Origin of the sequence: Streptomyces sp. NPDC001678 (assembly GCF_042892945.1) — a bacterium.
Taxonomy (GTDB): Bacteria; Actinomycetota; Actinomycetes; order Streptomycetales; family Streptomycetaceae; genus Streptomyces.
Window position 1 is genome coordinate 1 of record NZ_JBIAUP010000021.1, and the last position, 56,107, is coordinate 56,107.

51 protein-coding genes and 3 pseudogenes (1 of these 54 cut by a window edge) are annotated in these 56,107 nt (G+C 70.9%); 22 read left to right on the top strand and 32 right to left on the bottom strand.

From position 1 onward, the window contains the following. Both ACFYZR_RS30150 and ACFYZR_RS30155 read left to right on the top strand, forming a co-directional pair. Positions 1 to 85 (top strand): annotated as a pseudogene (locus ACFYZR_RS30150) (IS5/IS1182 family transposase); the annotation flags it as partial. Positions 86 to 224: 139 nt separating this feature from the next. Continuing rightward, the gene (locus ACFYZR_RS30155) at positions 225 to 413 is read left to right on the top strand and encodes a hypothetical protein (protein ID WP_391916069.1); all 189 of its coding nucleotides are present in this window, start codon (positions 225 to 227) and stop codon (positions 411 to 413) included. A 59-nt stretch (positions 414 to 472) separates the two neighbouring features. Here ACFYZR_RS30155 and ACFYZR_RS30160 read toward each other — a convergent pair whose 3' ends face one another. From ACFYZR_RS30160 to ACFYZR_RS30175, 4 genes are all read right to left on the bottom strand, one after another. Further along, positions 473 to 883 carry an ATP-binding protein gene (locus ACFYZR_RS30160; RefSeq protein ID WP_391916071.1) on the bottom strand — a complete coding sequence of 137 codons (411 nt, stop codon included), beginning with the start codon at positions 881 to 883 and terminating at the stop codon, positions 473 to 475. Between the two features lie 131 nt (positions 884 to 1,014). Further along, positions 1,015 to 1,923 (bottom strand): carbohydrate kinase family protein, encoded by a 909-nt coding sequence (locus ACFYZR_RS30165; protein WP_391916073.1) that lies wholly within the window; start codon positions 1,921 to 1,923, stop codon positions 1,015 to 1,017. Next, a complete protein-coding gene (locus tag ACFYZR_RS30170) occupies positions 1,920 to 2,846 on the bottom strand; it encodes a pseudouridine-5'-phosphate glycosidase (RefSeq protein ID WP_391916075.1) in 927 nt (308 codons plus the stop codon). The genes ACFYZR_RS30165 and ACFYZR_RS30170 overlap by 4 nt, the downstream gene beginning before the upstream one ends. A 182-nt stretch (positions 2,847 to 3,028) precedes the next feature. Then, positions 3,029 to 3,439: a DUF1992 domain-containing protein gene (locus ACFYZR_RS30175; protein ID WP_391916078.1), complete on the bottom strand. Its 411-nt coding sequence runs from the start codon at positions 3,437 to 3,439 to the stop codon at positions 3,029 to 3,031. Between the two features lie 131 nt (positions 3,440 to 3,570). Here ACFYZR_RS30175 and ACFYZR_RS30180 point away from each other — a divergent pair, with 131 nt between their 5' ends. Beyond that, entirely contained in the window at positions 3,571 to 4,296 is a 726-nt protein-coding gene (locus tag ACFYZR_RS30180) for a tyrosine-protein phosphatase (RefSeq protein ID WP_391916081.1), read from the top strand. 79 nt (positions 4,297 to 4,375) lie between these two features. Further along, entirely contained in the window at positions 4,376 to 4,558 is a 183-nt protein-coding gene (locus ACFYZR_RS30185; protein WP_391916083.1) for a hypothetical protein, read from the top strand. A gap of 80 nt (positions 4,559 to 4,638) precedes the next feature. Here ACFYZR_RS30185 and ACFYZR_RS30190 read toward each other — a convergent pair whose 3' ends face one another. Then, on the bottom strand, positions 4,639 to 5,937 hold the full coding sequence (locus tag ACFYZR_RS30190) for a phosphatase PAP2 family protein (RefSeq protein ID WP_391916294.1): 1,299 nt from the start codon (positions 5,935 to 5,937) through the stop codon (positions 4,639 to 4,641). Between the two features lie 365 nt (positions 5,938 to 6,302). Here ACFYZR_RS30190 and ACFYZR_RS30195 point away from each other — a divergent pair, with 365 nt between their 5' ends. The 4 genes from ACFYZR_RS30195 (at position 6,303) to ACFYZR_RS30210 (ending at position 11,866) form a co-directional block, all read left to right on the top strand. Continuing rightward, entirely contained in the window at positions 6,303 to 7,625 is a 1,323-nt protein-coding gene (locus ACFYZR_RS30195; protein WP_391916297.1) for a diacylglycerol/lipid kinase family protein, read from the top strand. A gap of 160 nt (positions 7,626 to 7,785) precedes the next feature. After that, positions 7,786 to 10,521: an NACHT domain-containing protein gene (locus ACFYZR_RS30200; protein WP_391916085.1), complete on the top strand. Its 2,736-nt coding sequence runs from the start codon at positions 7,786 to 7,788 to the stop codon at positions 10,519 to 10,521. Between the two features lie 88 nt (positions 10,522 to 10,609). Continuing rightward, positions 10,610 to 11,293 (top strand): HAD-IA family hydrolase, encoded by a 684-nt coding sequence (locus ACFYZR_RS30205; protein WP_391916088.1) that lies wholly within the window; start codon positions 10,610 to 10,612, stop codon positions 11,291 to 11,293. A gap of 126 nt (positions 11,294 to 11,419) precedes the next feature. After that, entirely contained in the window at positions 11,420 to 11,866 is a 447-nt protein-coding gene (locus ACFYZR_RS30210; RefSeq protein ID WP_391916090.1) for a spore-associated protein A, read from the top strand. Between the two features lie 231 nt (positions 11,867 to 12,097). Here the strand turns inward: ACFYZR_RS30210 and ACFYZR_RS30215 are convergent, their stop codons facing one another. From ACFYZR_RS30215 to ACFYZR_RS30225, 3 genes are all read right to left on the bottom strand, one after another. Beyond that, positions 12,098 to 12,538 carry a MarR family winged helix-turn-helix transcriptional regulator gene (locus ACFYZR_RS30215; RefSeq protein ID WP_391916092.1) on the bottom strand — a complete coding sequence of 147 codons (441 nt, stop codon included), beginning with the start codon at positions 12,536 to 12,538 and terminating at the stop codon, positions 12,098 to 12,100. Beyond that, entirely contained in the window at positions 12,535 to 13,959 is a 1,425-nt protein-coding gene (locus ACFYZR_RS30220) for an MFS transporter (RefSeq protein WP_391916095.1), read from the bottom strand. The genes ACFYZR_RS30215 and ACFYZR_RS30220 overlap by 4 nt, the downstream gene beginning before the upstream one ends. Before the next feature lie 170 nt (positions 13,960 to 14,129). Then, a complete protein-coding gene (locus ACFYZR_RS30225) occupies positions 14,130 to 14,897 on the bottom strand; it encodes an SDR family NAD(P)-dependent oxidoreductase (protein ID WP_391916097.1) in 768 nt (255 codons plus the stop codon). A 212-nt stretch (positions 14,898 to 15,109) separates the two neighbouring features. Between ACFYZR_RS30225 and ACFYZR_RS30230 the strand changes: the two genes are divergently transcribed. The 3 genes from ACFYZR_RS30230 to ACFYZR_RS30240 all read left to right on the top strand — a co-directional run bounded on the left by ACFYZR_RS30230 (position 15,110) and on the right by ACFYZR_RS30240 (position 18,849). Beyond that, entirely contained in the window at positions 15,110 to 16,636 is a 1,527-nt protein-coding gene (locus ACFYZR_RS30230; protein ID WP_391916099.1) for an MFS transporter, read from the top strand. Positions 16,637 to 16,883: 247 nt separating this feature from the next. Next, positions 16,884 to 17,792, top strand: a complete 909-nt coding sequence (locus ACFYZR_RS30235) for a chitosanase (RefSeq protein WP_391916102.1) — start codon at positions 16,884 to 16,886, stop codon at positions 17,790 to 17,792. An 85-nt stretch (positions 17,793 to 17,877) separates the two neighbouring features. After that, positions 17,878 to 18,849 carry a GNAT family N-acetyltransferase gene (locus tag ACFYZR_RS30240; protein ID WP_391916105.1) on the top strand — a complete coding sequence of 324 codons (972 nt, stop codon included), beginning with the start codon at positions 17,878 to 17,880 and terminating at the stop codon, positions 18,847 to 18,849. Positions 18,850 to 18,854: 5 nt separating this feature from the next. On the opposite strand, the gene ACFYZR_RS30245 is transcribed toward ACFYZR_RS30240, so the two are convergent. The 4 genes from ACFYZR_RS30245 to ACFYZR_RS30260 all read right to left on the bottom strand — a co-directional run bounded on the left by ACFYZR_RS30245 (position 18,855) and on the right by ACFYZR_RS30260 (position 24,438). Then, positions 18,855 to 21,050: a hypothetical protein gene (locus ACFYZR_RS30245; RefSeq protein ID WP_391916106.1), complete on the bottom strand. Its 2,196-nt coding sequence runs from the start codon at positions 21,048 to 21,050 to the stop codon at positions 18,855 to 18,857. A 216-nt stretch (positions 21,051 to 21,266) separates the two neighbouring features. Then, positions 21,267 to 21,851 carry a TetR/AcrR family transcriptional regulator gene (locus ACFYZR_RS30250; RefSeq protein ID WP_391916300.1) on the bottom strand — a complete coding sequence of 195 codons (585 nt, stop codon included), beginning with the start codon at positions 21,849 to 21,851 and terminating at the stop codon, positions 21,267 to 21,269. Between the two features lie 327 nt (positions 21,852 to 22,178). Beyond that, the gene (locus ACFYZR_RS30255; protein WP_391916109.1) at positions 22,179 to 23,255 is read right to left on the bottom strand and encodes an alpha/beta hydrolase; all 1,077 of its coding nucleotides are present in this window, start codon (positions 23,253 to 23,255) and stop codon (positions 22,179 to 22,181) included. 160 nt (positions 23,256 to 23,415) lie between these two features. Next, positions 23,416 to 24,438, bottom strand: a complete 1,023-nt coding sequence (locus tag ACFYZR_RS30260) for an Lrp/AsnC family transcriptional regulator (RefSeq protein WP_391916111.1) — start codon at positions 24,436 to 24,438, stop codon at positions 23,416 to 23,418. 134 nt (positions 24,439 to 24,572) lie between these two features. Here ACFYZR_RS30260 and ACFYZR_RS30265 point away from each other — a divergent pair, with 134 nt between their 5' ends. The 3 genes from ACFYZR_RS30265 to ACFYZR_RS30275 all read left to right on the top strand — a co-directional run bounded on the left by ACFYZR_RS30265 (position 24,573) and on the right by ACFYZR_RS30275 (position 27,867). Continuing rightward, positions 24,573 to 26,153, top strand: coding sequence for an MFS transporter (locus tag ACFYZR_RS30265; RefSeq protein WP_391916114.1), 1,581 nt, complete (start codon positions 24,573 to 24,575; stop codon positions 26,151 to 26,153). A 338-nt stretch (positions 26,154 to 26,491) separates the two neighbouring features. After that, the gene (locus ACFYZR_RS30270; RefSeq protein WP_391916117.1) at positions 26,492 to 27,283 is read left to right on the top strand and encodes a serine protease; all 792 of its coding nucleotides are present in this window, start codon (positions 26,492 to 26,494) and stop codon (positions 27,281 to 27,283) included. A 131-nt stretch (positions 27,284 to 27,414) separates the two neighbouring features. Beyond that, on the top strand, positions 27,415 to 27,867 hold the full coding sequence (locus tag ACFYZR_RS30275) for an iron chaperone (RefSeq protein ID WP_391916120.1): 453 nt from the start codon (positions 27,415 to 27,417) through the stop codon (positions 27,865 to 27,867). Between the two features lie 81 nt (positions 27,868 to 27,948). On the opposite strand, the gene ACFYZR_RS30280 is transcribed toward ACFYZR_RS30275, so the two are convergent. Both ACFYZR_RS30280 and ACFYZR_RS30285 read right to left on the bottom strand, forming a co-directional pair. Further along, positions 27,949 to 29,001, bottom strand: coding sequence for an alpha/beta hydrolase (locus ACFYZR_RS30280; RefSeq protein ID WP_391916302.1), 1,053 nt, complete (start codon positions 28,999 to 29,001; stop codon positions 27,949 to 27,951). 162 nt (positions 29,002 to 29,163) lie between these two features. Continuing rightward, positions 29,164 to 30,510, bottom strand: coding sequence for a xylan 1,4-beta-xylosidase (locus ACFYZR_RS30285; RefSeq protein WP_391916123.1), 1,347 nt, complete (start codon positions 30,508 to 30,510; stop codon positions 29,164 to 29,166). A 370-nt stretch (positions 30,511 to 30,880) separates the two neighbouring features. Here ACFYZR_RS30285 and ACFYZR_RS30290 point away from each other — a divergent pair, with 370 nt between their 5' ends. Next, positions 30,881 to 31,381 carry a hypothetical protein gene (locus ACFYZR_RS30290; protein WP_391916125.1) on the top strand — a complete coding sequence of 167 codons (501 nt, stop codon included), beginning with the start codon at positions 30,881 to 30,883 and terminating at the stop codon, positions 31,379 to 31,381. Positions 31,382 to 31,447: 66 nt separating this feature from the next. Here the strand turns inward: ACFYZR_RS30290 and ACFYZR_RS30295 are convergent, their stop codons facing one another. Continuing rightward, entirely contained in the window at positions 31,448 to 32,185 is a 738-nt protein-coding gene (locus tag ACFYZR_RS30295) for an SDR family oxidoreductase (RefSeq protein ID WP_391916128.1), read from the bottom strand. A 171-nt stretch (positions 32,186 to 32,356) separates the two neighbouring features. On the opposite strand from ACFYZR_RS30295, the gene ACFYZR_RS30300 reads away from it, so the two are divergent. Then, entirely contained in the window at positions 32,357 to 32,869 is a 513-nt protein-coding gene (locus tag ACFYZR_RS30300; RefSeq protein WP_391916305.1) for a GNAT family N-acetyltransferase, read from the top strand. A 51-nt stretch (positions 32,870 to 32,920) separates the two neighbouring features. Here ACFYZR_RS30300 and ACFYZR_RS30305 read toward each other — a convergent pair whose 3' ends face one another. From ACFYZR_RS30305 to ACFYZR_RS30335, 7 genes and pseudogenes are all read right to left on the bottom strand, one after another. Beyond that, entirely contained in the window at positions 32,921 to 33,769 is an 849-nt protein-coding gene (locus ACFYZR_RS30305) for a class I SAM-dependent methyltransferase (protein ID WP_391916130.1), read from the bottom strand. Positions 33,770 to 34,483: 714 nt separating this feature from the next. After that, positions 34,484 to 34,756, bottom strand: coding sequence for a hypothetical protein (locus ACFYZR_RS30310; RefSeq protein WP_391916132.1), 273 nt, complete (start codon positions 34,754 to 34,756; stop codon positions 34,484 to 34,486). Continuing rightward, positions 34,744 to 35,561 (bottom strand): annotated as a pseudogene (locus ACFYZR_RS30315) (IS5 family transposase). Before ACFYZR_RS30315 ends, ACFYZR_RS30310 begins: the two are co-directional and overlap by 13 nt. A gap of 146 nt (positions 35,562 to 35,707) precedes the next feature. Further along, positions 35,708 to 36,211, bottom strand: a complete 504-nt coding sequence (locus tag ACFYZR_RS30320; RefSeq protein ID WP_391916135.1) for a hypothetical protein — start codon at positions 36,209 to 36,211, stop codon at positions 35,708 to 35,710. Between the two features lie 350 nt (positions 36,212 to 36,561). Beyond that, positions 36,562 to 37,386: a GNAT family N-acetyltransferase gene (locus ACFYZR_RS30325; RefSeq protein WP_391916137.1), complete on the bottom strand. Its 825-nt coding sequence runs from the start codon at positions 37,384 to 37,386 to the stop codon at positions 36,562 to 36,564. Positions 37,387 to 37,775: 389 nt separating this feature from the next. Continuing rightward, complete coding sequence (locus ACFYZR_RS30330; RefSeq protein ID WP_391916139.1) at positions 37,776 to 38,279, bottom strand: hypothetical protein; 504 nt, start codon at positions 38,277 to 38,279, stop codon at positions 37,776 to 37,778. A gap of 83 nt (positions 38,280 to 38,362) precedes the next feature. Then, positions 38,363 to 38,779 carry a hypothetical protein gene (locus ACFYZR_RS30335; protein ID WP_391916141.1) on the bottom strand — a complete coding sequence of 139 codons (417 nt, stop codon included), beginning with the start codon at positions 38,777 to 38,779 and terminating at the stop codon, positions 38,363 to 38,365. Between the two features lie 512 nt (positions 38,780 to 39,291). Here ACFYZR_RS30335 and ACFYZR_RS30340 point away from each other — a divergent pair. After that, positions 39,292 to 39,441 (top strand): hypothetical protein, encoded by a 150-nt coding sequence (locus ACFYZR_RS30340; RefSeq protein WP_391916144.1) that lies wholly within the window; start codon positions 39,292 to 39,294, stop codon positions 39,439 to 39,441. 19 nt (positions 39,442 to 39,460) lie between these two features. Here ACFYZR_RS30340 and ACFYZR_RS30345 read toward each other — a convergent pair whose 3' ends face one another. Both ACFYZR_RS30345 and ACFYZR_RS30350 read right to left on the bottom strand, forming a co-directional pair. Then, positions 39,461 to 40,183: a dienelactone hydrolase family protein gene (locus ACFYZR_RS30345; RefSeq protein ID WP_391916147.1), complete on the bottom strand. Its 723-nt coding sequence runs from the start codon at positions 40,181 to 40,183 to the stop codon at positions 39,461 to 39,463. Between the two features lie 1,028 nt (positions 40,184 to 41,211). Beyond that, complete coding sequence (locus ACFYZR_RS30350; protein WP_391916150.1) at positions 41,212 to 42,633, bottom strand: alkaline phosphatase family protein; 1,422 nt, start codon at positions 42,631 to 42,633, stop codon at positions 41,212 to 41,214. 306 nt (positions 42,634 to 42,939) lie between these two features. Here ACFYZR_RS30350 and ACFYZR_RS30355 point away from each other — a divergent pair, with 306 nt between their 5' ends. After that, positions 42,940 to 43,356 (top strand): GNAT family N-acetyltransferase, encoded by a 417-nt coding sequence (locus tag ACFYZR_RS30355; protein ID WP_391916307.1) that lies wholly within the window; start codon positions 42,940 to 42,942, stop codon positions 43,354 to 43,356. Positions 43,357 to 43,377: 21 nt separating this feature from the next. Here ACFYZR_RS30355 and ACFYZR_RS30360 read toward each other — a convergent pair. Further along, positions 43,378 to 43,557, bottom strand: a pseudogene (locus ACFYZR_RS30360) (IS5/IS1182 family transposase); the annotation flags it as partial. Between the two features lie 203 nt (positions 43,558 to 43,760). Here ACFYZR_RS30360 and ACFYZR_RS30365 point away from each other — a divergent pair. Further along, complete coding sequence (locus ACFYZR_RS30365) at positions 43,761 to 44,114, top strand: hypothetical protein (protein ID WP_391916153.1); 354 nt, start codon at positions 43,761 to 43,763, stop codon at positions 44,112 to 44,114. A 20-nt stretch (positions 44,115 to 44,134) separates the two neighbouring features. After that, positions 44,135 to 44,407: a hypothetical protein gene (locus ACFYZR_RS30370; RefSeq protein WP_391916155.1), complete on the top strand. Its 273-nt coding sequence runs from the start codon at positions 44,135 to 44,137 to the stop codon at positions 44,405 to 44,407. Between the two features lie 156 nt (positions 44,408 to 44,563). On the opposite strand, the gene ACFYZR_RS30375 is transcribed toward ACFYZR_RS30370, so the two are convergent. After that, positions 44,564 to 45,130 carry a dihydrofolate reductase family protein gene (locus tag ACFYZR_RS30375; RefSeq protein WP_391916157.1) on the bottom strand — a complete coding sequence of 189 codons (567 nt, stop codon included), beginning with the start codon at positions 45,128 to 45,130 and terminating at the stop codon, positions 44,564 to 44,566. Between the two features lie 413 nt (positions 45,131 to 45,543). On the opposite strand from ACFYZR_RS30375, the gene ACFYZR_RS30380 reads away from it, so the two are divergent. Further along, positions 45,544 to 45,933: a hypothetical protein gene (locus ACFYZR_RS30380; RefSeq protein WP_391916159.1), complete on the top strand. Its 390-nt coding sequence runs from the start codon at positions 45,544 to 45,546 to the stop codon at positions 45,931 to 45,933. Positions 45,934 to 46,137: 204 nt separating this feature from the next. Then, positions 46,138 to 47,823 carry a GAF domain-containing protein gene (locus ACFYZR_RS30385; RefSeq protein ID WP_391916309.1) on the top strand — a complete coding sequence of 562 codons (1,686 nt, stop codon included), beginning with the start codon at positions 46,138 to 46,140 and terminating at the stop codon, positions 47,821 to 47,823. Between the two features lie 173 nt (positions 47,824 to 47,996). Here ACFYZR_RS30385 and ACFYZR_RS30390 read toward each other — a convergent pair whose 3' ends face one another. The 6 genes from ACFYZR_RS30390 to adhE form a co-directional block, all read right to left on the bottom strand. Next, entirely contained in the window at positions 47,997 to 48,692 is a 696-nt protein-coding gene (locus ACFYZR_RS30390; RefSeq protein WP_391916161.1) for a response regulator, read from the bottom strand. Positions 48,693 to 48,897: 205 nt separating this feature from the next. After that, positions 48,898 to 50,430, bottom strand: a complete 1,533-nt coding sequence (locus ACFYZR_RS30395) for a YfcC family protein (protein WP_391916163.1) — start codon at positions 50,428 to 50,430, stop codon at positions 48,898 to 48,900. After that, positions 50,427 to 51,383 carry a carbamate kinase gene (gene arcC, locus ACFYZR_RS30400; RefSeq protein ID WP_391916166.1) on the bottom strand — a complete coding sequence of 319 codons (957 nt, stop codon included), beginning with the start codon at positions 51,381 to 51,383 and terminating at the stop codon, positions 50,427 to 50,429. Before arcC ends, ACFYZR_RS30395 begins: the two co-directional genes overlap by 4 nt. Positions 51,384 to 51,414: 31 nt before the next feature. Continuing rightward, positions 51,415 to 52,416 carry an ornithine carbamoyltransferase gene (gene argF / locus ACFYZR_RS30405; RefSeq protein WP_391916168.1) on the bottom strand — a complete coding sequence of 334 codons (1,002 nt, stop codon included), beginning with the start codon at positions 52,414 to 52,416 and terminating at the stop codon, positions 51,415 to 51,417. A gap of 44 nt (positions 52,417 to 52,460) precedes the next feature. Beyond that, entirely contained in the window at positions 52,461 to 53,684 is a 1,224-nt protein-coding gene (locus ACFYZR_RS30410) for an arginine deiminase (protein WP_391916171.1), read from the bottom strand. Positions 53,685 to 54,028: 344 nt separating this feature from the next. Beyond that, positions 54,029 to 56,107: the 3' portion of a bifunctional acetaldehyde-CoA/alcohol dehydrogenase gene (adhE, locus tag ACFYZR_RS30415; RefSeq protein WP_391916174.1), read on the bottom strand. The gene runs 582 nt beyond the window's last position; 2,079 of the gene's 2,661 nt are visible here — the last part of the coding sequence; its start codon lies off the right edge, out of view — the gene reads right to left on this strand; the stop codon is at positions 54,029 to 54,031.

Here is a 56,107-nt window from a genome sequence, read left to right on the forward strand (position 1 = left end):
CCGCCGGGCCCGATGCTCCACCAACCGCATCAGCCGCATCGTGCAGGCCGTCCACACCCTTTTGACCTGCGGCTATTCAGGATGAAAGAGGTTCAGTGAGCACATGCAGGGCCCCACGCCCTGACCCGTCCGGCCCGTCGCCGACATGCATGCCGCGCGGATGCGTGTGAGGCTGCTCTGGGCGAAGCCGCCCGGCGCCCGCCTCATCGAGGAGTGAGCACAGCATGGACAGCAGCAGGGAACGCGACCCCTACCGTGACACCGACGACTACGTCGAGGACATGACGGAGGAGACGCTGGGGTGGCGCGAGCAGTCCCGGCAGAGCATGCAGGCGCAGCAGCAGGAGGGGCAGCGCGAGCGGCTGGACGAGGACCTCTACGGCGACGAGGACGACCTCGACGACCTCCAGTGACGCCCAGCCGGTCCCGGGCACCCGCCCCGGCGCGGACCGGCCGTGGCGACGGGCACCTGTCAGGAGGGCAGGTGCCCCAGTCCTCCTGACGCCAGCCGCCCGAAGGGCGGACCGTCCTTGGTGGCCGCCCTGGCTGTCTCACCGACGGCCTCGCCCGCCGACCCCGCCGCGCGGCCGACGGTCTGCTGGACGGCGGACGTCGACGACTTCACGGCCGTACCGCCCGTCCGGCCGGCCGCGGGGACACCCCTGCCGACGGCGCTGCCTCCGGTGTCGCCGATCACCCTCGTCGTCTTCTGGGCGGCCTCGTCCACCGCCGAGCCCAGATTGCCGGGGTCGGCCATGGTGAAACCCTTCAGGTCGAGCCCCTTCGGCAGTGCGGCCGCGTGAGCGGTGGCCCCCGGCCCGACAGCACCCGCGCCCAGGGCCGCTGCGGCCAGGGCGGCCGTCGCAAGGACTCGTCGCATCATGACTCCTTCGATCGTCGACGGAAGAGCCTCCACGACGACAACGAGCCGGGGACGACACCGGACACGTCACGAGGGCAGGCCGCGAGCCCATTCCCTCCACCACAGTAAAGACAAGGCATCCGGTCATTCGATCACTCCGGCCGACGCGGCCTGCCGCCGATGACCGTGACGGCCTCGGCGGCGATCCGGCAGCCGTGCCGCGCGGCCTCGACCGGGCCGTGGCCCGCGAGCCGGGCCGCGAGGAAAGCCCCGGTGAAGGCGTCACCCGCACCCGTGGTGTCCACGACCGTCGCGGGCCGGGCCGGCACCCGGGCGACGACCGCGCCCGATGCCGCCACCAGCGCGCCCCGCGCACCTCGCGTCGAGACCACGAGCGGAAAGCGCCGGCTCAGCTCGGCCGCCGCGTCGGCCGGCCCGGAACGCCCCGTGAGCAGCGCCGCTTCGTGGTGACTGGGCAGGAGGACGTCCGCCCCGGCGATCGCCGCGAGGAAACGGTCCGTACCGAAACGGGCGATGAAGCCCGCCGACGCCGGGTCGACACTCACCGGTATGGAACGGGCGCGGGCCGCCTCCATCGCCAGCCGGGCCGTCGCGCGGCTGGTGTCGGCGAAGAAGAGATAGCCGGACACATGCAGGTGACCGATCCCGGCGAGCAGCCCGCCGTCCCAGTCGGCGGCGCACAGCCGCAGCGCCGCGCCGCTGTCGGTGAGGAACGTCCGCTCGCCGTCCGCGCCGACCAGGCAGACGACCGTGCCGGTGGGCGCCGCGGGATCGGCCACCAGATGCGGCCGGACACCGGCCGCGCGGAGCACGCGCCCGTGGGTGTCCACCTCGTCCGCGCCCACCCGGGCCAGGACGCGTACGTCCTCGGCCCCCGAACGGGCCGCCCAGCAGGCCGCATTGGCCCCTGCGCCGCCGGGCAGCGTGGCGATGCGGGCCGCCGTATCGGTCGCGGGCGCGAGCGGTGAGTGATGGCGGGCGACGATGTCGGTCACCACATCGCCGACGACGAGCAGCCCTCCCGCCCCGCCGCCCGTCACGCGGCGTACGCCTTGGCGATCTCCGCCGCCAGCCGGGCATTGCCCCGCACCGCGGCCACGTTGGCCTCCAAGGACGCGCCGTCGGTATGCCGGACGAGATAGTCGAGGAGGAACGGAGTGACCGCCTGCCCGGTGACGCCCTCCCGCGCGCGGGCCGCCAGCGCCCCGGCCAGCACCCTGTCGTGCAGCGCGGGGTCCAGCTGCTGCTCCACGGGAACGGGGTTCGCGACGATCAGAGCCGAGGGCGGACCACCCAGCGCGTCCTGGGCGCGCAACACCTCCGCCACCTCCGCCGCCGTCCCGGCCGACCAGTCGACCGGCACGCCGGAGCCGCTGAGGTAGAAACCGGGGAACTCCCTCGTCCGGAAACCCAGCACACCCACGCCCAGCGTCTCCAGTCGCTGCAATGTCGCGGGTACGTCCAGGACCGACTTCACCCCCGCGCAGACCACCGCGATCCGGGTCCGCGCCAGCAGCCGAAGATCGGCGGACTCGTCCTGCGTGTCCACCCATTCACGGTGGACGCCCCCCAGGCCGCCCGTCGCGAAAACGCGGATCCCGGCCCGTTCCGCGAGGAACGCCGTCCCCGACACCGTCGTCGCCCCGCTCGCCCCCGCCGCCATCGCCGGTGCCAGATCACGGCTCCCCAGCTTGCGCAGCCCGTCCTCGTCCGCCACCCGCGCCAGTCGCGCCTTGTCCAGGCCGATGTGCGGCCGCCCGTCCAGCACCGCGACGGTCGCGGGTACGGCGCCACCGGCCCGTACGAGCTCCTCCAGCTCCTCCGCCACCCGCAGGTTCCGCGGCCGGGGCAGCCCGTGCGAGATGATCGTCGATTCCAGAGCCACCACCGGCCGCCCGCCGTCCAGCGCCTCCCGCACCTCGTCCGAGACGACCAGCGGCTCCCGAGCCGATTCCTCCGCCATTGCCAGCCCCTTCCGCCCCACCCTGCACGGCACTGCGCACCGGACTCCTGGTGCAAAGACCGTTCCCAGCCTCGCGGCCCCGGAAGCCTTCCGGGGCGAACGGGAACGAACGACGGCGCTGATGCCCCGGGATCAGGAGACGGCCCGGAAGGCGGGGGAGCACGTCACGGAAGGCCGGTGCGTCACGGAAGGCCGCCGCCCCGCTTCTCGCGCCGCGCGGCCAGGACGTCGTCGACGTCGAACGGGACCAGACCGAGCGGCGGCCCGGGCGGTGGCCTGCGGAGGGACGCGGCGATCTTGTCGTTGATCTCGTGGACGATCCTCCGCGCCTCCTCCTCGGTCCGGGCCGCCACCGCGGCCTCCAGAGCGTCCTCCGCCTCCTTGCGCAGCGCCAGCGTCGGCGGCAGGAACGAGATGTTCTCGCGGCGCATCTTCTCCTTGACCCACCAGTCCTCGTCGTAGGGCCGGTCGATGCCCGCCAGCGGCCGGCCGAAGCCCGGCAGGTCCCGGAAGTCGCCGCGCTCCTCGGCCTCCCGTATCTGCCGGTCCGCCCACGACTCGAAGTCCGACACATGGGGTTTACGCTCGGTCACAGTCCGCTCCTCCCGGCCGGGGCGCACCCGCCCACGGCCCGTGTCCAGCACACCGCCTGTGTCTCAAGGCTCTCAGACAGGGCGAGGGAACCGGGCCTCGACGCCGGCCTGCCCGGCCATAGGGTGACGGCGTGAGGAGACACATCGCGTTCGACCGGCTGTACAACTTCCGGGACCTCGGCGGCTATCCGGCGGCCGGCGGACGTACGGTCCGCTGGGGCCGGCTGTTCCGCTCGGACTCGCTGGGCAAGCTGCGCGACCAGGACTGGGACCGCTTCCTCGCCCTGGGCATCCGCACCGTGATCGACCTCAGACACCCCTGGGAGGCCGAACGCAGCGGACGCGTCCCGCACCACCCCGCGCTCGCCCACCACAACCTGAGCATCGAGCACCGGCCGTACGACCAGGCCGCCTTGGGCCCCGACGTCGCCCCCGCCCGTTACCTCGCCGACAGATACGCCGAAGTGGCACACGACGGCGTCGAGGAACTCCGCCGCGCCCTGGAGATCGTCGCCGGCGACACCGCCCCGCTCGTCTTCCACTGCCACTCGGGCAAGGACCGCACCGGCCTGCTCGCCATGCTGGTCCTCGCCCTGGTCGGCGTGGGCGAGGACGACATCGTCGCCGACTTCGCCCTCACCGGGCTGGCCACTGAACGCCTGGTCGCCGAATGGCACGCGAGCTATCCGGACCTCACGCTCGCATGGCCCGGCTACGGCCGCGCACCGGCCGGGATCATGAGGCTCTTCATGGCCGAGCTGACCGCACGGTACGGGTCGGTGCGGGGTTACGCCGCGCAGCGGCTCGGTGTCGACGACGACCTGGTGGCGGCGCTTCGCGGACAGCTCCTGACGTAGAAGCCCGACGGATGCGTGCTCCACGCACCCGTGCAAACCTGAAAATGACGCGGAAGTCCGATGCGAGAGGGGATCGGCCATGATCGGACTACCGAAAAGAAGAAGCAAGGAATCCCGCGCCGCCGAACACGAGCGAAAGCAGCAGGAAAGGGCGGCGAAAGCCAGGAAGGAAGCGGACAAGGCGGCGGAGGGCGGCTACAAGCCGGCGCCCGAGCAGGACGTCCTCGGCTGGGGACACCGCGGGGAGTCGCCCCCGGATTAGGGCGTACCCGCGCGACCTGCCCGAACGAGCGTCACCGGCCGGGATCGGCCGGTGCGCTGTCTCTCATCGCCACTCGTGGCTCAAACGAGTTCGGGCTGCGGCTCCGGCAGCCGCACCGGCGCGGCCTTCGGTTCCCACAGTCTCGTGGTCCGTACATAGCCGTAGATCACCGAGGCCATCGCCAGAATGAGCAGCGGCCCGAACACCCACGGATGCTTCGCCATCTCCACCGGCAGATAGCGGTACGACACCAGGAGCGCCGTGAATACCGCCGTACCGTAAGCGACCAGCTGGATTCCCGACCGGTCCCAGCCGCGGTCGAGAGAGCGCAGGCCCGCCTCGATCGTGAGCGAGAAGACCACACCGGCGACGAGATCCGCGCCGTAGTGGTAGCCGAAGCCCAGCGTCGCGCTGAGCGTGGCGATCAGCCAGAACGTTCCCGCGTATCGCAGAACTCGCGGTCCCTTGCGGGAGTGAATGAAGATCGCGGTGGCCCACGCCGTGTGGAGGCTGGGCATGCAGTTGCGCGGGGTGATCCCGTCGTACGGCACCGGGTGCGGGGCACCGATCGGCGGCGGCGTGTGCGGCCACAGATCGGCGACCGCCCACTGCAGGCCGCCGGTTCCGGAGGTGCCCGGGCCGTAGGCGAAGATCGGCCCGACCACCGGGAAGATCATGTAGATGGCCGGCCCGAGGAGGCCGATCACCAGAAAGGTGCGCACCAGATGGTGGCTGGGGAAGCGGCGCTCGGCCGCCACGTTGCGCAGCTGGTACAGGGCGACGACGACCGCGGCCACCGCGAGCTGGGCGTAGACCAGGTCGAGAACATGGGTGCCGACCGGGCCGGTGGCCTCGAGGATCCGGCCCGCCACCCATGACGGGTTGCCCAGCGCGTGATCGGCGGTCGCCACGTACTGGTCGAGCACCGTCGGGCGGGTCTTCGACGTGATGAGCAGCCAGGTGTCACCGGTCTTGCGGCCGGCGACCAGCAGCAGGCCCAGCCCGACGCCCTTGAGCAGCAGGACGCGCTCCCGGCCGGTGCGGCGCGTGACGGCGATGACCGCGCAGCCCAGCATCACCCACAACGCGCCGTTGCCGAAGTAGTGGCCGTCGGTCATCCTGGCGCCGATCGCCCACCGCACGAGCACGAAGACGACGTCGATGCCTATCGCGGCTCCGGCGGCGATGAACCGTTGCCGCCAGGTGAGCACCACCATCATCAGCGCCAGACCGCCGTACAGCGGACCCGGCTTGGGCGCGAATATCACCTCTTTCGCCTGGTTCGTTATCGGCCCCGGTACGCCGGCGTAGCTACGGGCGACGATCTCCAGCGCTATGAGGAATCCGAGAGCCACCACACCTGCCGTGGCCCACAGGATCACCCGTGGCTGCCGCGCGGCGGACTTGATTCTGGAGTTTATGGATATCAATTGTTTTGGCCGATTTGTTAGACGTCGTTTTCAGCGGTCACTCTTCGTGCCGGACAGCGTGGCCTTCCGGTGCGGGACGGGCGACGGGGGCGCACGTCGAGTGTCCGATCATGCCATTGGAGCGGTACGGGTGGTTTCGCCGGTCACGGCCACCGCCCCCGTACGCCCCCTCCGGCGGCCCGCTGCCTCCAGTGGTGCTTGGCGTGGCGAGGGGCGCCGTCGTCCAATGGCGGCAGGGACCCCACGCCCTGGACCACATCGACAGTGATATCGACAGTGATGTCGACGACACCGGCACGCGGACGGGAGAGACGATGAACGATGCCCCGGACCCCGATGAGGCCATCAGGCGGCGCCGCTTCGCGCGCCTGGCGATCGCGGCCGCCGCCGTGGGCATCCTGTTGCTCCTGATCGTGGCGGGGCCGAGGAGCATCGTGCTGCTCGGCGTCGGGGCCGTGGCACTCGTCGCCTTCGTCATGGGCCTGTGGTGGACCGTGGCCCGGCGCGGCCCGGTACGGATCCTGGCCGCCGGGCTGGCCATCGCCGCGCCGGTCGCCGCGATCGTCCTCTACGCCGCCGCGGGACTGCTGTGGCTCGTCCTGCTCTGTCTGGCGCTGTGGGCCGGGGCGGCCTCCGCCGGCTGGACCGCGCTGGGCGCCGGCAGCCCCTCGGCCACCGCCCGGGAACACCCCGCCGCACCGCCCGCGCGCCCGTGCCTCATCATGAATCCGCGCTCGGGCGGCGGAAAGGTCGAGGGGCTCGGGCTGCGGGAGAAGGCGGAAGTCCTGGGCGCGCGCGTCGTGCTCCTCGACCCGGACCACCACCAGGACATCGCCGCTCTCGCCCGTCAGGCCGCCGCCGACGGGGCGGACCTCCTCGGGGTGGCCGGCGGCGACGGCACCCAGGCCCTCGTGGCGGATGTCGCGGCGGCACACGGATTGCCGTTCATGGTCGTCCCGGCGGGCACCCGCAACCACTTCGCCCTGGACCTCGGCCTCGACCGCGACGACCCCGTCACGTGCCTGAACGCCCTCACCGACGGCGTCGAACTGCGCGTGGACCTCGGACGCGTGGGCGGGCGCGCCTTCGTCAACAACGCCTCGTTCGGCGCCTACGCGACCATCGTGGGCAGCCGCGCCTACCGCGACGACAAGATCCGTACGATCCTGCGGCTGCTGCCGGACGCCCTGTCCCGCCACACCGGCCCGCACCTGCGCGTCCACGCCGGGGGCGACACGATCGACGCACCGCAGGCCGTGCTCGTGAGCAACAACCCCTACCGCGTCGGCGACAGCGCGGGCCTCGGACGGCGCGACCGGCTGGACGGCGGGGTCCTGGGTCTGCTGGGCATCAAGGTCGACACCGCCGCGCAGGCGGCCGACATGCTGCTCGCCCCCGACTCCCCGGGCCTGACGCTCCTCACCACCCACGAAGCGGTCATCGAGGCCGACACAGCCGAGGTGGACGTCGGCGTCGACGGGGAGGCGCTCGCCCTCCCGACGCCCGTACGCTGCGCGATCGAGCCCGGCGCGCTGCGCGTACGGGTGCCGCGCCGCCGCCCGGGCGTACCCCGGGCCAAGCCCCCGCTGGACTGGCGGCGCCTGTACGCGATGGCCACGACGACAGGGCGGCCCTGAACGCTGAACAAGCTCTTCCGCCGTATCGAGCGGTTGACCTATTCAACCCTCCATTTCAACCCTCCATCCGAACAGGAGAGTTGTAGAGTTGCCCGCATCGCCCGGCCCCCTCACCTCACAGGTCGACGCCGGGCACCGCATTGACTCGAGGTGGGCAGCCATGGCCGACGGCCAGCCGGGCGGCGACGTGAACAACATCTTCCAGGGCACCGCCGACATCGTCATCCAGTTCCGCGACAACTTCGGCGAGATCCACGTCCACGCGCCGCCGTCCGCCACACCGCCGGAGAGGTCTGCGCACGCCCTCGCCGAGGCGGTGTACCGGCAGTGGCGGGAGGAGGCCAAGGCCTGGGACGTGGGCGGGGACCGGGCCGCGATGGCGGTCCGCTGGGCTCCCCGGCGGCGACGGGCCGACCACGCCGGGAACATCGGCGGGGACGTACACGGCCGGGCCGACCAGCTCACGGACCTGCTCACCGGGTTCCTCGCGCTGCCCAAGTGCCGTCTCGCCCTCCTGGGAACGGCGGGTTCGGGCAAGACCACGCTCGCCGTCCTGCTCACCATGGAGCTGCTGAGACGGCGGCTGGCCGGCCGCGTCGGCGACGCGAGCACCGAGGGCCTGCCCGTACCGGTCCTCCTCTCGCTGACCTCCTGGGACCCGGACCGCGAGGAGTTCGGCGCGTGGTTCACCCGCCGGCTGGCCGAGGACTACCCCGGCCTGCCCCGGATCGGGGGCCGGCACCCCGCCCGCGAGCTGTGGAGCACCAGCGGGTCCGTGCTGCTGCCCGTGCTCGACGGCCTCGACGAGATTCCCGGCGCCCGCCGCTCGGCCGCGGTGGAGGCGCTCAACCGCGCCCTGTACGACAGACCGCTGATCATCACCTCCCGCACCGCGGAGTTCGACGCCCTCTCCCCGGAGACCGTGCTCGGGCACACGGCCGTCATCGAGGCGCGCCCCGTCACGGCCACCGCCACCGTCGCCTACCTGACCGGCGGCGCCGCTCCGGACGCCCTCCCGCGCTGGGAGCGGTTGTTCACGGAGGTGCGCGAGCGGCCCGACGGGCCACTGGCCGGGGCGCTGTCGACGCCCCTCATGCTCTCGCTGGCCCGCACGGTCTACGCGCGCCCCTGGTCGGAGCCCGCCGAACTGACCGACCGGGTCCGCTTCCCCTCCCGGCGATCCGTGGAGGACCATCTGCTGGACCAGTTCGTCCCGTCGGTCTTCACGGGGGAGATCCCCTCCCACGACCGCCTGGACCCCCCGCGCCGATGGTCCCCGCCCCGCGCGCGGCGCTACCTCGGCGCCCTCGCCCGCCACTTGCAGGCGCGGGAGACCACCGAACTCGCCTGGTGGCGACTGCACCGCACCCCCGCGGCCCGCCTCGCCGCCTTCCCCGCCCTCGTACTGCTCGGGGTGACGCTGTCCGCCCTGGCCACCGGCCTCGGACAGCGGGTCCGCGAGGCGTCGGGCGGCGGCCCGGGGCCGTGGGAGGCCCTGACGTCGATGCAGCTCTCGACGTCCCTGTTCGCGGGCGTGGTGACCGGCATGGCGACGCAGATGCTCGTACGCGGCTGGTACACCGATCACCGCTTCGGCGAACCGAGACGGACGGTGAGCCTGCGGCGGCCCGTGGCGGCCGCGCGCTCCGCCTGGCGGCACACGACACGGCGCCGGGCCCTGACCGCGTCCCTGCTCGCCTGCCCCATCGCGGCCGGCATCGAAGTACCGGTGCTCCACACCGCCACACCGGGGCTCTACTGGCTGGGCGCCGGCTGTGTCGTGGCGGCGTTCGCCGTCGCCGTGCTCTTCACCGCGCCGTCCGACGCCGACGAGAACGCGACCACTCCACGCGCCCTGCTGCGGGCCGAACACGCCGCCGTCACCCGGGCCCTGTTCGTCATCGGCCCGCTGTTCGGGATCGCGTCCGGCGTACTGCACTACCAGCCGGACGACGCGTCCATGGCCTGCGCGGCCGGGCTGGTCACCTGGCTCGGCGCGGCGGGAATGCTGATCCTGGTCAGCCCGTGGAGCCGCTGGGCGCTCGCCCGGACCACCCTGGCACTGACCGGCCAGGCCCCCTGGGCACTGATGCGCTTCCTCCAGGACGCCCACCGCCAGGGCGTCCTGCGCCAGGTCGCGGGGACCTATCAGTTCCGGAACGCCTGGCTCCAGGAGCGGCTCGCGATCAGCACCTCGACGGGCTTCCGCAACCGCTCCGCCTCCCTGTACGACGAGCGGCTGCTGACGGAGGACGGGATCACCGCCACGTCCGACGGCGGCTGGGCCTTCCGGCTGAACGTGCGCAAGGGCAGCTTCGCCCCCCTCAAGGCGGCCCTGCCGCCCGCGGCCCTGTTCACCCTGAGCGTCGCCCTGCGCGACGGCGCGAGCGCACCCGCCCGGCTCTGCGCCCCCGCCGCCCTGTTCCTCGGCCTCGGCGGCATCCTCTCCGGACTGTCGTGGCTCCTGCCGCGCCGCACCGTGGACCTGCGGATCTCACCCCACCGGATCTCGTGTCTCATATCCCCGAAGCGAGAGGTCCGCTTCGACTGGTCCCACGTGGCGGAGGTCACCGTCCGCAGGTCCCGCGGCAGGAACGCGGAGACCGGAACGTACGGCATCCACGTCCGCCTCCACCCCGGAGCGCCGCACGGCCTGCGCATCCCGAAGGACAGGGGGATCTGGCTCCTCGTCTGCGACATCGGACGCCGTCCCGTCCTGCCCCCGGCGGTCGAGGAAGCCCTGCGGGACTGCGCGGCGGAACGATGGGTACCGCCGGCCTTCCCGTCCGTCCCCGGCGAGGGACCCCGCAGCCCCCGCGGACGCGAGACGAACGTCGACGACGCGAAGAACGACTTCGCCCGCTGGGAGAGGGAATTCGGCCCGTCCGGCAGCTGAACCCACTGACCTGAGAGCGACCGGCTCATGCCGGCCCCCTCGGGTGCCGGCCCTCTCGGGCCGGAACGGCCCCGGTACGCTCCCGGCCATGCGATTTCCGGTTGATGCCCTTTTATTCGACAGTGACGACACGCTCGTCTCCATGCGTCCGGTGGCCCGCGGCGTATGGACGCGGTGGGCGGAGTCCTACGGCATGACCCTTGACGAGGTGATGACCCGGGTCCCGGTGCACGGCCGCCCCGCCTCCGCGATCATCGCGGACCTGCTGCCCGCCGGCCAAGTGGCCGAAGCGGTGCGGCGCCTGGAGGACGCCGAGGTGGCCGACGCCCTGACCGGCAACGTCACCCCGGTGCCCGGAGCCGCCGGACTCACCGCATCGCTGCCCGCGCACCGCTGGGCCGTGGTGACCTCCGGCGCCCGCCGCGTCGCCGAGGCGCGCCTCGGGCAGCTGGGCATGCTCCCCGAAGTGCTCGTCACCGTCGAGGACATCACCCACCACAAGCCCCACCCGGAGCCCTTCCTCCTGGCGGCCGAACGCCTGGGCGTCGCCCCCTCCCGCTGCGCGGTCGTCGAGGACTCGCCGGCCGGACTGGCCGCCGGGCGCGCGGCGGGCATGACGACCATCGCCCTGACCACCACGCACGCGGCGGAGAAGCTCGAAGCGGACGTGACCGTCGAGGACCTCACCGCCCTCCGCGCGCACGTCGCGCTCGACGGCCGGTTCGAGGTGGAGATCGCGTGCGCCGCCGTGCGGAGTGGTGGCCGGTTCTGAGTTGTGGGGGTAAAGGGGCGTGCAACCTCTTTGGGGTGTGGAGTGTCAGTATGGGCACGGAGACGGCCGTCCCGCGTACATCCACCAACCAGCACCATGCGACTTGCGACTCCTACGGAGGACACAGTGAAGCGTGCTGTACGTACCCGCGTGGCGGGAGCTGCCCTGCTCGCCGCCACGACGACCGTCACCGTGCTGGTGGCGGGCGGCGGAACGTCCGTCGCCGCACCGGCCCGCGCCGCCGCGTACAACCATGAGTGCGGCAGCGGATACGCGCAGGTCAACGAGATCCCGATCCCGGGCCGCGGGGCGGTCTACCTGGCCTACAACGCCTCCACCGGCAAGAACTGCGTGGTCACCAAGCGGAACAGCACGACCGGCTCGCCGCTGTGGGTGGGCTCCTGGATCCAGCGCAACACGGAACTGAAGTCGAAGCAGGAACAGTACGGCTTCTTCACCTCGTACTCGGGTCCCGTCCACCTGGACGCCAAGGGCAAGTGCGTCGACTGGGGCGGCGAGATCGACGGCTATGTCGTGGCCCGGTACAAGACAAACTGCGGCAATCTGGCCTAGGACCCGTCCGACGGGTCGCGTGCCCCGAAAAGCACCGTGTCCCCTTGCCGGTCCGTCGGCGGGGGACACGGTCGTTCAGGCGCCTGGCCTCGGCCCGCCTTCGACGTGGGGACCGTCCACTCCTGGCCCTCCTGCCGCAGTTCGTCGCCCAGGGCGCCACCTGGCCGGTCGCGGCGCGGACAGCGGCTGTTCCGCCGGCAGGGCGACCGAACGGGCGGGAGTCCGGCGCGGTCAGCGCTGCTGATCGGCCGACAGCTTCACCACGCGCTCGGCGATCCGCTCCAGCGCCGCCAGGTCCTCTTCCGGCAGGGCCAGCAGTGCCGCCGGCGGCATACCGATGATGGCGTCGGCGCGCTCCGCCGCGACGCGCCCTTCCGGCGTCAGGGAGACGATCTTGGAGCGCCGGTCGGCGGGGTTCTCCGAGCGTTCGACCAGACCCTGCCGTGCCAGGTCGTCCACGACGAGCGTCGTGTACGGCCGGTCCGTCAGCAGTTCTTCCGCCAGCTCCCGCAGTGTGATGGGGCGTTTGGCGATCCGGCGCAGCGCTTTGATGCGGAAGAAGCTCATGCCGAGTGCCTCGACGACTTCCTTGCGGCGCTCGTTGCCGCCGAGGACGATCTCCCGGAGGTTGTCCCAGGCCCGTCGTGCCGTTTCGTCGTGCTGCGTGCTCATGAGGTCGTCACCGAGGTCCTGGTCCGGTCGGGGTCGTCGTGGTCGAGGCCGGCCGCGGCGCGTTCGGCGGTCCGGGCGGCCCAGCGGCCGGTGGTGATCGTACCGAGGACGAGGACGGCCAGTCCGCACCCCGTGATGATCCACCAACCGGTGGCCCCCGTCCCCGTGGCGGCCGTGGCGCCGATGACGGCGACACCGAGCGACGTGCCGACCTGGCGGCTCGTGGAGGCCAGCGCGGCCGCCACCCCGGCCCGGGAGCGCGGGAGCCCGGAGACCGCGGTGTTGGTGATGGGCGCGTTCACCAGCCCGAAGCCGATCCCGAAGAGCACGTAGGCGGTGAACAGCCGTGGGTCCGACGACTCCGCGTCGAACACCGCGAAGAGCACGCCGCTGGCGGTGAGCGTCACCCCGGCCAGGACGAGCGGCAGCCGGGGCCCGCGCGCTCCCACCAGCCGTCCGGACAGCGGCGCGAAGACCAGGCACATGGCGGCCATGGGCAGCATGTGCAGACCCGCGTCCAGAGCGGACAGGCCGCGCCGTTCCTGGAGGTGCAGCATGTTGAGGAACAGGAAGCCGGACAGCGCCGCGAAGGCGCACACCGCCGTGGTGGTGGCTCCGGCCAGTGGCGCGCTGCGGAACAGGCGGGGTTCGATGAGGGGCTCGAAGCGCCGGTTCTCGTGGACGATCAGCGCGACGAGCGCTGCCGCGGCGAGGCTGAAGCAGCCGACGATCCCCGGAGAGGTCCAGCCCGCGGCGGGGCCTTCGATGAGCCCGTAGGTCAGCGAGGCCAGCAGCAGGATCATCAGCAGCTGGCCGGCCGGGTCGAAGCGGCGCGGCCGCGGGGCCCGGGACTCCGGGACGTAGCGCAGGGTCATCGCCAGCGCCGCCAGCCCGACGGGCACGTTGATCCAGAAGATCGAGCGCCAGCCGACCGACTCCACCAGGGTGCCGCCGATGATGGGCCCGGCCGCCATGCTGATGCCCACGACCCCGCCCCAGACACCGATGGCCCGGGCCCGTTCGGCGGGGCGGGTGAAGGTGTTGGTGATGATCGACATCGCGACGGGGTTGAGCATGGAGCCGCCGACGGCCTGGAGCGCCCGGAAGGCGATCAGCCAGCCGAGGCCGGGCGCGAGACTGCACAGGGCCGATCCGGCGGTGAACAGCACCAGACCGGCTGTGAAGACACGGCGCCGGCCGAACCGGTCGGCCGTCGAACCCGCGAGCATGAGCAACGAGGCCATGACGACGACATAGGCGTCGATGGTCCACTGGAGCCCCGAGACCGAGGAACCCAGATCGGTCCGCAGGGAGGGCAGGGCCACATTGAGGATCGTGTTGTCCAGGCTGACCAGCAACAGGGCCGAGCAGCAGATGCCGAGGACGAGCCAACGGCGGCTGGAGGGCAACTCCGGCGTCACGCCGACCTCCCGAAGAGATTAATTAAATAAGTCCAATCATTTGAAGAGTACAACCAATTCGGAGAGTGATCCACCGTTCGTCGACCGGGGTGGCCGCGAACGCCGTCGAGCGGCGCACCCCGGAGGGTGCGCCGCTCGACCGGCCCTGCTGACCGGGACGGGCCCAGCGGTCAGGGCTCCTGCGCCGTGGGCCGCACCATGATCTCGTTGACGGCGGCGTGCGGCGGCTGGGTCACCATGAAGACGACGGCCCGGGCGATGTCGTCGGCGCGCAGCCACGCCTCCCGCGGCATGCCGGGCGCGACCGGTTCCCAGTCGTTGCCGGCGGTCATCTCCGTGGCGGTCAGTCCGGGCTCCACCACGCCCACCCGGACGGCCCGGCCGGTCAACTCCTGGCGCAGCGCCTCGCTGAAGACGCACACCGCGTGTTTGGTCGCCGAGTAGACGCTGTTGTTCTTGCGGACGATACGGCCGGCCACGGAGCTGATGTTGACGAGGTCGGCGACCCCGCGCCGCCCGTCCGCGGCCGCGCCCACCAGGTGGGGCAAGGCCGCCCGCGCGATGTTCAGGACGGCGGTGAAGTTGAGGTCCACCATCCGCCGCCACTGCTCCGGGTCGCCCTCCTCGACCGCGCCCCGGGCCACGTAACCGGCGCTGTTGACGACCACGTCCAGCCGCCCCAGGCTCCGCACCGCGTCCTCGACGGCGTCACGGGCCCGCGCGTCCTCGCTCAGGTCGGCGGGGAGTACGGCACACGTGCCTCCCTCGCCGCGGATCGTGGCGGCCAGCCGCTCCAGCCGTTCGGCGCGCCGGGCAACGAGAGCGAGTCCCGCGCCCTGCCGGGCCAGGGCGAGAGCGATGGCCGCCCCGATGCCGCTCGACGCGCCCGTCACCAGCGCGGCGCACCCCGACAGCGGTGCGTCGGTCGTATCCCTCACCCTGCCTCCTCATATATGGCGATGGCCGATGAGTAACCGGTACCCGGTGCCCGCGCCGGGATAGCACCCGACCGCGTCTGCGCAGGTGCGCCCGCCCTCCCGCGCCCTTTCGGCCGATACAGCCGCTGGGCGAGGCATGTACGCTTGAAACCGGAAATGAGACATCGATGTCTCATTGGAAACATCAATGCCTCGAACGAGGAGAGATACCCATGACCAGCACCGCCTCAACGCCCGCCCCCGTGCGGTCGCGCTGGCTACAGCTGGCCATCCTGTGCGCGTCCGTCCTGCTCATCGCCATGGACGCCACGATTCTCAACGCGGCGCTGCCCTCCCTGGTACGGGACCTGGGCGCCGACGCGACCCAGCAGCTGTGGATCGTGGACGCCTACGCGCTGGTGCTGTCCGGACTGCTGGTGACGGCCGGCGCTCTCGGAGACCGCTGGGGACGCAAGAGACTGCTGCTGATCGGCTTCGCCCTCTTCGGACTGGCCTCCGCGCTCGCCACCGTGGTCACCGGCCCGGCCGGCCTGATCGCCGTTCGTGCCCTGCTGGGCGTCGGCGGTGCCGCGATCATGCCGTCCACGCTCTCGATGATCCGGGCCGCCTTCACCGACGCGCGCGAGCGCACGGTCGCCGTGGGCGTCTGGTCCGCCATGGCCGCGGGCGGCATGGCGGCGGGCCCCCTCGTGGGCGGCCTGCTCATGCAGCACTTCAGCTGGCAGGCCGCCTTCCTGGTCAATGTGCTGGTGGTCCTCGTCGCCCTGGTCGCGGGCGCGCTGTGGCTGACGGAGTCCACGGGCCGGGCCCACGCCGGGCTCGACGCCTTCAGCGTGGCCCTGTCGATGGCGGGCGTGGTCGCGCTCGTCTTCGGCGTCAAGCAGATCGGCAAGGCCGGACTCCTCGCCCCCAGCACCCTGGTGGCGCTGACGGCGGGCGCCGTCCTGCTCGTCCGGTTCGTACGCCGGCAGCTCCGTCTCGAACACCCCCTGCTGGACGTACGCCTCTTCGCCAACCGGACGTTCAACGCGGCCGCGATCGCCATCCTGCTGACGATGGCCACCGAGGCCATCGTGCTCTTCCTGCTCACCCAGCACTTCCAGATGGCCCAGGGACTGAGCGCCTTCGAGTCCGGGGTGCGGCTGCTGCCGATGACCCTGGCCCTGCTGGCCGCCGCCCCGGCCGCCTCCGGGCTGATCCACCGCTTCGGCGTGCGCGCCGTCACCGTGGGCGCCCTGACGCTGGTCGCGCTCGGCGCGCTGTTGCTGGGCCTGACCGTCGACGGCGGCTACGCGGCGGTGGCCGGGGCCCTGGTGCTCCTCGGCGCGGGCGGCGGAGCCATGTTCACCGCGTCCTCGGTGACCCTGATGGCGGCCGTCCCGCCGGAGCGGGCGGGCGGCGCGGCCGCCGTCGACGAGATGTCCTTCGAACTGGGCGGAGCGCTCGGCATCGCCGTCCTCGGCAGCCTCGCCGCGGCCCTCTTCCGCGGCACGGTCGCCGGCGCCGCGCCCGGCCTGCCCGCGCACACCGCCGAGCAGGCCGGGGAATCGCTGGCCGGCGCGCTGTCGGTGGCCGAGCGCCTGCCCGGGGACGGCGCGCGCCTGGCCGAGGCCGCGAAGGCGGCGTTCACCGACTCCTTCGCCACCACCAGCCTGATCTCCGCCGGCGTCATGGCCATGGTGGCCGTCCTGGCCGCCGTCCTCATCCCGCGCGCGTTCACGCCCTCGAACGACGGGTGACGTCCGGACCCGAACCACGGCTGACAGCGCGAATCCGCCTGACGGGGCCGGTACTCGTAGAGCGAACCGCTGGGACCCCGCTCGCCGGGGCCCCAGCGACGCGCCAGGGCCGGAACGCGCAGGTTCAGCCAAGCGGGTCGGAAAGACCGGGGCCCGGCCCGGACGCTTGTGGCCACTGCCACCCCACGGCTATCCAAGGACCACAACAGCCCCCTCCGGCCCTTGAACCCCGCCCCGGGAGAAGCCCATGCGTGACCGGCCAGCCCGAGGAAACCCTCAGAGCCCTCAGAGCCTTCAGAACGCTCGGACCGCTCGGACCGCTCGAAGAGATCTCCGGATCGCCTGTGCCGGCCTGGCGGTCGCCCTCACCGTCGGCGCCGCGCGCACCCCCGAGGCCGGCCTCGACTGCCCGCCCGCCAAGGAAGTGGCGATGGAACTGGTCGCCAGCGCCGAGAACTCCACCCTCGACTGGAGGAGCCAGTACCAGTACATCGAGGACATCGGCGACGGCCAGGGCTACACCGGCGGCATCATCGGCTTCTGCTCGGGCACCGGGGACATGCTCGAGGTCGTCACCCTCTACACCCGGCACAAACCCGCCAACCCCCTCGCCCCGTTCCTCCCCGCACTGCGCAAGGTCAACGGCACCTCCTCCCACGCCGGACTGGGCGACCCCTTCGTCAAGGCGTGGAAGGCGGCCGCCGCCGACGAGGCGTTCCAGGCCGCGCAGGAAGAGGAACGCGACCATGTCTACTTCGACCCCTCGGTGCGGCGGGCCAAGGAGGACGGGCTGCGCACGCTCGGACAGTTCATCTACTTCGACGCCATCGTCATGCACGGCGGTGGCGACGACCGGAACGGTTTCGGCTCCATCCGCAAGAACGCCATGGCCAAGGCCAAGCCGCCGGCCCTGGGCGGGGACGAGACGACCTACCTCAACGCCTTCCTCGACGCCCGCAAGGACGCCATCAAACGCGCCACGGTCCACGGCAACACCAGCCGCGTCGACACCGAACAGCGCGTCTTCCTCAACGAACGGAACTTCACCCTCGAACCACCGCTGCGCTGGAAGACCTACGGCGACCCGTACGAAATCCGGAACTGGCCGAGCCCCGACGCCCATCACCCGGCCCGGCCGGGTCACCGAGCGGACTGACCGTCGCCCGAGCGGAAAACGCGCAGGACATGCGGTTGGCGAAAATCCTTCGACGCACGCTTTATCCCTATATACGGTTTCGCCTATGAACGTCACCCTCAAGCCGCTCCGCGCAGCCGACGCCCGCGACCTCACGGAGCTGCGGCGAGAGGTCGAGCGCGTCGACAGCACCGGCACGCACGAGGACGAGGCGGACGTCCTGCACGAGCTCACCGACCCCAAGCTGGACCTGGCCCGCAACACCACGGGCGTCTGGCAGGAGGGCCGGCTGGTGGCGTACGCGATGGTGCACGAGCCCGAGAACGTCCGGGACATCGCCCGCTTCGGCACCGCCGCCGCCGTCCACCCGGCCCTCCGCCGCCGGGGGACCGGAGAGCGCCTCACCGGCTGGATGCTCACCCGGGCCCGGGACATCTGGGCCGAGCGCCACCAAGGCGACGGCGTGCCGGGAGAATTGCTCATCGATGGGGTGGCCACGAACGAGGGGTTCGCCGCCCTGGCCGAGCGCGCCGGATTCAAGCCCTGCCGCTACTGGTTCAGCATGGGACACGAGCTGCGCACGCGTGACCTGCCCACCCCGGGCACACCGGACGGGCTGCGCCTGGTGCCCTTCGACCGGGCCCTCGACGAGGCCACCCGCGACGCGCACAACGACGCCTTCCGCGACCACTGGAGCTTCACCGAGACGGACCGCACCGACTGGGAGACCTGGTTCACCGGCGACCGTTCCTTCCGCGCCGGGCTCTCCGCGCTCCTGCTCGACGCCGACGACCGCGTGGCCGCGTACCTCCTCGCCGACGAGTACGTCGCCGACGGAGCGGCCACCGGGCTTCGCGCCTGCGCGGTCGGCCACCTGGGCACCCGGCCGGCCCACCGGGGCCGGGGCGCGGCGCGCGCCCTGCTGGCGCACACGCTGGCTGAGGCCCGTCGCCGGGGCTACGACAGGGTGGAACTGGTCGTCGACGCCGACAACCCCACCGGAGCGCTGGGGCTCTACCAGCGGATGGGCTTCGCGACGGAACGGGAGTTCATCACATACGCCCGGCCGCTGTCCTGATCGCTCTACAGGTCGTCGCGGTGGGAGGTCAGACGGTCCCGCACCCGCGCGTGCCGGAACTGGAACACCGCACCGGCCTGGCGCAGCACGCCCCGCCGGTGGGCGTCATGAAGGAAGCGCATCAGCCGCCAGGGCAGCCGCCCCGTCAGGGCCAGCAGGGCATGGGCGAACACGAAGGCCCCCCACGGACGGCCGAGCATGACCACCAGACCGCACGCCACCCCGAAGGCGATCCCCGTGCCGAAGGCGAACCCCGGGTCGTCGGCGGGCGGGAAGACGACACCGCTCACGACCGCCCCCACCGCGCTGTAGGCGAAGCGGCCCACCCGCCCGTACGACAGATGGCCCACGGTCCACCCGGCGAGCGCGCCGGCGAGGCCGAAGACCGTGTTGAACGTCAGCCCGCCGACCGGCCCCAGGGACGGCCAGGCGGAGACCCGGGGATCCGTGAAGGCGAACACCGTCCCGAACGTGAGCCCGAAGGGGAGTGCGAAGGAGACCCCCAGAACGATCGTGGACACCCGGTCCTGTTCGAAGGCCAACCCCGGGCTCGCCACCTTCGTCGCGTCCGACGGGGCCCGCAGCCACGCGTGCAGGGCGACGGCCAGCCCGAACGGCGCGCCGAGCACGAGCTGGGCCCAGCACGGCAGCTCGAACCCGAAACCCAGCGCCATGCCCGTCACGCACCCGAGCGCGAACCTCAGGGCGAACACCCTGACCGTGCCCCGCAGCCGGATCTCCACCCGGGCCGGCGAGGGCCGCCGGGACGGCACGGCCTGGACGAGGAAACCGGCCGAGCCGAAGGCGGTGCCGAAGACCAGCCCGATCACCGGGCCGCCCGCCGCCGCCCCGATGAAGCCGAACATCAGCCCCGAGACGACCCCGAAGACCAGCCCCGCGACCCACCCGGGAACGGCGCACGCCACCTGCCACCACGCCAGGTCATGGGTGCCGTTCCGCGCCATGTGACGGGCGATGAACCCCAGCCAGCCGCGCGCGTCCTCAAGGCCGTAGCTCCCCGGAGCCCTGCCCGGGGCCCCGGGCGGCGCCGGACGCGGACGGTAGACGGCCGGGAGGAAGGCCGTGAGCAGATGCCGCTCGACGCTCTCCCGGTCGGGCAGGCGCAGCAACTCGCGCGGGTCCTTCGCCGGCGGCGCGTAGATCACCCGGGCGAGCGCCACCATGAGGGGGCTGGTCAGGGCCCGGGACAGCGGGAGGTCCGGGAAGTCCGGGCGGTCGCGGAGCTCCGCGAGCAGGGACTGCCAACGGGTGTCCTCCCACGGTCTGTCGGCGGTCAGGAAGCCCTCGGCCTGACGGACGCCGATCGGCAGCATCTCCTTCACCACCGCCCGGCTCAGCACCCGTCCCGACCGCTCGACCGCCCGCTCGTACTCGGCGACACGACAGGTGAGAACCAGCAGATCCTGTCCGCTGTCGTCCAGTTCGCCGAGGGCGGACGCGTGAAGGGCCTCCGACATCTCGTCCAGGCCGTCCAGCAGCAGGAAGACATGCCCCCCGGTGACCAGCCGCTGCGCGACACCGGCACCGTAGGCCTCCTTGTCGGCCAGGAACGGGTACTCCTCGACCAGCCGGCGAGCCAGCCAGGTCCGCAGATGCTCCACCCCCGGGACCCAGGTGTTCCCCGAGTCCCACGAGGACGCGGTCAGGAGCACCGGAACCGGATCACCCGGCTCGTACGAGCCGAGCAGCCCCAGCGTCAGGAGCATCACCCAGACCGTCTTGCCGGACCCGCGTTCTCCCAGCATCACCAAGTGCCCCTGGGGGAGCGCGCGGAACGCCCGTACCAGCTCGTCCAGATCGACGCAGCGCCCCAGCGCCTCCGAGGCGGCACGGCCCGCCGACGTGGCGCGGCCCGCCGAGGCGGTGGGCCCCGCCTGCCCGGCGGGCGTCGTGGGCGCGGCGGCCGTACGTACGGCCACCGCCCGGCGGGTGTTCGCCCACTGCAAACGGATGGGCTCCGGGCGCCGCAGCCCCTGGGCGGCCACCTCCCCCTCCCACTGCCGCCGGACCTCGTCCGCGAGCCTGGACTTGGCGGCTTCCAGCCGCTCCCGGGAGTCGTCCTTCGGCTGGCCGGCGAAGGAGATCCTCCCGATGTTCCGCGCCTGGATCACCGATCCGCGCACCCGGCCACCCGACATCGCGTTCTCGGTACGCCCGGCGTCATCCGTCTCCGCTGTCATCGCAAGCCCCTCCCCGGCCGGTCGTATCCAGCAGCATCTGGCGGGCAGTTGGCTGAAAGTCAACCATGGGCCAAGCCCCGGCGCGCCCCCGCTCGTATGAGTGAGAAGGGGGCACGGAAGCACTCCGGGGGCGCACACGGGGCAGCGGGAAAGCGCCTCACGCGGGCGCGTGCGACGCTCCGGCGCTCCGGCGCGGTGACGAGCGTTGGCGGGCGTTCACGGGCGCGTGGCGACCCCTGGAGGGAGGGCCGGCGGGAAGACGCGCGTGATGTGGTAGTCGAGGACCGCCCGTACGTCCGTCAGCGAGCGGCGCTCGTGCACGACGTCGAGGCCCAGGCCGGTGATGCCGGAGACGAGCAGGTCCGCCTCGTGCAGTGGGTCGAGGCCCGGCGCCGTCATCCCGGCCGCCCGGCCCGCCTCGACGATGTCCGCGACGAACCGCTCCAGCGGCTGGTCGGCGGTGAGGAAGACCGCGGCGAGGGCGGGATCGGTCAGACTGCGGGCGTAGTACGCCGCGAACACCCTCAGGGCGTGGGCGCGTTGCTCGTCAAGGGGCAGGAATTCGAGCAGTACGGCCCGCAGCAGCACGCGCGGATCCGTCGTGTCCTCGGGGACGCGTGCTCTGGCCAGCCGTTCGTTCTCCTCGTGCAGCAGGCGCAGCGCGTCGACGAGGAGGGCGTGCTTGCCGTCGAAGTGGTACTGGACCACGCGCAGTGAGACCCCGGCCTCGTCCGCGACACGGCGCATGCTCGCGGCGTGCAGGCCGTGCTCGGCCGCGATGCGCCACAGCGCCTCGGCGATCCGGCGCCGTTGGCGTTCCCGGGTGCCGGACGCCCGCGCCGGGGCGGGCGCGGGCGCGGGCGGGGTGCCGGGTGCGGGCAGGCGCTGCTTGCGCCGCCGGTACGCGCGGGCCTGACAGCTCCGCGAGCAGTAGACGGCGGGGCGTCCGCCCCGACGACCGGGGTCTGCTCGGGTGGGTGCCGGGCGGCTTCGTCCCGGTCCTGCTCGCGCACGCCGCCCTCGTCGGCACCGGTGTCGTGCTCGGGGGCTGGGCCTACACACAGGCGAAGGCCATCGGCCGCCGGGAGTGAGGCGCGCGTCTGGGAGAGGTGCCAGGGGGAGGGGGCTTCAGGGGGAGAGGGGCGGACCTTCCAGGTGGTCGCTGATCCACTTCATGGGGGCCGCCATGTTCGCTCCGTAGGTGGCGCCGTTGTGGCTGCCGCCGGGTATCTCCCAGAGCTTGGTGTGGACAGGGCCTCTGCCATAGGAGCGCATAAAGTTCTTGACGCTCCTCATGGTGGCGGCGTTCTCTCTCGTGCCGACCTGGAAGGAGAGGTAGACGTCCGGCCCCTTGGTGTCGATCAGCTGTTTGGCCAGCACTTCGGGGTTGTTCTCGGCCTTCTCCTTCTCGTGGCCGTTCCACAGCGGCGAGTCGGGCACGACGTCCGGGCCGTTGGCTATGACGGCCTTGAACTTGTCCGGGTGCTTCAGCACGGCCTTCAGGCCGGCGAATCCACCGGTCGAGGAGCCCATGAACGCCCAGCCGTCCCGCGACTTGAGCGTACGGAAGTTGGCGCGCATCAGGTCCGGGACGTCCTCGGTCAGCCAGGTGCCCATCTTCGGCTGCCCCGGGATGTCACTGCCGTCCCAGTAGATGCCCTTGTCGCCTGGGCCGGGGTTCAGCACCGGCATCGCCAGCAGGAACGGCCTGCTCGTACCCTCGTGGAACCATTCGGCGACGCTCTCCTGGAGGGAGAACCCGCCCGGGCGGCCCATCCAGTAGTTGCTCTCGTACCCCGGGCCGCCGGGCAGGGCGATCATCACGGGGAAGCCGCTCTTCGCGTACTTCGGGTCGTCCGTGTACTCCTTGGGCGCCCAGACCCACACCTTGCCCTTGAAACCGGACTTCCCGCCCTCCAGGGTCACGACGCCGATCTTCGACCCGTCGCCCAGGGTCTCGGCGTTGGTGAAGGCGGCCTCGGGCCCGGTGGGCAGCAGGGTCCGGGTGTCCGCCGGCTTGCCGCTCACCGCCCGGCCGACCCGGCCGTAGCTGACGGGTTCGCCCTTGTCCGTGAACGGCGGAATCTCGAAGAAGCTCATCGCCGGCCACGCGGCCACCCCCAGCACCGCGACCGATGACACCACCATGACGACGCGGCGGCGCCGGGCGCGGGCCGCGCGGGTTTCGGTGAATCGATTCGTCATCGCAGTGCTCCGGATGGGGCCGACTGATCCGGACAAGAACCGCCGCCCAACAGCTTAATGCGCCAGAGCTGTTACTTACCGTGATAAGAGGGCCGATCGGGTGACCGCGGTATCGCCTGGGCGGCGACGGAGCGTGCGCCGCCGCAGCGCCCGCCCCGCCTCATGGCGCGGTCGGAACGAACGGCCCCGCTGTCTTGATGGTGCGGTGGATGGGCGCCGTGCTGGTGCCCAGGATGCCGGGCAGGGCGGCGACGCGGCCGGTGAGGTAGCGGTAGAAGGACCCGGCGTCGTGTGTGGTGATGCTGGCGAAGATGTTCGTCGGGCCCGTCGTGGCGGCGGCGAAGGCCACTTCCGGGTGGGAGGCGAGCGCCTCTCCCGCCGCGTCGAGATGTGACGGCTCCACGCTCAGCCACAGCGAGGCCCGGAAATTCCGCTCCAGGACCCGCGGGGCGTACTCCACGTCGAAGTAGAGCACCCCGGCCGACCGCAGCTCCGCCAGCCTGCGGCGGACCGTGGTCTGCGACCAGCCGGTCGCCGAGGCGAGCTCGCCGAAGCCCGCACGGCCGTCCCGTGCCAGCGCGTCGAACAGCCGGCCGTCCGCGTCCTCCAGCGGGTAGGCCGGGGCGGGGTCGGCGAGCGGGGTCTCCGGCGCGTCCTCGGCGTCCCGCGCCTTCAGGGCGGTGACCTGCTCGCTCGTCAGCGGCCCCGTCTTGGTGATCAGGCTGCGGGCCTGGCCGAAGAAGACGTGCAGGAGGCAGTGCGCGGAGACGTCCACGACCCGGGGCGTGCCCGGCAGCTTCTCCAGCAGCGTGTCACCGTACGGGCCCCGCGACCGCACGAGGCAGAAGAGCTCCGTGCCACCTCCCGCGACATGGACCCAGGTGGTGTCCCTGCGCCGGGCCAGCGCCTCACCGATCTGGGCGGCGGCGCTCGGCGCGCAGCGGATCCGGACGAACCAGGGGACCTCGCCGAGCCGCAGCGGGTCGGTGAGCCCCAGGACGCGCAGGGTTCCGGCGGTCCGCAGCCGGGTGTAGCGGCGGGCGACGGTCTGGTCGGACACCCCGAGGACCTCGGCGATCCGGCGGAACGGCGCCCGCCCGTCGACCTGGAGCGCGTGGGCGAGCATCCGGTCCTGCGCGTCGAGTGCCGGGAGGGCAGCACCACGCTCGATGTCGAGATTCACCAAATGAGTGTACGAGCTGTCGGATTCCGCGCGAGAAGCCGCTCCGGCTGGGACGTCAGGGCTGCTTACGCCCATCCTGGGCGGACACGACCGCGTCGTACCAGCACGCGGCCGAACGAAACGGAGTTCCCTCGATGCGCAAGTGGTCGCCCTTGGTGGCGGTATGCCTGGGCGCCTTCATCCTTCTGGTGGACGTCACCATCGTCAATGTGGCGCTGCCGCAGATGGCGGAGGCCCTGGACGCCCCCTTCTCCTCCCTCCAATGGGTCGTCGACGCCTACGCGCTGTCACTGGCCGCGCTGCTCCTCGCCGCGGGCTCGATCGCCGACCTCCACGGACACCGTAAGCTCTACGTGTCCGGCCTCGCCCTCTTCGCCCTGGCCTCCCTGGCCTGTGGCCTCGCCCCGAACGCGGGTGTGCTGGTGGCCGCGCGGGCGGTGCAGGGCGCGGGCGGCGCCGCCATGTTCGCCACCTCGGCGGCCCTGCTCGGCGCCACGTACCACGGCCGTGACCGCGGCACCGCCTTCGGCATCTGGGGAGCCGTCAACGGCGCCGCGGCGGCGACGGGCCCCATCCTGGGCGGCCTGCTCACCGAGCACATCGGATGGCAAGCGATCTTCCTGGTCAACCTGCCCGTCGCCGCCGTCGCCATCCTGCTGACCCTGCGCGTCGTCCGCGCAGACCGGACCGAACAGCCCCAGGCCCGTACCGGCCGGGTGGACGTCCCCGGCGCCGTCACGTTCACCCTCGCGGCGGCGGCCGTGACCTACGGGCTGATCCGGAGCACCGAGGCGGGCTGGACATCACCGACGGTGATGATCTCGTTCACCGTGGCGGCGGCCTCCCTCATCGCCTTCGTCCTCGTGGAGACCCGCCTGGGCCGCCGCGGGGGCCAGCCCATGCTCGACCTCGCGCTGCTGCGCCGCCCGTCCTTCGCCGGGCTCATGGGCGGCGCGCTGCTGCTCCAGGGCGGTGCCTTCGGCTGCCTGGTGCTCGTCTCGCTGTGGCTGCAATCGGTCCTCGGGCTCGGCCCCGTGGAGGGCGGCCTGGCCCTGACCCCCATGGCCGTGGTCTCCTTCCTCGTCGCGGCGATCGCCGGCCGCCACATCCAGCGGCTCGCGCCCCGGCTGCCGATCGGCATCGGCCTGCTCCTGATCGCCGTGGGCATGTACCTGCTGTACGACGCCATGTCCGCCGACGCCACCGCGTCCTCCCTCGCCCTCGGGCTCGCCGTGGGCGGCGCGGGCGTCGGCCTGGCCACCCCCGTCCTGGTCTCCGCCGCCACCGGCAGCGTGCCGCCCCAGCGGATGGGCATGGCGGCCGGCGCGGTCAACACCTTCCGGCAGCTCGGCATGACCCTGGCCATCGCGGTCCTGGGCGCCGTGTTCACCCATACCGCCCAGAAGCGGCTCTCGGGCCTCGTCCCGGACGCACACGACGCCGCGTCCGCCCTGGCCGGGGGCCAGGCGCAACGCCTCGTCGCCGCCGCGCCGCACGGCAACCACGCGGAGGCGCGGGAGCTGGTCCACCGGGTCTTCGCCGACGGCATGCAGGACGTCTTCCTGTGCGCGGCGGCGGCAGCGGCCGTGGGCGGCCTCCTCGTCCTGGCCCTCGTCCGCCCCACGCCACCGCCCCCTGCCCCGGGCACGCCGGGAAGCGCGGGACCGGCCGAGGAAGCGGCCTCCGCCGAGGAGCCGGCGACCGCCGGCCGGTAGTGATTCACAGGCGCGAACAACCGCGCCCGTGATCGGGATTCGGCGGGCGGCAGCACTGACCTGGAGGAACCACTGCCGCCCGTGGCCGGAAGGCCCGGCAGGACTCGCCACCCCGAAGGGACAAGGCGTCCTCAAGGGTTCGCTGTCCGCCGACGAGGATTCACGTTCGATTCCCCTGCCGCAAGGGAAGGATCACCGGTGATGTGGGCGAAGATCGCCCGAGTCGTCGATCGACCGGGGGTGGACAATTGAACCGACTGTGGCCGGGCGCTGCGCGCGGGCGGTGGAGAAGAGTTCTCGCCCCGCTCGGGGCGGTATGGGCAATGATGTGCGGCGCGGTGCCCACCGCGTCGGCGGCCGCCGCGCCGCCCAACCCCATCATCGGGGGCTCCCCGGTGGCGGATGCCGCCACGTACCCGTGGATGGCCCAGGTCCAGTTCGTCGGACCCGACGGGCAGTTCAGAGGGGCATGTGCGGGATCCTTACTGGACCGGCAATGGGTGATCACCGCAGGGCACTGCATCGGGCAGAAGACCACCGTCCGCGTCCAACTGGGCACCACAGCCCGCAAGACCAGCACTTCGGGCAGCACCGGCGTCGTCCAGATCATCCGCCATCCCGGCTTCCGGAATTCGGACCCCATCGAGTACGACGCGGCGCTGTTGCGGCTCGAACAACCCATCACCTTCACTCGGACGATCCAGCCCATCGCCCTGCCGAGCAACCGGCTGGTGCGCTACCCCGGACGCCTGATCACCGCCGGATGGGGCCTGACGAGCGAACCGGGAAAAACCCTTCCTGAGACACTGCAACAGATCACGCAGCGGGAGAGCACCCGCTGCTACCGCGCCCCCGGTATCAACCGCGACGTTCATGTCTGCACCCTGATACGGAACCACAAGGCGACCTGCTACGGAGACTCCGGCGGCCCTCTCATGCACAAGCGCCACGGCCGACTTGAACTCGTCGGACTCACCAGCGGTAGCGTCGGCTCGCAACCGTGCGACGCGGAGGGACACGAGGACTACTTCGCCCGTGTGTCCGGCCTGGTCGACTGGATCCGGCAGGTCACCGGCCTTCCACAGCGCGAAGCGACGGTTCTTGCCGACGCGCCTCAGCCGTCGCGGTGAGCGCGTCGTCCGGCAGCCGACTCGCCGCCGGGCTGCACGGGCGGGATCGTGGCGAGTCGGGTTGTCAGTGGGCCGGAGTAAGGTCCCTCTCACGATCTCGGACACCGAGATCCTCACGGGGGAGGCCTGTCATGAGCAGCACTCAGAGCAACGCGTACGAGGGGTTCACGGCCGAGGAGCGGGCCGCGATGAAGGACCACGCCCAAGAGCTGAAGGCGGCGGCGCGCAGCCGCTCGCGCGCGGACAAGGCGGCGGAGGCGGAGCGGGACGTGCTCGCGAAGATAGCCGAGATGCAGGACTCGGACCGGATCATGGCCGAGCGCGTCCACGCCGTGATCACGGCCGAGGCCCCGGCCCTGGCGCCCAAGCTCTGGTACGGGATGCCCGCCTACGCGCTGGACGGCAAGGTCGTCTGCTTCTTCCAGAGCGCGGAAAAGTTCAAGGCCCGCTACGCGACGCTCGGGTTCAGCGACCAGGCGAAGCTGGACGACGGGCCGATGTGGGCGGCCGGGTTCGCCCTGACCGAGGTGACGGCGGAGGTGGAGGCGCGGATCGGCGCGCTCGTGAAGCAGGCGGTGAGCTGACGCGCGCACGCGCCCGGTGAACAGGCCGGGCTCGCCACCCGGAGCTCACACCGGGCCTCCGTACCCCAGGCGGGAACGTGCTCAGCAGGCGGACCCGCTGTCCGCACCGGGCCCGCCGCTCGCACCGGACCGTGTGAGAACGCGCCGAAGCCAGCGGGAACGGGCGTCGCGGGCGTCCCGGCTGAGAGCCGCCTGCGGAGCGAAGGTGTCGAAGCCGTGAAAGGCTCCGGGCCATACGTGCAGTTCGGCCTGGCCACCGGCCTGCCAGATCGCGTTGGCGTAGGCCACGCCCTCGTCCCTGAAGGTCTCGGCCGACCCGACATCGATATAGGCCGGGGGAAGGCCGGACAGATCCCTGGCCCGCGCGGGAGCCGCATAGGGCGGCAGGTCCGCGGCACCGTACCGGTCGCCCAGCAGCGCCCGCCACGCGGTCGCGTTGGAGGTCCGGTCCCAGATGTCGACGCTGGCCATCTGGTGGCTGGAGAAGGTCTCGTCGCGGTCGTCGAGCATCGGGCACAGGAGCAGCTGCCCGATCGGGGTGGGCCCGCCCCGGTCACGGGTGAGCAGGGCGAGCGCCGCGGCGAGCCCGCCGCCGGCGCTCTTCCCTCCGATGACCACGCGGTCCGCGTCGATGCCCAGCTCGGCCGCGTGCTCGGCCGCCCAGACGAATCCGGCGTAACAGTCCTCCAGCGGTCCGGGGTACCGCGCCCGCGGCGCCAGCCGGTACTCGACAGAGACGACGGCCAACTCCAGCGTGAGAGCCCATTCGCGAAGCAGCCGCGGCAGGACGGACCACGCGTTGCCGGTGATCATTCCGCCACCGTGGATGTAGTACAGCAGCGGCAGCGACCCGGTGAGTCCGGCAGGCCGTGCGCTCACGAGCGTGACGTCCGGCCCGCCCGGCGCTCCTCGCGGCACACGCAGTTCCTCGACCTCGAAGAGGCCGTCGGCCCGGAGATCCCGGACCGTCGGCCTGGGCCGGACCGCGGCATCCCGCTCCTGGCGGGCCGCGAGGTTCTCGGGCGTGAACGGCTGCCTCACACCATCGCCCAGAGCCGCGAGCGCCGCGCCCAGTTCGGGGTCGAACGGGGGCGCGCCGCAAGCCGACGGGAAGGGGCCGGGCTCGGACGGCATGCCGACGGCACTCACGACAGCCCCTCCCGCCGCGTCAGCGCGCCCGCGTACACAGGGCATATCCGTGCGAGATCCATGCGGCTTAGTCAACCAGCTCCCACCTGGAAGGCCGCGACTCACCCCGGAACGCGCCGCAGCCGGCCACCGACCGGGTTCGCCCGCTCAACCGTCCAGCCAGCGCACCTCGTACGGCGCCAGGGCCAGTTCCCGCCCGTCCACCCTGGCCGTGACCCGCTGCCGCTCGGTGTTGACGACGAGCACCACGCCCTCGTGGGCGAGGACCCGGATCCGGGCACCGGCCTCGGCCGCGACGGCGACCCGGCGGAAGGCGGTACACGGCGGGAACTCGCGGGCGAACCTGCTCAGCAGCCGTGCCATGGGCAACTCCCTGCCCCCGTCGTCCAAGTGGGTGCTCCGCCACAGACAACCAGGACAGTCGCCCTCGATCCTCTGCGGGTTCCAGTAAAGGGCGGTGGCGGCCCCGCCCATGGCGAGCTGCATCATCGCCGTGGCCTGCACGGCGGTACGGTGCTGCTCGCTCCAGCCGTCCCGGCCGCCCGCCCGGTCGTCTTCGGCCGGCGGTTCGACGTACCACTCGGCCCACCACACCGGAAGCCCGGTGACCTTCCTCAGCCAGTGGGTGACGTCGGCGAACTTCTCGGTCGCGGCGAACTCGTCGGGGAGCGTCCGGTGCCCTTCCCGGGTGTAACTGGCCCCGTCCACGACCACGAAGTCCGCCCCCGCCTTGTGCTCGTTCCAGTAGCGGATGACGTCGACGGAGCGCCGGTCGAGGCCGCCCCACGGGCCGCGCACCTCCGGTGAGCCGTCCTCGTCACCGGGCGGCTCGTGGTCGACCACCACATACGGGCCGCCGACGAGGCATTCCGGCCTCTGCCGCTTCAGCTCGGCGTGGACGAGGTTGTACAACTCGGTGTACCCCTCGTAGTCCCAGCGGCGCTTGTCCTCGTCGTAGAAACCCTTCAGCTCGTTCCACACGAGGAAGTGCCGGATGTCCGGATACCGGCGCGCCACCACGCCCGCGAGCCGTGCGAAGTCGGCGTAGTGGTCGGGGCCGGGAGCCGCCTCCAGCCGCGACCAGTCGGTACGCCCCTTCCGCCCGCCCTTCATCCAGTCGGGAGCGCCGCACAGGGTGAGGACGGGGTCCGCGCCGGTGGCCCGCATCAGCGCGACACGCTGGTCGAGGGCCTCGAAGTCGTAGCGCCCGGGCGAGGGTTCGGGGTTCTCCGCGCCCCAGCCCATGAGGTGCTGGTTCTGCGCCATGGGCTGTGCGGAGAGCAGGGCGCCGGCCCGCCGCGTGGCATCCGGTACGCCGTGGTCCGCGCTGTACTGGGTGTGGGTGAACCCCCAGCCCAGATGCGTCCCGTCCTGATCGCCCCGCGCGCCGGAGGACTGCCCCTGCTCACCCCCACGCGCGCCGAACAACCCACCGAGCCCCAGCCGCCCCAAGCCGGACAGCGCCGACTTCCACACCCCATCGTTTGGCCCCACGGCGACCAGAGTATTCGTGATCGTCCGGATTTCCCATGGGTCCGGGCCAGGACTACGGCAAGCGTACGCCGGCGGCCGATGCCGGAAACCCGCCAGCCCTCCCAGCCCTCTCCGTCCTCCCCGGCGCCCGTGACGCCACCGGCGGAGATGCCTCGTGGCGCGGCCTGGAGCGCGTATTCACCTCGCCGACGGCGAAGCGCCTCCTCACCGGGGACCTTCAGCCCCCATCCCGTGATCACGGCTCCGCACAGGCCCTGGTTCCGGGCGAGGTCGTAGGCGGCGAACAGGTGCCGGACCCCGTGCGGGCGGGGCGGGGCTGGAGGCTGAACGGCCCGAAAGGGTTCCCGAGACATCTGCGATCATGGCCTGAATGTCTTCCGATCTTCTTCGCACCACCCCGTCCATCGCCTTCAACAGGGAAAATGGCGTTCTCGACGTCTCCGGCCCCGCCATCCCCCGGGTGAGGATCGCCCGTGACTGGCGTGCCAAGCGCGCCAAGGACGTGCCGATCGGGACCCGTGCCGCGAAGGAACTCACGATCAGTGTCGATGACACCGTGGTGGTACTGCTCCCGGGCCGGCCCGGTCTCACCCGGCGTTCCCACACGGTGAGTGTCCAGTGCGAAGAGGCGACCTATGAGTTCGTCCCGCACTCGTACCGGAGGAGTCGGCTGATCAGGGACGGTCGGTGCATCGGCCGGTTCCGGACGCGGATCACCGGGCGCACGAAAGCCGAGTGGGAGCCGCAGGCGGACGTCCGACCGCTCGACGTGTCCATCGGCCACGCGCTCGCGGTCGCCTTCGGCACGGGCGCCCGCCCGGCGTGGCTGGACGCGATCGACAGCGCCGCCGACTTCATGTCCCCCCTGTGACGAACCGGCCGGGGCTGTCGGCGAACAGGCCCCAGCGACGCCGGCACGGCCAGGCACCTGACGGTGTCAGCGCAGGGCGTAACCACCGTCGGGGTAGAGCGTCGAGCCGGTCATGAAGGTGTTCGTGAACAGGAAGAGCACCGCGTCGGCGATCTCGCCCTCCGTGCCGGGCCGGTGCAGCAGGGCGTCGCGTCCGTACTGGGCGAAGCTCGCCCGGCGTACGTCGGCGGGGCGCTGCGCCCAGAGGTTGCCGTCGACCGTGCCGGGCGCGACGACGTTGACCCGGACCGGCGCGAGCTCCACCGCGAGCCCGCGTCCGAGCCCCTCGATCGCCGCGTTGCAGGCCACGTAGGCGGGTGCGGCGGCCGGGGGACGTACGCTCGCGGCGCCGGACATCAGCACGATGGAGGCATGGGCGGTGAGCTTCGCGGCCGCGTGCTTGACGGCGTGGTACTGCCCCCAGAATTTCGAGACGAAGGGGCTCTCGGCCTCGCTGTCGGTGAGCTCCCGCATGGGGCCCACCTGGTAGGAGGCCGCCGGGGTGAAGAGATGGTCGATCCGGTCGACGGAGTCGAAGAACGCGGCCAGTGATGCCTGGTCAGTGGTGTCGACCACGCCCCAGCTCGCCTGTTCCCCGAGCGACTCCGCGGCCGCCGCCAGCTTCCCGGCGCTCCGTCCACCGATCACAACGCGGGCCCCACCGGCGACGGCCCGGCGCGCGACCTCCAACCCGATGCCCGAACTCCCGCCGACGATGACGACGTCGCGGTTGGCGAGCGGGGCGGGGGAGGGGAGGGTGGTCATGCGATTCGCCTTTCGGTGGGACGCGGACTCTTCCTGTAGGAACCCCACCGGTGATCGTTTGATTCCGCACCGAAACGACCGCCCCGGCCCACCACTGTTGTTCGCTGTTGCCCGCCGACGCGAAAATCAGGAGACCCACAGCAGGCCCGCAAGGAGAATGCGTTCATGCCGATGCCTATCCGAGCGGTGCGCAGCGAAGACCTTCCTCTACTCCAGGACATCGAACGGGCCGCCGGGCGATGCTTCCGCGACATCGGCATGCCTGAGATCGCCGACGACGAGCCCCCGTCGATCGCGGAACTCGCCCGCTACCAGCACGCCGGGATGGCGTGGGTCGCTGTCGACCACGCCGATGTCCCCGTGGCCTACCTCATCGCCGAGCACATCGATGGAAATCTTCACATCGAACAGGTATCGGTGCACCCCGAGAGCTCGCGCCGACGTATCGGACGTTCTCTGCTGGACCACCTCGCACACCGAGCCGAAGCCGAGGGGATCCCGGCGCTCACCCTCACCACCTTCAAGGACGTGCCCTGGAACGCACCGTACTACGTACGCTGCGGCTTCCAGCCGCTCGCCGAGCACGCCCTCGGCCCGGGCCTGCGAAGGGTCCGCGAGCGGGAAGCCGAGCACGGGCTGGACCGGTGGCCACGCCTGGCCATGCGCCGGCCCTCCGGCACATGAGGGGAGGCCGGGCCGGATCGCCCGGAAGCTAGAGCACGGTGACCATGTGTGCTAGGAGACAGGGGCTGTGGGCCGGGTGGCGGTGACGACGTAGTAGTCGAGGATGCCTTCCTCGTATGCGCGGAGGAAGTTGCGGGGCCATGCGTCGGGCCCGGAGACGTGGGCGATCCAGCGGTCCCAGCCCTGCCACACGGCCGGCCCGATCGACACGGCACGGGTCTGCGTGAGTCCGGCACGGTGGAGGGCGTCGGTCACGTGGGTGACGGGGTGGGCGAGGTCGAGGCCGTTGGCGTAGCAGTCGAGGTGTTCGGCGAGGTACTCGGCGTGGCCGGGGATGTCGTCGGTGGTGAAGAAGCTGACGATCACGGCGTGCCCGCCGGGGCGCAGGACACGGGCTGTCTCGTGTCCGAAGGCGGCCAGGTCACTGAAGTGCTGGGCGGCTTCCACGCTGTAGAGGCAGTCGAATTCCTCGTCGCCGAACGGCATGCCCTCGGCCGCGCCCTGGACGAAGCCGAGGTGCTGTGGCCGGTCCGCCAGCACGCGGGAGTTGGCCTCCCGGGCTCGCTCGACCTGTCGTGGGTGGATGTCCATGCCGGTGACTTGCGCGAAGCCGTACTCCTGGAGCGCCAACGCGGTCCCGACCCCGGTACCGGAACCGACCTCCAACGCCCGGAGCCGCCCGGTGGTCGGCAGGGCGTCGAGGACGTGCCGGTACATGTCCTGCTGGCTGCGGACACGGTCCTCGTGGGAGAGGCCGTAGTCGAGGTCGACGGCCTGCCAGTGGCCGAAGTTGATGAACCCTCCGGCGAAAATGGGATTCGAGCCGAGGTCGGCCGCTCCATAGGCCTTCCGCACCGCGGGCGGGATCGGCCGCTGGATCGGCTGGGGCTCGCGTATCAATTCCGGTGCCTCCTCGGGGCAGGGCGTATCGCCCTTCACACATCAGACAGTCGCGGGGGAGTGGGTGGCAGTCTAATGACATGAACAGGAGGTGTCTGCCCGTCTTTCTGTCATCCTGGGCTCCGAAGTCAGCACCGAACCAGCACCGGAATTCGAGCACTACCCTCAATGCCCACCGCCCAAGGGAGAGGGCACGCCCGGCGGCACTTACCGATAGCTACGGTACGTAGTGAAGCAAGAGCCTCCACCGCCCTGGCCGGCGAGCTTTCCTTGCCACAGCAGGTCAGCCCGGTCACCGGGGTTAAGGCGTGTCCGACGGGTCGCGTGACCGAGTCGTGTTGGCGTCGTTCCGGCCAGCGTGGGGCGGGCGTGTCCGATGGCGCCGAGCCTGATGGGGGTGCCCGGTGTGTGGCGCGCGCCCTGAAGGCGCCTGTGCGCTACTGCAGGGCATATCTATGACGAGCTCTACAGGCTGACCATGGCCGGTATTCGACGGGGCCATCGTGCTCCGCACCGAGCTGAAGGAGTCTGCCATGCGTGTGTTGAAGACCAGGGGAACCGCGCCTGCCTCAACAGCCGTGGCACTGCTGCTCGCTGTGGGCTTCCCTCTGGCGGGACCGGCAACCGCCGCCCACGCCGTGGCCGTCGACGTCGCCTGCAAGGGCACAGAGCAAATAACCCCCCCGGCCTGACGCTGAAGTCTCAGACGGTGCATTACTCCGGAGAGAACCTGATCAGCCCGTGCACCTCCACGGATCCCACACTGACCGGCGTTGAGCCGCGCATGTTCACCGGCGACTTCGTCGCGTCCTGCTTCACGCCGAGAAGGTCATCACCGACGCCCAGCCGAGGATGCAGCAGTGTCTCCAGCCCGGCGGGCTGACCCGCCAGACCGGTCTCATCACTGTGACGGTCCATAAGCCGTAGCCACGGGCGCGGACGTCGCGCCATGAGAGGCAGCGCGACGTCCGCCATCAGCGCAGCCACAGCCGGATCGATGCCAGGGTCACCGCGCCGTGGTAGACGTACGCTCGCTTGTCGTACCGGGTCGCCACGGCACGGGCTCCCTTCATCGCGTTGACGGTCCACTCGGCTTCATTCCTGGCATAACATGCCCGGTCGAAGCCGGCGGGACGGTCGCCCCGGCTGCCACGGCGTCGGCGGTTGGCTCGTTGGTCCCGGCGTTCGGGGACGGTGTGCGGGATCTGCCGTCGCCGCAGGTAGCGGCGGTTTCGACGGGAGCTGTATGCCTTGTCGGCGCACAGATGGGACGGGCGGGTCCGCGGGCGGCCTCCGGCGGGACGCAGGACGCGGATGCGCTCCAGGACCGGGATCAGTTGCGGGCCGTCGCCCCACTGTCCGGGCGTGAGCACGACGGCCAGCGGCCGACCGCTTCGTCGGGACGATGCGCGGTAGGCCGACGGCGTCGCCCGGGTATCCGCACCGGTCGGTGGCGAGCTCCGGCGGCATGCTGGTGGACACGGCACACGGTGGAGTCCACGCTCACCACACTCCAGTCGATCCGGCCCTCCGCGTCGGCATCAGCCTGGACCGCACGAAAGATCCTCTCCCATGTACCGTCCGCCGACCAGCGTCGGTGGCGGTCATGAACGGTCCTCCACTTCCCGAAACGCTCGGGAAGATCCCGCCATGGAACACCGGTCCGCAGCCGGAAAAGAATGCCGTTGATAACAGCGCGGTGCTCCTTCCAACGCCCGCCCCGGCCCGCGTTCTTCGGAAGGTGTGGCTCCAGCCGAGCCCACTCCCGATCAGACAGATCACCCCGCCCCATGCAGGGCCGAACGACCCGTCATACAGACCGTCACCCGACCCGTCGGACAGACCCTGGGCCGCCTGGGCCGGTTGTGCGTGGGTCCAGCTGTCGACGATGCGCCGACCGCCGTGCTACGACGGCGCCGCGGCAACATGCTGGGAGTGTTAGCTGCAGTTCGAGTACGGGTTGTTGTTGGTGTTGCTCACGCCGCCGTAGGAGAAGTTCCACGTCGAGGTCTGGCCGGAGCACGAGTGCCCGTTGGCGGTGAAGTTCCAGTTGCCGGTGTACTCGCGGGTGTTCGTTACGTTAGTCACTGGAATGTACCCGGCGTCAAACCAATACGTTCCGTTGTTCAGCACCGGCTTGTTCGAGTTCACGGAGCTGTTCGAGCTGGACTTCACGTCGACCTGGCCGAAGCTCCAGTTGTTGACGTAGTTGGTGTTCCACAGGTTGACCTCGGTGTAGGCACCGTTGCAGTTCCACCCGAGGTAGAACTGGCCGATGGTCTGCGTGCCCACCTTGATGCTCTGGATGGCCCCGAGCACCTGGCCACCTGGGGGACAGCTCGCCGCATTGGCGGATCCGGTTCCGGCGGAGGTGAACGTGAGGCTAGCCGCAACAACGGCGAGCGCAGCCGAGGTCGTGCGTATACGGGCATGTATCCGCATGATTCCCCCTGGAAGTCATCGAGATGATCGACGCCACTCCTTGGCATGCTCATGCTCTCATCGGACTTGCGCCTGCCCCAGAGTCACTCCCGGCCATTCGAGCAGGGCGAATGGATGCTTCGGGTGAAATGGCGAGCGTGTGTGAATAGTATCGAGTGATGTCATGGGTGCATATGTTCCGATATAAGGCTAATTCAAGATTACCTCATGGCCCCTCTGATCTCGCGGCCTTGACCTGGGGGTGCCCTGGGTTGGGTGAGACGAGGCGGTGGTACCGACCGGGAACGGACTCGCCGTCTACCGGTGCTGTTTGGTCGCGCTCAGGACGATCGCGGGTCCGCTGCCCTGAGTCAGGCGCCGTCGGCGGGTTCGGCGATCAACGCAGTGGCGATGCGGCGGAAACCTGCCCGGGCGTAGATCCGGGCCACATCGTCGTCGCCTGCCGAGAGGAAGACGGTCTCCACGCCCCACCGCTTCAGGGCGTCCGTCGCCAACGCCGCCGTGATTGCGAGGGCGAGACCGCGTCGCCGTGCGGTCGGCAGGGTGCCGACGCCGGCGATCTCGCTGACGGAGCCCACGGGCTGGTGCTGTCCGGAGCACAGCACTGTGTCATCGCGCAGGGCGGCGACGAGTACCGACGTACCGTCCCTGAGGCGCGCCGTGAGACGTGCCACCGAGCCATCCTCGGTCAGGGCGCGTGCCTTTTCGGCCAGCTGGGCCGGGCCCGTCGTGCCGATGTGGGTGCCTGGTTCGGCGAAGGCGAGATGGGCGGCGGCGAGTGCGTCAGCGAGCGCAGGGTCGTCCGGACCGATGGTGCGGACCGTCACGCCCTTGGCCACGGTGGAGACGGGGGCGTCCGGGCCGAGCACCATCAACGGGTGCTCGTGCACGGTGAGCCCCGCCGCCTCGGCCGCAGCCCGGAGAGAAGGAGTCGTCTCGGCGACCCACTCAAAGCTTTCGGGCACCCCGAGTTCACGCTGGCGCGCACGGACGCGGGCCACGTCCTCGGGGCCGACCACGCCGGGTCGGCCGAGAGCCGGGCGGGCATAGTACGGCCAGCCGCCTCGGCCCTCCTGCACGAACAGGGTCAGCAGTCCGAAGTCCTCGGCCCGCGCACCGGTGCGCGGGACGGCGTCGTAGTACGCCTCCAGCCTGGCAAGCTGATCGGAGAACACGGTGGCATCCAAGCAGTTGCGGTCATGGCCCGCCACCGGATTCGCGCTGGGACGCCGCCACCGCGCTGCGCAAGCAAGCCGAACGGCGGGTCGACGTGTTCGCTGCGGCCGATCTGCGAATGCTCCGCGCCATCGTTGACCGGCGTCCCGACGAAGCGTGGCTCGGGGCCATGGCGGCCGCCGCTCTCGGCATGGTCCCCGTGACCGTCCGGGTTTCTGTCCTGATGGGTGTGGGGCTCCCGTGCGTGGTCAGTGCCAGGACTTCGATGCCGCCACCCTGCCCCGGCCGGCCTTGAAGGTCGCTGCGTCGCGGACAAGTGAGGAAGCCCGGCCGGCGCGGCGCCTGCCGACTGTGGCCAGGGTTTGCAGGCGCCGCCTCCACTCAGCGGTCACATGGTGACGTCGAGCATGTAGTTGTTGGTGATCAGGAACGTGACCAGGCCCGTCCCAGTGCCGAATGTCCCGGTGCCGGAGTCCCGCCCCTGGCCGCCGGTGCTGCGTTCGGTGGCGTTGCCGGATGCGGCGGTGGAGTCCCGGTCGAAGCGGCGGTCGATCGTGAACTGGATGACCTGTCCCGTGTCGGTCCGCTTGAGGCTGTCGGTGGTCCTCGTGGTGAAGAGGAGGTCTCCGCTGCTGGTCACCGAGCCGGAGATCGTGAGCTCGGCGGGGAAGGACGCATCCGGCGTCGCGCAGCGGAAGCCGCTGCCGCTTTTGCCGTCGACGGCGCCGTTGAGGGGATGGACGTTTACGTTGATCGAGCCGGCGCAGTTGAAGGTCGCCAGCCGCCCGCGAGCAGTGTCGGCCGCAGCGGACGGTGCTGTGGCAATCGCCGTCAGGAGCAGGGCGGTTACCGTACCGACGGCGGCCCGACTACGAGTGGACGCAGGGAACATTACGGTCCTCCTTCGGCCTACGGATCTTGCAGAACATGACAAGCGCACACGTTGCGGAGGGCTCAGAATGCCTGGGTGGTGTTTCAGGTGGCCTGGCTGGTGGGATGGGCCAGGTCGGTCGAAACCCCGCTGAGGTGGCGGTCGGCGCCGAGGGAACCGATGTAGCGGCCCCTGGTGCCGTCGGACCAGGGGATGACGAAGTAGATGTAGTTGCCGTCCACGAAGCCCTGCTCGATGGTGCCCGTCGCGCTGCTGCCGCTCTTCGAGGCGGTGCCGGTGAGGTTCCCTTGGGCGTCCTGGGTCACGGTGAGCGTGGCGATGAGCACGTTGCTCTGGTAGATGGACCAGGTCCCGCCGGCATTGAAGCCGGGCGCCTTCATGAGCCTCGCGACGGACAAGGAGGCGGACTGATGGTGGGCGGCGTCTGCCGTGGGAGCCAGAGCGATACCGCCGATGCCGGCAGTAAGGGCGAGGCAGACGGCGGCGAATCTGGGACGCATGCAAAATCCCCCCATTTTAGTGGGACTTATCTGGCATGAGCCGTGTCGCGCACGAGCATGACAGTTCCGGCAACTCCGCACCAGAGGTCACCGAATTGGGTGAAGTTTGCCTATTGGTTGACGATCGGCTGTGAGCCTCCTACCAGAGGCCGGTTGCCAGCCTCCGCAACCCGTCGGGCAGGCGCTAACGTATGCCGCGACTACTCGAGCCGGCTCCGCGCCGTACAAGGCGGGCCACCAGGGCCTACGCGACGGGCCTGTAGGCCCACCGCAAGGGTGTGGCCTGTGACTGCTTACCAGGGGATCTGGTGCCCCTCCCGTGTGAGAGTGAGGGTCAGGCGGCCCATCCAGTCACCACTCTCCGGATACTCCCAGATGCCCGCATCGGCCAATGCGCCCGGTAGTTCTTCGCGTGTGAGGGGCGTGCTGGGCTGGAAGCCGGACTGTCCGCCCGGACCCGCAGCGGCCGAGCCGGTCGAGGGAGGGGACAACTCCAGGCGTACCGGGATGGGATGGAGGACCAGTTCGGTGCTCTCGGCCTGGTCCTCAACGCCATCGTGCTCTGGACGACGAAGTACATCGACGCCGCCGACGCCCTGCGCCCGCTGTGCGACCCGGACGCCCCAGAACTGGACGAAGACGACGGCGGCGGGCAGGAGTGAGTATCAGGAGCCAATCGGATCAATCTGTGACGGGCAGGCACTCGGCGAGCAGGTCGACAACGTCCCGCCAAGCTCGCTGCGCGTGTTGCGGGTGGTAGCCGACCCCGGGGCGCACGGTGTGGTCGACCGGCGGGTGGTGGAAGGCGTGCAAGGCGCCGCCGTAGACCACGAGGCGCCAGTCGATGCCCGCGGCCTGCATCTCTGCGGTGAACGCCTCCCGTTGCGCGGGCGGCATGATCGGGTCTTCCGACCCGACCCCGGCCCACACCGGGCAGCGGATGCGCGCCGTCTCGCCCGGCCGACCCGTGATCAGTGCGTTGACTGTCCCGATCGCGCGCAGGTTGACGCCGTCTCGCCCGAGTTCCAGCGCGATTGCGCCTCCGGTGCCGTAGCCGACGGCGGCGATCCGGTCGGGGTCGGTCCGCGGTTCGGCGCGGAGCACGTCGAGCGCCGCGTGGCCGATGCCTCGCATCCGGTCGGGGTCGGCGAGCAGCGGCATACACCGGGCCAGCATCTCCTCGGGGTCGCCCAGATAGCGCCCGCCGTGAAGGTCGAAGGCCAGCGCCACGTATCCCAGCTCGGCGAGCGCCTCGGCCCGGTGGCGCTCGACGTCGCTGAGTCCCATGCCCTCTGGTCCGAGCAGCACCGCGGGCCGGCGGTCGACACCGGCCGGGAGCGCGAGGTGCCCGATCATTGTCAAACCGTCGGCCGGGTACTCGACCGCACGCGTTGCAATCGTCATGAGACTGGACTGTAGAGATCGTCGAGCCCGGCCGGAACAGGGGTTCACCTCTGGCAGAACAGCGCGGGTGAGCCTCTGAAGTGGCGAACTCCGCTCAAGCTCTCCGGGAACGGCCCTTGGAGGCCAACCCCGCGACTTCACCGCGAACCCACAGGTCCACCCCCTAACATCGGGGCATCGGACCCTCGGGTTCCGCCCAAAGCACCTTCAGTTTTCGCGAACTCGCGGGGTCAAGGGGGCCCGGTAGTACTCGCCGAAAAACAATGGAGTAGCCCCCTGACCTGGCCCGTTGTCGTGGAGCCGGTCGGCTCGTTGGGCTGAACGAATGAATCCGGTGGCGGGAAGGGCGGCAGATGGCAACGTGAGTGTTCTCCGATGCGGAGTTGGAGGCCCTGCGGTCCTTCCCGGCGATCGGCAAGGACGAGCTGGTCCGCTGGGGTTGTCGGTACATGGGCCTGGCCGTCAACGAGCTCCGGGGCGCTGGCCACGAGGTGGACGCCGAGGTCCTGGCCCACATCTCCCCGGCCCGCAGCTCGCCCGTCAACCGCTACGGCTCCATCACCGTCGACGACGAACGCGAACTCGCCCAGCTCGACGAGAAGGGGCACCGATTACTGTGCACCGTGTCACCGAAGACCCGGCGGCCGAGATCCGGTCCGGCTGCCCCGAGCGCGCCGGCCGTCGCCGGAAGTACGCCAGCAGCGTATGACGGATACGTATTCACGAACATCGCCTCCGGGAACACCTCATCCCGGCGCTCGGCCAGGAACGCGAACACGCTCCCGGCAGGAATCAACTCCCGGCACGTGACCCACACATCAGGTCCGACCGGACGACTGGGCGGCCGTCCTATCATGCCTACAACTCTGGCCCCGAACCACATGATCCAGGGTCAGAACACCCCAACACCTTCACTGGATTTCAGGGCCTGTCCGGCAGGTCGAGTGATTGCCCCAAGAATGAGTCGTTCGGATCATTATGATGGGGCGATTCCAATGGCGGTACTGTCCTGGTCGGAGCATTCTTGCTCAGTCGCCCGGGAGGAGCGCCTCGGCGACGAGGTTGCTGTAAACCCGTTCGAGGTGCGAGGTGACGGCCCGGGCTGGGTTGTCGCCCTTGGCCACGGGGGCGATGACGCCTTCCAGCGGATTGTCGTCGCGGGGTTTGTCCAGAGTCAGGACTCCTCCGATGCCGGGGGCGGCGGCGTCCCGGGCGGTGAGCGGAGCCACGCCCCATCGCTGCTGGATCGACTTGAGCACCGAGGTGTGGTCGAGCGGCACGCTGCCAGCGGGAACCCGGAAGACGGTCCCGTGATCGATGAGCGGAGAGATCAGCACCGCGGGCACCCGTACTCCGAACCGGGTGAAGTCGAAACCGGCCTCTCCTGCGGAATGATCGGGAGGCGTCGCGCCAGCGGGCGGCGGCACATGGTCGTAACAGCCGCCGTGCTCGTCATAGGTGATGACCAGCAGGGTCTTGGTCCAGCCCGGGCCGGTGCGCAGCGCGTTGTACACGTCGAGGATGAGTTGTTCGCCCGACGAGACGTCATCGTTGGGGTGCTGGCTGTTCCCGTCGTGTTTCCAGGCGGGCTCCAGGAAGGCGAAGGCGGGCAGCGAGCCGCCGGCGGCATCGTTCTTGAAGTCCATGAAACGGCCGAAGTGCTGCGGACCGGCTTGCTGGGTGTCGGGGAAGTTCGCCCTGGTCAGCGGCTGGAGGTTGTAGCCGTAGATCCTCCAGTCGATGTTCTTGTCACTGAGCCGGCCGAAGATGCTGGGCGTGTCGAACATGACCTTGTTGGCCTTCGCCTGGGCCGTGCACGCCTTGTCGCTCACCAGGCCCAGGCTGGTCCCGGCAAGGGCGAAGGCCCGGTTGGGCAAGGTCTGGGTCGGCACCGAGCAGTACCAGTGATCACAGACCGCGTATCCCTGGGCCAGCCGGGAGAGCACCGGCAACGCCTCCGGGGGGAAGCAGCCCATGATGTCGCCGGCGGTGACGTTCGGGGAGTTGCCCTGCCTGGTCGGGAATATCTCCCCGAAGTCGGTGACAAAGCCTTCGTTGGCCGCGGCAGGGGACGGTGAGGACACCTGTAGCGTGCCGAACAGCTGGTTGTTGACTCGGTGGTATTCCTCCCCGGGGACGGAACCGGGCATGAAATACGCACCGGGTTGAGTGTGGTCGATCCGGAAGACGGTGACCTTGCCGCCGTTCCCGCCCGGGTTGGACTCCGTGCCGCTCAAGCCTTCGAAGGACTGGCCGGACGGGGACCGATTGCCCTGATCGGTATAAAGGAACCCGAGCATGTTGTCGAGGGAACGATTTTCCAGCATAAGGACCACGATGTGGTCTATCCGGCTCAGAAGTGTGGTGTCGGATGTCATCTGATGCCTCCGACAGATCGCTCGGACTGGGCCCGCCGTCCCCGCCGCGGGCGGCGGGCCCCTGTTATCCACCGTAGGACAGGACCCCATACCCCGCTCGGCGGCACCGTGCACGCGGAAGTGCAGGCCGAAGTCGCATCAAGCTAAGAGGCCGCGCAAATGGGCTGGCCGCAGAGTGCATCATTCGTGTTGTCCAGTGCATTCGAACCCCCCGCGATTCCGTTACGTATTGTGATCGCACTTTAGTGCTGAGTGTTCAAGGAGTGGACTGTGATCTGGCTGTAGCGGGAGAACGTGAGGCGGTATGAAGATGGCGCGATGTTTATTGTTTCTCCCTGTATGGCCGATGATCCGGGTCTGTGCTCATTGGTCGATGCGATGACGGCAGAGCTGATTCCTGTGTATGGGCTTCCGCCTGATGTCCAGCCGGTTCCCTTGGCTCCAGAAGCCCGGTACCTACTGGCTCGGACGAACGACCAGGTGGTGGGGTGTTGTGCTGTGCAGCCGGTTGGTCCGCAGGTATGTGAGCTGAAACGGATGTTCGTGTCCCCGGCTGTCCGGGGACAGGGGGTGGCTGACATGCTGCTTGCAGAGGCCGAGCAGCTCGCCCTGAGGCTCGGGAGCCGGTCGATGCTCTTGGAGACGGGAGTCCGGCAGCCTGCTGCGATGCGCCTGTACGAGCGGGCCGGGTACCGCAGGATCGCGAACTACCCGCCGCACGACCAGGACCCGCTGTCGGTGTGCTACGAGAAGGCATTGCCCGTGCGGTCATCACGAGTTGCCGCTGGCGAGTAGGAGGCACAAGGGGTGAGGTGTTCAGCGCCGGCGTGTGGGCCGGCTGTCCCAGCGGTGGGTGGTCCAGGCTCGACGGATCAGGCTGCGAGCGGTGATGATCGTGTCGGTGAGGTCGAAGGCGTGGCGGTGGAAGGCGTTCTGTCAGGCGTGCGTGCGCTCGGCATGCCACCGCTGACTGGCCTGGATCGGCGCCTGCCTTCCCCCCACTCAGCCGCCGTCTGCCCGCCGACCGTCTGCACCCTCTGGCCGATCAGGAACAGCAGCGCACCGGACTGTGGTGCAGCGAGCACCTTGCCTGCCTGTTCCCTGACCCGCCAGCGCCGGAAGCTTTTCCGACCGACCAGGGCGCCCTCCTCCCCGACCGCATCCGGGTGATCTGCGACTGCTACCAGTTCTTTGGCGCGGTGGACAACGTCCTCGACGACATCCTCGCCGACCAGCGGGGCGATGAAGCGGTACGCGGGGTGCTGGAGCCGGCGCTGGAAACATTGCACGACGGCCGCAAGGGGCAGGGAACACAGGGGTATGTGCGTGAGATGACGGCTCTGATCGACAGGATCATGAACCCCATGAGCCCGGCCCAGCGAAAGCGGTTCCATGCCGGCGTGGCGGAGTTCGCACACGGCTGCGCCACCGAGGACATCCTGCGGACCGCATCCGGTCCCGCCAGTTTCGGCTTATGCCGCCATCTGCGCAGTCGGCGGCGCCTCCAACAACGGCGTGGTGATGTACGCCTGCGGAAATCCGTCGTTCGGTGACAGTCCGTCCGACTACAGAAATGATCGCCTATAACTGGAGCAACCTCAGAATGATGTTCGGCATGGCAAGCGTCCTATGGGCGCTGTCCTTCGCCGGAGTCGCCATCTCCAACCGCGCCACACCCATCCTTCCGCAAACATTCTCAGAAGGATGCGGCATCGCCGTCGCCGCCCTCACCCTGGCGCCGCAATTCTGCTGGCTGGCAGCCGTCAGCATTGCCCTGCTCAAAGCAGCGCGGCGCGCTGGCCTGCACCCTCGCAAGGACCCGGTACGTGAGGCCCAGGTGCCATAACCGAACCTCCCTCCGCCACAGCCACTCGGGGCGATAACCGTCACGCCATCAGAGCAGTAACGCTGCCGCCGTCCGGTCGCACCGCCGGGAGGCCGACTCCAGAGCAGGCCCGAAACTCCACCCCGGGAGATCGCGCCGCGGGGGGAAAAAAGCTGCTCAGCGCCTCGTCTCGTACCTGATCAGGACCACGCCGCCGGGAAACGTCCGCGTCTCCACCAGGTTCAGGTTCACCCAGCTGTCCAGCGCGGTGAAGAACGGCGTGCCGCCGCCCACCAGGACCGGGTGGGCGGCGATCGCGTACTCGTCGATCAGCCCGGCGCGCATGGCTGCCCCGGCGAGCGTTGCGCCGCCGATGTTCATCGGGCCGCCGTCCTCGGCCTTGAGCCGGGTGATCTCGGCGATCGCGTCGCCGGTGACCAGGCGGGTGTTCCAGTCGACCTTGTCGATCGTCGAGGAGAACACCACCTTCGGCGTGTCCCGCCAGTTCCGCGCGAACTCGATCTCCGCCGGGGTGGCGTTGGGCTGCTGGTCGCCGGTCGGCCAGTAGGAGCTCATCGTCTCCCACAGCTTGCGCCCGTACAGCGACAGGCCACTCGCCTGCTCGTGGTCGAGCCACCACTGGAACAGCTCGTCGCTGGGCGGTCCGCTCCAGCCGATGTCGTCGCCGGCCGCGGCGATGTAGCCGTCCAGAGTCAGGTTCATGCCGTAGATCAGTTTCCGCATGGCCCAGCCTTACGTCCGTGGGTGTCCGGCGTATAGACCAGCGCGGCGCGGGAACTCATCGGTGCGCGATCTGGGCTCGCCGGTAGGCCTCGTGCTCGGGGCTCAGCGTGGTGTACTCGGCCGACACGGGCAAGCCGCCTGATCCCGACCTCGCCCTCGCCCTCGCGAGGAAATGCCACGGATTTGAGACTGATCATGGGTGGCAAGGCCGTGAGACAGCAGGAACGCCGAGGTCACGCCTGTCGGTGGGCAAGCCCGGCGCGGTGGGTGAGCCGGAGTCGCTGCTTCAACGATGCCTGGAGACGATCGCCGGGGTGGCGAGCCTCCTTGCGCGTCGGCGTCCCTCCTGCCGACAGGTCACGTCTGCTGTCCGGCGAAGCATTCGGCGATGAGGGCGTGCGGGGAGGAGAGATATGCCTGCCAGCAGGTGTGTCCGTGGAGGTGGACGGGGGAGCGCCCCCGGCACGTTCGTCCTGCGGGCCTCCATCGGCCGTTTCGGCGAGGAGCCGGTGCTGGGCCGGGAGGACGGCGAGCCGGCCGCTCTCTGCCTCGCCGAGCTCGCCGGGATGACCGGCCCGCCGGGCTGGCCCGCCGACTTCCACGTCTCCCGCTGGGCGCGCGGCCTGCCCCAGTACGCCGTCGGCCACCCGGACCGGGTGCGTCGCGTCCGCGGTGCCGTGGCGGGCCTGCCCGGGTTGGAACTGTGCGGTGCGGCGTACGGGGGAGTGGGCGTCACCGCGTGCGTCGCCGGCGGGCGGGAGGCGGCCCAGCGCCTCCTCGACGCCCGGGCGACGGCCGCCTGAGAGGCGCCATCCGGCACACGGGCGCCATCCGGCACCACCGGCATCATCCGGCACCACAGGGAACGGTCCGGCCGGGATCCACGGGTTCGCGCACCCGTTCCCGGCGCGTCGGCAAGGACGGCTACCGTGAGTTCTCGCAGGGCCCCGGGGGCCCGGTGACGGATGAGGAGGGTGCCGGTGGACAAGGACGAGAGACCGTCGCACATGCCGCAGCTGCGCCTGGACGAGTTGCTGGACGAGTTGCAGGCACGGATCGACGACGCGCGTGGCACCCGGGACCGGGTGCACAGCTTGCTGGAGGCCGTCCTGTCGGTGGGGCGTGATCTGGACCTCACCCACGTGCTGAGCGGCATCGTGGAGGCCGCCGCGACGCTGGTCGACGCGCGGTACGCGGCACTGGGGGTGATCGGCCCGGACGGCCGTTCCCTGGGGCAGTTCCTGACGGTCGGGCTCTCCCAGGAGGAGATCGACGCGATCGGCCCCCTGCCCTCCGGGCACGGCATCCTCGGCGAGCTGATCCGCCACCCCGAGCCGCTGCGCCTGGCGGACCTGGCCACCCATCCCGCCTCCTACGGGTTTCCCGCCCACCACCCGCCGATGCGGACTTTCCTCGGCGTGCCGATCCGGGTGCGTGAGGAGGTCTTCGGCAATCTCTATCTGACGGACAAGCGCGGCGGCCAGGACTTCGATGCCGAGGACGAGGCGGTCCTGACCACTCTGTCCGTGGCCGCGGGGGTCGCCATCGACAACGCGCGCCTGTACGAGGCGTCCCAGCGGCAGCACCGCTGGCTCCGGGCGAGCGGGGAGATCACCAGCAGCCTGCTGTCGGGCCGGGCCCGGCTGGACGTCCTGGAACTGATCGCGGCCCGTGCCAGGGACATCACCGCGGCGGTGCTCGCGGACGTCTTCGTGGCCGTCTCCGAGGACGAGCTGCGGGTGGAGCTGGCGAGCGGTACCGGGGCCGGGGCACGCCAGGGGCTGGTGGTGCCCATGAAGGGCACGCTGCCGGGTGCCGCGTACCGCGAGGGCAAGCCGGTGACCAGTAAAAATCTCTGTGAGGACGAGCGGTTCACGGCCGGGCCCGGGCGCTTCACCGGCCTGGGGGCGGCCGTGGCGGTGCCGTTGGGCACTTCCGGGGACTCGGTCCGGGGCGTGCTGCTGCTGGCCCGTACGGCCGGGGAGCCGGCGTTCACCGAGGACGAGATCCGCCCGCTGGAGGGTTTCGCCGGGCAGGCGGCCCTCGCGCTGGAGCTCGCCGAGCGGCGGCGCGACGCCGAGCAGCTCGCCCTGTTGGAGGACCGCGACCGCATCGCCCGGGACCTGCACGACCTGGCCATCCAGCGGCTCTTCGCCACCGGGATGACCTTGCAGAGCGCCACGAGGTTCATCGACCACTCCGGGGCCGCCGAACGCGTCACCCGGGCCGTGGGCGACCTCGACGAGACCATCAAGATCATTCGCTCGACGATCTTCGGGCTGCGGGCGCGGGAGTGCGAGGCGGGCCCGACGCTGCGCGCCAGGGCCGCGCGGGCCGTCGGCGAGGCGGCCGCCACGCTGGGATTCCCGCCCCGGCTGACCATGGAGGGGCTGATCGACACGGATGTGCCCCCGCAGGTGGCCGACCACGTCATCGCCGTCCTCGGCGAGGCCTTGAGCAACACCGCCCGGCACGCCCACGCCACCCGGGTCGAGGTGGGCCTGCGGGTCGCCGGGATGCAGGTGGTGCTCACGGTGACGGACAACGGCACGGGCATTCCCGAGGGCGGGCGCCGCAGCGGGCTGGCCAACCTGGCCGAGCGGGCGCGCGGCGTCGGCGGCACCTTCGAGATCACCACACCGCCCGAGGGCGGCAGCCACCTGCTGTGGACCGCGCCGCTGGACCAGCACTAGCCACCCACCCGTACGCACGACGGACCAGGGGCGCCGGAAGGGCCCGTACGCGTGAAAGGACCTGTACGCGTGAAAGGCGCGGGGCGGCGCCCCCCCCCCCGGGGGGGCGCCCCCCCCCCCGCCCCCCCGGGGGGGGGGGCCCCCCCCCGGGGGGGGGGCCCCCCGCCGCGCCGTCACGGGTGGGGGTGCTGCTGCTCGCCGACGAGCGCCTCGGTGGCGATGACGGCGGCCTGCACGCGCCGCTCGACGCCCAGCTTGGACAGCAGCCGGGAGATGTGGTTCTTCACGGTCTTCTCCGCGAGGTAGAGCTGCTGGCCGATCTGCCGGTTGGTGAGCCCCTCGCCGATGAGCGTGAGGATCTCGCGCTCGCGGTCGGTCAGCCCGGCGAGCGGCTGCGGCTGGTGCTTCTCCGTCTTCTCGCCGCGCAGCCGGGCCATCAGCCGAGTGGTGGCGCCGGGGTCGAGCATGGACTGCCCGCCGGCCACCGTGCGCACGGCGGTCACCAGATCGGTGCCGCTGATCTGCTTGAGCACATAGCCGGCGGCTCCGGCCATGATGGCGTCCAGCAGGGCCTCCTCGTCGTCGAAGGAGGTCAGCATCAGGCAGGCGAGCTCGGGCATGCGCGAGCGCAGCTCCCGGCAGACCGACACCCCGTCCCCGTCGGGCAGCCGTACGTCGAGCACGGCCACGTCGGGGCGCAGCGCGGGCACCCGGGTCAGGGCCTGTGCGACCGTGGCCGCCTCGCCGATCACGGTGAGGTCGGGTTCGGCGTCGAGGACGTCGTGGACGCCGCGCCGTACCACCTCGTGGTCGTCGAGAAGGAAGATCCTCACGGGTGTCCTCCGCCCTTCGGCGGCGCTTTCCGGCATGGTCCTACTCTCCGTGGTGCCGTGTCCCGCAGCCGTCGCGGCCGCGGGTTCCGTTGTGCAGGATGCCCCCGGCACGGGGCCCTCGCACAGGGCCTGTCGGCCCCCACAAGTGGTGCATACGGGTCATCCTGCCACCGCACGCGTGACGCCGCGGGCCCTCCTGGGGCCCGCGGCGTCACGCGTGTTCGGACGGGTTCGCGTGTGTTCAGGCGAGCGCCGCGCCGAGGACCATGAATCCGGCGACGGTCGCCAGCAGGAGGCCCATCAGGGGTGCCGTGAACCGCAGGTAGCGGTCGTAGCGGACCTTCGACAGGGCCAGCCCGCCCATGACGACCGCGGAGGTCGGCGTGATCAGGTTCACCCAGCCCGAGGCCGACTGGTAGGCGGTGACGACCATCGCCCGGCCGACGCCCGCGAAGTCGGCGAGCGGGGCGAGGATCGGCATGGCCAGGGCCGCGTGGCCGGAGGATGAAGGCACGAAGAACGCCAGCGGGATGTTCACCAGGAACATCAGCACCGTGAAGAACCCCGAGGAGGTGCCCGAGACGACGCCGTGCAGGGCATGGAGGATGGTGTCGGTGATGCCGGCATTGTTCATGATGACGGTGACGCCACGGGCCAGCATGATGATCATCGCTGCTCCGATGAAGTCCCCGGCACCCGCGACGACGGCGTTCGCCGTTCCCTTCTCGCCGAGTCCCGCCAGGACGCCCACCACGACGGCCGCCACGATGAACAGGGCCGCCAGCTCCGGGAAGTACCAGCCCAGGGTGGGCAGGAAGGTGACGCCCAGGTCGGCCCAGGGGATCACGGCGAAGATCATGAAGATGAAGGTCGCCGCGAACAGGACCAGCACCACGCGCTGACGTACCGTCAGAGGCTCGGTCGTGCCGCCCCCGGCCCGCAGCTCGTTGTCCTCCGGCAGTGCGGGGACCAGCGAGCGGGCGGGATCCTCCAGCACCCTTCGCGCGTAGCGCACCAGGTACCAGGCGGCCAGCGAGGTCAGCACCGCCCACATCAGCAGCCGGAGCGCGATGCCGTCGCCCGTGCCGATGCCGGCGCTGTCGGAGGCCACCCCGGTGGCGAAGGGATTCACGGTGGATGCGAGGGTGCCGACCCCCGCCCCCACCATGATCACCGCGGCGCCCACCATCCGGTCGTAGCCCAGCTTCAGCACCAGCGGGATCATCAGCCCGTAGAAGCCCAGTGTCTCCTCGGCCATCCCGTAGGTGGTGCCGCCGAGGGAGAACAGCGCCATGAGCACCACGAGCAGCAGGGTCCGGTGCCGCTGGAGCCGTTCGGCCAGCCGGGCCACTCCCGAGGTCAGGGCGCCGGTGCGCAGGGTGACGGTGATGAAGGCGCCCACGGCCAGGACGAACAGGAACACTCCCGCCGCCCCGAAGAACGCGCCGTCGCCGCCCGGGGCGGTGAGCCCGGAGTGCGCGTTCGTGACCCCGTACAGGCCGTTGACGGGGGAGAGGAAGAGGTCTTTGAGCCGGCCGCCGAAACCCGTGGTCAGATGGACCGAGTGGTACGTGTCCGGGACGGGACTGCCGTCCTTGGTGTCGTAGCGGCCGGGCGGGACGACGAACGTCAGGCCCCAGACCACGACGGTGACGGCGACGAGGACGGTGAACGCGGAGGGGAAGCGCGGTGCCTTCCGGGCGGCCGGGACGGCGGCCGTCCCGTCGCCGTCCCGTGGTTCGCCGACAGTGCGGGGCGTGGTGCCGGTGCTCATGCCCGCGTCCCCGTTCCGTCGGCGGCTGCCGGCGCGAAGGGACGCCCGCCGGGTGTGATCACCGTGCCGGCGGTGCCGGCGAGGATGGCCTCCACGTCGGTGAGCGCCCCGATGGCGGCCATGCCGCCGGTGAGCTCCACGAACCGGCACACCGCCTCCACCTTCGGACCCATCGAACCCGCCGGGAACTCCTCGGCGCGCAGCCGGGCGGGCGTGGTGTGCCTGATGGGCTCGGCCTCCGGGGTGCCCCAGCCGCGGACGACCCGCGGTACATCGGTGAGCAGCAGCAGCGCGTCGGCGTCGAGCGCCTCGGCGAGCAGGGCGGCGGTCAGGTCCTTGTCGACGACCGCTTCGACGCCCGTGAGCCGCCCGGTGTCGTCGCGGACGACCGGGACTCCGCCGCCTCCCGCGCAGACGGCCACCGCGCCGGAGGCGAGCAGCAGCCGGATGAGCCGGGTCTCGACGACGCGCTGCGGATCGGGCGAGGGCACGACCCGGCGCCAGTGCTCGCCGTCCCGCCGTACGGTCCAGCCGCGCTCGGCCGCCAGGCGCCCGGCCTCCTCCTCGCCGTACACCGGCCCCACGAACTTGGTGGGGCGCTCGAAGGCCGGGTCGGCGGCGGAGACGAGGGTCTGGTTGAGCAGGGCGCAGACCTGCCTGCCCGGCAGGGCGTTCTGCAGCGACTGCAGCAGCCAGTAGCCGATCATGCCCTGGGTCTCGGCGCCCAGGACGTCGAAGGGGTACGGCGAGGTGAGGCTCCGGTCGGCGGCGCTCTGCAGCGCGAGCAGGCCGACCTGCGGCCCGTTGCCGTGGGTGATGACCAGTTCGTGGTCGTGGGCGAGCGGGGCCAGGGCGGCCACGGCCGCCCTGACGTTGGCGTGCTGCACGGCTGCGTCCGGCCGGTCTCCCCTGCGCAGCAGGGCGTTCCCGCCGAGCGCGACGACGACGCGCATGACTTCTCCCGGAAGTGGTGGGTTGGGGGCGTCAGTCGCCGAGGGTGGCGACGAGGACGGCCTTGATGGTGTGCAGCCGGTTCTCCGCCTGGTCGAAGACCACGGAGTGGGAGGACTCGAAGACCTCGTCGGTGACCTCCAGGGCCGTCATGCCGGTCCGGGCGAGGATCTCGGCGCCCACGGTGGTGTCGCCGTCGTGGAAGGCGGGCAGGCAGTGGAGGAACTTCACCCGGGGGTTGCCCGTGGCCTTCAGCACGTCCATGGTCACCTGGTACGGCCGGAGCAGGGCGATCCGCTCGTCCCAGATCTCCTTGGGCTCGCCCATGGACACCCACACGTCGGTGTAGAGGAAGTCCGCTCCCGCCACGCCCTCCTCCAGGTCCTCGGTGATGGTGATCCGGGCGCCGGTGGAATCCGCGACGCGCAGGGCCTCCTTGACCACGTCGGGGGCGTTGCGCAGGCTCCTGGGGCCCACCATGCGGACGTCCATGCCGAGCATCGCGCCCATGACGAGGAGGGAGTTGCCGACGTTGTTGCGGGCGTCGCCGAGGTAGGCGAAGGAGATGTCGTGCAGCGGCTTGTCCGTGTTCTCCCACATCGTCAGGGCGTCGGCGAGGGACTGGGTGGGGTGCCACTCGTCCGTCAGCCCGTTCCACACCGGGACCCCGGAGTGGTCGGCGAGTTCCTCGACGATGCTCTGGCCGCTGCCCCGGTACTCGATGCCGTCGTAGAAGCGGCCGAGGACACGGGCGGTGTCCTTGATGGACTCCTTGTGGCCGATCTGCGAGCTCGCCGGCTCCAGGTAGGTGACGTGGGCGCCCTGCTGGTGGGCGGCGGCCTCGAAGGCGCAGCGGGTGCGGGTGGAGGTCTTCTCGAAGACGAGGGCGATGTTCTTGCCGCGCAGCCGCTGCTGTTCGGTGCCGGAGGCGTGGGCGGCCTTCAGCCGGATGGACAGGTCGAGCAGGAAGCGGAATTCGGCGGGGCTGAAGTCGAGTTCCTTGAGGAAGCTGCGGTGCCGGAGGTTGAGGGCCATGTCGGGTGTCTCTCCTTGCTAGGGGAACGAACGGGGGAGGGCTGTCAGACGGCGTCGCGCTCGACAGGGCAGCTCATGCAGCGCGGGCCGCCGCGGCCGCGGCCGAGCTCGCTGCCCCGGATGCTGATCACCTCGACGCCGCTGCGCCGCAGGTGGGTGTTGGTGGTGACGTTGCGCTCGTAGGCGACGACGACCCCGGGCTCGACCGCCAGGACGTTGCAGCCGTCGTCCCACTGCTCCCGCTCCGCGGAGTGGACGTCCTGGGTGGCGGTCAGCACGGTGATGGCCGGCAGGCCCAGGGCGTCGGCGATGGCGTGGTGCATGTCCCCGGGGGCGTGATCGGTGATGTGCAGTTTCTCGTCGTCCGCGCCCGGCTCGATGGTGACCGACGGCAGCATGCCGAGGCCCGCGTACTGGGTGAAGGTGTCGCCGCTGACCATGGTCATGACCGTGTCGAGGTGCATGAAGCTGCGCTTCTTCGGCATCTCCAGGGCCACGACGCGGCGGGCGGAGCCGGCCGCGAACATCCGCAGGGCAAGCGCCTCGACGGCCTGCGGGGTGGTGCGCTCGCTCATCCCCACCAGGACGGCCCCGTTGCCGATGACCAGGACGTCACCGCCCTCGATGGTGGCGGGGTGGGCGGCCTGACCATCGGACCAGTGCCGGAACTCCTGCTTCTCGAAGAGCGGGTGGTGCGCGTAGACGGCCTCGAAGTGGACGGTCTCGCGGCGGCGGGCCCGCTTGCTCATCGGGTTCACGCTCACCCCGTCGTACACCCAGCAGGAGGTGTCCCGGGTGAACAGGTGGTTGGGCAGCGGGGCCAGGACGAAGTCGTCCGGTGCCATGGTGTGCAGCCGGACGCTGCGTACGGTGCCCAGGCGCTGCGTCAGCTCCCGCTTGGTCACGCCGCCGATGAGGGACCGGGCCAGCTCGGCGGGGCCCATGGCGTCGAACGCGGCCCGTATGCGGTCGGTGGCCAGGGGGCCGAAGTCCCGCTCGTCGAAGAGACGGTCGTGCACCAGGGCACGGGCGGCCGGGCGCGCCAGCGTCTCGGTGAGCAGATCGGCCAGGTAGTGGACCGTCACTCCTCGGTCGCGCAGGGCGTCGGCGAACGCGTCGTGCTCCTCCCGGGCGCGCTTGACCCACAGCACGTCGTCGAAGAGCAGCTCGTCCTTGTTCGTGGGGGTGAGGCGCTTCAATTCCAGGTCCGGGCGGTGGAGGATGACCTGACGGAGCCGGCCGGCCTCGGAATCAACGTGAAAGTTCATGACTCTCCTGGGACGGGAGCGGTGGGCGGCGGGGCCATCGGCCGGGCACGCCCGCTCTCCGGAATCCGGTGGCCTGATCTCGGCCTCCGGCTTGATGGCTCGACAGTGTCACGTCCCCACCACTGTCAACGGCTGCCACTGGTCCTCAACGGCGGCCCTCTGGTCCCGGCTTGGGGAGGGACCAGAGGGCCGCCGAGTGGCCGGGACCATCGGCCCGCGCGGCCCCTCGGCACGGGCCGGACGGCGCGCGGACACCCCGCGCCGTGATGGCGGCACGACGACGAGGGCGTTGCCCCCACCACCTCCCGGTGATGGGGGCAACGCCCGTGCCGCGCCCGTGGGCGTCAGCGATCCGCCGCCGGAGTCGTGGCACGCGTGTAGTAGGCGGTGCGCATGATGTCCTGCATGTCGTCGAGCATCGGCATCCGGGGGTTGGCGGGCGCGCACTGGTCCTCGTAGGCATTGAGCGCCTGCCGGGGAAGCGCGTCGAGGAAGGCGCCCTCGTCGATGCCCAGTGCCTGGAACGACGGCTCGATGCCCACCGCCTCGCGCAGGCGTTCCACGGCGGCGGCGTACGAGGCGACACCCTCCTCCGGGGTGCCGGCCGGCAGGCCGAGGGTCCGGGCGATCTCCTGGAAGCGCTCGGGGGCCCGGTAGCTCTCGTACTTCGGCCAGCCGGTGAGCTTGGTGGGAACGCTCCCGTTGTAACGGATGACGTGCGGCAGCAGGATCGCGTTCGTCCGGCCGTGGGCGATGTGGAAGGTCGCGCCCAGGGTGTGGGACATGGCGTGGACGATGCCCAGGAAGGCGTTGCCGAAGGCCATGCCGGCGATCGTGCTCGCGTTGTGCACCTTCTCCCGGGCCACGGGTCGCGCCGCGCGGTCCGTGACGGCCGCCTCCAGGTTCTCGAAGACCAGCTTGATCGCGTGCAGGGCCAGGCCGTCGGTGAAGTCGTTGGCGTACACCGATACGTACGCCTCCGTGGCGTGGGTGAGCGCGTCGAAGCCGCTGTCCGCCGCCAGGGCCGGGGGCAGGTCCTTGGTCAGCAACGGATCGACGATGGCCACGCTGGGGGTCAGCGCGTAATCGGCCAGCGGGTACTTGCGGCCCGTGGCGGGGTCGGAGATCACGGCGAAGGGGGTGACCTCCGCTCCGGTGCCCGAGGTGGTCGGGACGCACACCAGGCGGGCCCGCTTGCCGAGTTCGGGGAAGCGGAAGGCCCGCTTGCGGATGTCGGAGAACTTCTGCCGCATGTCGGAGAAGTCGACGTCGGGCTGCTCGTACAGCAGCCACATCACCTTGGCGGCGTCCATCGGCGAGCCGCCGCCCAGCGCGATGATGGTGTCGGGCCGGAACTCCCGCATCAGGCGGGCGCCGTGGCGCACCGAGTCGATGCTCGGCTCCGGCTCGACGCTGTCGATGATCTGGATCGTCACCGGTTCCGCGCGGTGCAGCAGTACGCGGGTGATCCGGTCGACGTAGCCGAGGCGGGTCATCGTCGCGTCGGTGACCACGGTGACGCGGTGGACGCCTGCCATCGAGGCCAGGTAGCGGATGGCCTGGGGCTCGAAGTAGATCTTCGGGGGGACCTTGAACCATTGGAGGTTGTTGCGGCGCGAGCTGACGCGCTTGATGTTGAGCAGGTTGACGGCCGAGACGTTGTCGGAGACCGAGGTGTGGCCCCAGGAGCCGCAGCCGAGCGTCAGCGAGGGCATCAGGTGGTTGTAGATGCCGCCGATGGCCCCTTGCGACGAAGGTGCGTTGACGATGACGCGCACGGTCTGCACGCGGTGCCCGAACTCCTCGGCGACGGCCCGGTCCCCGGTGTGGACGACCGCGCTGTGGCCCTGGCCGTGGAAGGCGACCATGGCGGCCGCGAGGTCGAAGCCCTCGTCCTGTGTCGCCGCCCGCAGGACGGCCAGGACGGGGCAGAGCTTCTCCCGGGTCAGCGGCTCGCCGGGCCCCACCCGCTCGGCCTCGACGAGGATGACCGAGGTCTCCGCCGGCACCGTGAACCCCGCCTGTTCCGCGATCCACGCGGCACTGCGGCCCACGACCGCGGGGTTGACCCGGGGCTCGCCGTGGCCGGCCGGGTCGGCCGGGAAGAGGAACTCCTCCAGCAGGCGCTTCTCCTCGGCGGTGGCCAGGTGCGCGTGGAGGCGGCGGAACTCCCGGATCGCCTGCTCGTAGATCTCGGTGTCCAGGACGACCGCCTGCTCCGAGGCGCAGATCATGCCGTTGTCGAACGACTTCGACAGGACCAGGTCGTTGACCGCCCGCCGGAGGTCGGCGCTGCGGTGCACATAGGCGGGTACGTTGCCGGCGCCGACCCCGATGGCAGGCTTGCCCGCCGAATAAGCGGCCTTGACCATGCTGTTGCCTCCGGTGGCCAGGATCAGGGCCACTCCCTCGTGGTTCATGAG

What these genes read in the sequence shown, in the direction of transcription:
- ACFYZR_RS30340 (WP_391916144.1), top strand. Translation starts at nt 39,292, where the DNA reads ATGGAGGACCAGTTCGGTGCTCTCGGCCTGGTCCTCAACGCCATCGTG.
- ACFYZR_RS30395 (WP_391916163.1), bottom strand. Translation starts at nt 50,430, where the DNA reads ATGAGCACCGGCACCACGCCCCGCACTGTCGGCGAACCACGGGACGGC.
- ACFYZR_RS30295 (WP_391916128.1), bottom strand. Translation starts at nt 32,185, where the DNA reads ATGACCACCCTCCCCTCCCCCGCCCCGCTCGCCAACCGCGACGTCGTC.
- ACFYZR_RS30410 (WP_391916171.1), bottom strand. Translation starts at nt 53,684, where the DNA reads ATGAACTTTCACGTTGATTCCGAGGCCGGCCGGCTCCGTCAGGTCATC.
- ACFYZR_RS30235 (WP_391916102.1), top strand. Translation starts at nt 16,884, where the DNA reads ATGCGTGACCGGCCAGCCCGAGGAAACCCTCAGAGCCCTCAGAGCCTT.
- ACFYZR_RS30385 (WP_391916309.1), top strand. Translation starts at nt 46,138, where the DNA reads ATGCCGCAGCTGCGCCTGGACGAGTTGCTGGACGAGTTGCAGGCACGG.
- ACFYZR_RS30390 (WP_391916161.1), bottom strand. Translation starts at nt 48,692, where the DNA reads ATGCCGGAAAGCGCCGCCGAAGGGCGGAGGACACCCGTGAGGATCTTC.
- ACFYZR_RS30370 (WP_391916155.1), top strand. Translation starts at nt 44,135, where the DNA reads ATGATCGCCTATAACTGGAGCAACCTCAGAATGATGTTCGGCATGGCA.
- ACFYZR_RS30265 (WP_391916114.1), top strand. Translation starts at nt 24,573, where the DNA reads ATGCGCAAGTGGTCGCCCTTGGTGGCGGTATGCCTGGGCGCCTTCATC.
- ACFYZR_RS30185 (WP_391916083.1), top strand. Translation starts at nt 4,376, where the DNA reads ATGATCGGACTACCGAAAAGAAGAAGCAAGGAATCCCGCGCCGCCGAA.
- ACFYZR_RS30240 (WP_391916105.1), top strand. Translation starts at nt 17,878, where the DNA reads ATGAACGTCACCCTCAAGCCGCTCCGCGCAGCCGACGCCCGCGACCTC.
- argF (WP_391916168.1), bottom strand. Translation starts at nt 52,416, where the DNA reads ATGGCCCTCAACCTCCGGCACCGCAGCTTCCTCAAGGAACTCGACTTC.
- ACFYZR_RS30280 (WP_391916302.1), bottom strand. Translation starts at nt 29,001, where the DNA reads ATGCCGTCCGAGCCCGGCCCCTTCCCGTCGGCTTGCGGCGCGCCCCCG.
- ACFYZR_RS30230 (WP_391916099.1), top strand. Translation starts at nt 15,110, where the DNA reads ATGACCAGCACCGCCTCAACGCCCGCCCCCGTGCGGTCGCGCTGGCTA.
- ACFYZR_RS30255 (WP_391916109.1), bottom strand. Translation starts at nt 23,255, where the DNA reads ATGACGAATCGATTCACCGAAACCCGCGCGGCCCGCGCCCGGCGCCGC.
- ACFYZR_RS30275 (WP_391916120.1), top strand. Translation starts at nt 27,415, where the DNA reads ATGAGCAGCACTCAGAGCAACGCGTACGAGGGGTTCACGGCCGAGGAG.
- ACFYZR_RS30375 (WP_391916157.1), bottom strand. Translation starts at nt 45,130, where the DNA reads ATGCGGAAACTGATCTACGGCATGAACCTGACTCTGGACGGCTACATC.
- ACFYZR_RS30290 (WP_391916125.1), top strand. Translation starts at nt 30,881, where the DNA reads ATGTCTTCCGATCTTCTTCGCACCACCCCGTCCATCGCCTTCAACAGG.
- ACFYZR_RS30345 (WP_391916147.1), bottom strand. Translation starts at nt 40,183, where the DNA reads ATGACGATTGCAACGCGTGCGGTCGAGTACCCGGCCGACGGTTTGACA.
- ACFYZR_RS30335 (WP_391916141.1), bottom strand. Translation starts at nt 38,779, where the DNA reads ATGCGTCCCAGATTCGCCGCCGTCTGCCTCGCCCTTACTGCCGGCATC.
- ACFYZR_RS30155 (WP_391916069.1), top strand. Translation starts at nt 225, where the DNA reads ATGGACAGCAGCAGGGAACGCGACCCCTACCGTGACACCGACGACTAC.
- ACFYZR_RS30160 (WP_391916071.1), bottom strand. Translation starts at nt 883, where the DNA reads ATGATGCGACGAGTCCTTGCGACGGCCGCCCTGGCCGCAGCGGCCCTG.
- ACFYZR_RS30215 (WP_391916092.1), bottom strand. Translation starts at nt 12,538, where the DNA reads ATGAGCACGCAGCACGACGAAACGGCACGACGGGCCTGGGACAACCTC.
- ACFYZR_RS30195 (WP_391916297.1), top strand. Translation starts at nt 6,303, where the DNA reads ATGAACGATGCCCCGGACCCCGATGAGGCCATCAGGCGGCGCCGCTTC.
- ACFYZR_RS30330 (WP_391916139.1), bottom strand. Translation starts at nt 38,279, where the DNA reads ATGTTCCCTGCGTCCACTCGTAGTCGGGCCGCCGTCGGTACGGTAACC.
- ACFYZR_RS30320 (WP_391916135.1), bottom strand. Translation starts at nt 36,211, where the DNA reads ATGCGGATACATGCCCGTATACGCACGACCTCGGCTGCGCTCGCCGTT.
- ACFYZR_RS30355 (WP_391916307.1), top strand. Translation starts at nt 42,940, where the DNA reads ATGACGGCAGAGCTGATTCCTGTGTATGGGCTTCCGCCTGATGTCCAG.
- arcC (WP_391916166.1), bottom strand. Translation starts at nt 51,383, where the DNA reads ATGCGCGTCGTCGTCGCGCTCGGCGGGAACGCCCTGCTGCGCAGGGGA.
- ACFYZR_RS30300 (WP_391916305.1), top strand. Translation starts at nt 32,357, where the DNA reads ATGCCTATCCGAGCGGTGCGCAGCGAAGACCTTCCTCTACTCCAGGAC.
- ACFYZR_RS30170 (WP_391916075.1), bottom strand. Translation starts at nt 2,846, where the DNA reads ATGGCGGAGGAATCGGCTCGGGAGCCGCTGGTCGTCTCGGACGAGGTG.
- ACFYZR_RS30245 (WP_391916106.1), bottom strand. Translation starts at nt 21,050, where the DNA reads ATGACAGCGGAGACGGATGACGCCGGGCGTACCGAGAACGCGATGTCG.
- ACFYZR_RS30200 (WP_391916085.1), top strand. Translation starts at nt 7,786, where the DNA reads ATGGCCGACGGCCAGCCGGGCGGCGACGTGAACAACATCTTCCAGGGC.
- ACFYZR_RS30380 (WP_391916159.1), top strand. Translation starts at nt 45,544, where the DNA reads ATGCCTGCCAGCAGGTGTGTCCGTGGAGGTGGACGGGGGAGCGCCCCC.
- ACFYZR_RS30205 (WP_391916088.1), top strand. Translation starts at nt 10,610, where the DNA reads ATGCGATTTCCGGTTGATGCCCTTTTATTCGACAGTGACGACACGCTC.